This is a genomic window from Winogradskyella luteola, from assembly GCF_019203985.1.
Taxonomy (GTDB): Bacteria; Bacteroidota; Bacteroidia; order Flavobacteriales; family Flavobacteriaceae; genus Winogradskyella; species Winogradskyella luteola.
Genome location: NZ_JAGSPD010000005.1, coordinates 57,672 through 115,342 on the forward strand (window position 1 = coordinate 57,672; position 57,671 = coordinate 115,342).

Annotated in this window: 57 protein-coding genes and 1 tRNA gene (1 of these 58 only partly in view); 17 read left to right on the plus strand and 41 right to left on the minus strand. The window is 34.9% G+C overall.

Features of this window, described 5'->3' with window-relative positions; genetic code table 11:
* From KCG49_RS07400 to KCG49_RS07460, 13 genes are all read right to left on the minus strand, one after another.
* Nucleotides 1-902, minus strand: partial view of a 2-hydroxyacid dehydrogenase gene (locus KCG49_RS07400; protein WP_218545555.1) — the 5' portion only. 76 nt of this gene lie to the left of the window's left edge; 902 of the gene's 978 nt are visible here — the first part of the coding sequence; the start codon lies at nucleotides 900-902; the stop codon falls past the left edge of the window.
* A 110-nt stretch (nucleotides 903-1,012) separates the two neighbouring features.
* The gene (locus KCG49_RS07405) at nucleotides 1,013-1,378 is read right to left on the minus strand and encodes a cupin domain-containing protein (protein WP_218545556.1); all 366 of its coding nucleotides are present in this window, start codon (nucleotides 1,376-1,378) and stop codon (nucleotides 1,013-1,015) included.
* Nucleotides 1,379-1,404: 26 nt separating this feature from the next.
* Nucleotides 1,405-2,778, minus strand: a complete 1,374-nt coding sequence (gene mgtE / locus KCG49_RS07410) for a magnesium transporter (RefSeq protein WP_218545557.1) — start codon at nucleotides 2,776-2,778, stop codon at nucleotides 1,405-1,407.
* Between the two features lie 72 nt (nucleotides 2,779-2,850).
* Nucleotides 2,851-3,639, minus strand: a complete 789-nt coding sequence (gene rsmA, locus KCG49_RS07415) for a 16S rRNA (adenine(1518)-N(6)/adenine(1519)-N(6))-dimethyltransferase RsmA (RefSeq protein WP_218545558.1) — start codon at nucleotides 3,637-3,639, stop codon at nucleotides 2,851-2,853.
* Between the two features lie 54 nt (nucleotides 3,640-3,693).
* A complete protein-coding gene (locus KCG49_RS07420) occupies nucleotides 3,694-4,014 on the minus strand; it encodes a DUF4286 family protein (protein WP_218545559.1) in 321 nt (106 codons plus the stop codon).
* 162 nt (nucleotides 4,015-4,176) lie between these two features.
* Entirely contained in the window at nucleotides 4,177-4,575 is a 399-nt protein-coding gene (locus KCG49_RS07425; protein WP_218545560.1) for a hypothetical protein, read from the minus strand.
* A gap of 32 nt (nucleotides 4,576-4,607) precedes the next feature.
* Entirely contained in the window at nucleotides 4,608-6,392 is a 1,785-nt protein-coding gene (locus tag KCG49_RS07430; protein ID WP_218545561.1) for a tetratricopeptide repeat protein, read from the minus strand.
* Nucleotides 6,393-6,787: 395 nt separating this feature from the next.
* Nucleotides 6,788-8,059, minus strand: coding sequence for a serine--tRNA ligase (gene serS, locus KCG49_RS07435; protein WP_218545562.1), 1,272 nt, complete (start codon nucleotides 8,057-8,059; stop codon nucleotides 6,788-6,790).
* Nucleotides 8,060-8,166: 107 nt separating this feature from the next.
* Nucleotides 8,167-9,510 carry an HTTM domain-containing protein gene (locus KCG49_RS07440; protein WP_218545563.1) on the minus strand — a complete coding sequence of 448 codons (1,344 nt, stop codon included), beginning with the start codon at nucleotides 9,508-9,510 and terminating at the stop codon, nucleotides 8,167-8,169.
* Nucleotides 9,507-10,406, minus strand: a complete 900-nt coding sequence (locus tag KCG49_RS07445; RefSeq protein WP_369680352.1) for a bifunctional riboflavin kinase/FAD synthetase — start codon at nucleotides 10,404-10,406, stop codon at nucleotides 9,507-9,509. The genes KCG49_RS07440 and KCG49_RS07445 overlap by 4 nt, the downstream gene beginning before the upstream one ends.
* Before the next feature lie 63 nt (nucleotides 10,407-10,469).
* Complete coding sequence (gene pth, locus KCG49_RS07450) at nucleotides 10,470-11,102, minus strand: aminoacyl-tRNA hydrolase (protein ID WP_218545564.1); 633 nt, start codon at nucleotides 11,100-11,102, stop codon at nucleotides 10,470-10,472.
* 95 nt (nucleotides 11,103-11,197) lie between these two features.
* Nucleotides 11,198-11,271 (minus strand) — tRNA-Ala (locus tag KCG49_RS07455).
* A gap of 74 nt (nucleotides 11,272-11,345) precedes the next feature.
* Nucleotides 11,346-12,143: a universal stress protein gene (locus KCG49_RS07460; protein WP_218545565.1), complete on the minus strand. Its 798-nt coding sequence runs from the start codon at nucleotides 12,141-12,143 to the stop codon at nucleotides 11,346-11,348.
* 114 nt (nucleotides 12,144-12,257) lie between these two features.
* Between KCG49_RS07460 and KCG49_RS07465 the strand changes: the two genes are divergently transcribed.
* From KCG49_RS07465 to KCG49_RS07485, 5 genes are all read left to right on the plus strand, one after another.
* Nucleotides 12,258-12,758, plus strand: coding sequence for a GNAT family N-acetyltransferase (locus KCG49_RS07465; RefSeq protein ID WP_218545566.1), 501 nt, complete (start codon nucleotides 12,258-12,260; stop codon nucleotides 12,756-12,758).
* Nucleotides 12,755-14,089 (plus strand): MATE family efflux transporter, encoded by a 1,335-nt coding sequence (locus KCG49_RS07470; protein ID WP_218545801.1) that lies wholly within the window; start codon nucleotides 12,755-12,757, stop codon nucleotides 14,087-14,089. The genes KCG49_RS07465 and KCG49_RS07470 overlap by 4 nt, the downstream gene beginning before the upstream one ends.
* A 44-nt stretch (nucleotides 14,090-14,133) precedes the next feature.
* Nucleotides 14,134-14,310 carry a hypothetical protein gene (locus KCG49_RS07475; protein ID WP_218545567.1) on the plus strand — a complete coding sequence of 59 codons (177 nt, stop codon included), beginning with the start codon at nucleotides 14,134-14,136 and terminating at the stop codon, nucleotides 14,308-14,310.
* A 99-nt stretch (nucleotides 14,311-14,409) separates the two neighbouring features.
* A complete protein-coding gene (locus KCG49_RS07480) occupies nucleotides 14,410-14,862 on the plus strand; it encodes a 6-pyruvoyl trahydropterin synthase family protein (protein ID WP_218545568.1) in 453 nt (150 codons plus the stop codon).
* 10 nt (nucleotides 14,863-14,872) lie between these two features.
* Nucleotides 14,873-15,649: a UDP-2,3-diacylglucosamine diphosphatase gene (locus tag KCG49_RS07485; protein ID WP_218545803.1), complete on the plus strand. Its 777-nt coding sequence runs from the start codon at nucleotides 14,873-14,875 to the stop codon at nucleotides 15,647-15,649.
* On the opposite strand, the gene KCG49_RS07490 is transcribed toward KCG49_RS07485, so the two are convergent.
* The 4 genes from KCG49_RS07490 to KCG49_RS07505 form a co-directional block, all read right to left on the minus strand.
* Nucleotides 15,646-16,920 carry an MFS transporter gene (locus KCG49_RS07490; protein ID WP_218545569.1) on the minus strand — a complete coding sequence of 425 codons (1,275 nt, stop codon included), beginning with the start codon at nucleotides 16,918-16,920 and terminating at the stop codon, nucleotides 15,646-15,648. The genes KCG49_RS07485 and KCG49_RS07490 overlap by 4 nt on opposite strands.
* 72 nt (nucleotides 16,921-16,992) lie before the next feature.
* On the minus strand, nucleotides 16,993-18,093 hold the full coding sequence (locus tag KCG49_RS07495) for an OmpA family protein (protein ID WP_218545570.1): 1,101 nt from the start codon (nucleotides 18,091-18,093) through the stop codon (nucleotides 16,993-16,995).
* A 27-nt stretch (nucleotides 18,094-18,120) separates the two neighbouring features.
* Entirely contained in the window at nucleotides 18,121-19,812 is a 1,692-nt protein-coding gene (gene recJ / locus KCG49_RS07500; protein ID WP_218545571.1) for a single-stranded-DNA-specific exonuclease RecJ, read from the minus strand.
* 6 nt (nucleotides 19,813-19,818) lie between these two features.
* Entirely contained in the window at nucleotides 19,819-20,256 is a 438-nt protein-coding gene (locus KCG49_RS07505) for an OsmC family protein (protein WP_218545572.1), read from the minus strand.
* Nucleotides 20,257-20,397: 141 nt separating this feature from the next.
* Between KCG49_RS07505 and KCG49_RS07510 the strand changes: the two genes are divergently transcribed.
* Nucleotides 20,398-21,000: a carboxymuconolactone decarboxylase family protein gene (locus tag KCG49_RS07510; protein ID WP_218545573.1), complete on the plus strand. Its 603-nt coding sequence runs from the start codon at nucleotides 20,398-20,400 to the stop codon at nucleotides 20,998-21,000.
* Nucleotides 20,960-21,802 (plus strand): toxin-antitoxin system YwqK family antitoxin, encoded by an 843-nt coding sequence (locus KCG49_RS07515; RefSeq protein WP_218545574.1) that lies wholly within the window; start codon nucleotides 20,960-20,962, stop codon nucleotides 21,800-21,802. The genes KCG49_RS07510 and KCG49_RS07515 overlap by 41 nt, the downstream gene beginning before the upstream one ends.
* Here the strand turns inward: KCG49_RS07515 and KCG49_RS07520 are convergent.
* Genes KCG49_RS07520 through KCG49_RS07535 form a run of 4 tightly spaced genes read right to left on the minus strand, consistent with a single transcriptional unit; the run spans nucleotide 21,799 to nucleotide 24,199 of the window.
* Complete coding sequence (locus KCG49_RS07520) at nucleotides 21,799-22,371, minus strand: uracil-DNA glycosylase family protein (RefSeq protein WP_218545575.1); 573 nt, start codon at nucleotides 22,369-22,371, stop codon at nucleotides 21,799-21,801. The two genes, KCG49_RS07515 and KCG49_RS07520, sit on opposite strands and share 4 nt — an antisense overlap.
* A gap of 49 nt (nucleotides 22,372-22,420) precedes the next feature.
* A complete protein-coding gene (rsmI, locus tag KCG49_RS07525; protein ID WP_218545576.1) occupies nucleotides 22,421-23,092 on the minus strand; it encodes a 16S rRNA (cytidine(1402)-2'-O)-methyltransferase in 672 nt (223 codons plus the stop codon).
* Nucleotides 23,092-23,448: a DoxX family protein gene (locus KCG49_RS07530; protein ID WP_218545577.1), complete on the minus strand. Its 357-nt coding sequence runs from the start codon at nucleotides 23,446-23,448 to the stop codon at nucleotides 23,092-23,094. Before KCG49_RS07530 ends, rsmI begins: the two co-directional genes overlap by 1 nt.
* 4 nt (nucleotides 23,449-23,452) lie before the next feature.
* Nucleotides 23,453-24,199: a DUF8457 domain-containing protein gene (locus KCG49_RS07535; protein ID WP_218545578.1), complete on the minus strand. Its 747-nt coding sequence runs from the start codon at nucleotides 24,197-24,199 to the stop codon at nucleotides 23,453-23,455.
* Between the two features lie 209 nt (nucleotides 24,200-24,408).
* Here KCG49_RS07535 and KCG49_RS07540 point away from each other — a divergent pair, with 209 nt between their 5' ends.
* The 9 genes from KCG49_RS07540 to KCG49_RS07580 all read left to right on the plus strand — a co-directional run bounded on the left by KCG49_RS07540 (nucleotide 24,409) and on the right by KCG49_RS07580 (nucleotide 37,853).
* Entirely contained in the window at nucleotides 24,409-25,056 is a 648-nt protein-coding gene (locus tag KCG49_RS07540; protein WP_218545579.1) for a thymidine kinase, read from the plus strand.
* Entirely contained in the window at nucleotides 25,049-26,161 is a 1,113-nt protein-coding gene (gene alr / locus KCG49_RS07545) for an alanine racemase (RefSeq protein WP_218545580.1), read from the plus strand. Before KCG49_RS07540 ends, alr begins: the two co-directional genes overlap by 8 nt.
* Before the next feature lie 68 nt (nucleotides 26,162-26,229).
* Nucleotides 26,230-26,631 carry a large conductance mechanosensitive channel protein MscL gene (mscL, locus tag KCG49_RS07550; protein WP_218545581.1) on the plus strand — a complete coding sequence of 134 codons (402 nt, stop codon included), beginning with the start codon at nucleotides 26,230-26,232 and terminating at the stop codon, nucleotides 26,629-26,631.
* A 191-nt stretch (nucleotides 26,632-26,822) separates the two neighbouring features.
* Nucleotides 26,823-27,812, plus strand: coding sequence for an aspartate-semialdehyde dehydrogenase (locus KCG49_RS07555; protein ID WP_218545582.1), 990 nt, complete (start codon nucleotides 26,823-26,825; stop codon nucleotides 27,810-27,812).
* A gap of 188 nt (nucleotides 27,813-28,000) precedes the next feature.
* Nucleotides 28,001-30,166 (plus strand): prolyl oligopeptidase family serine peptidase, encoded by a 2,166-nt coding sequence (locus tag KCG49_RS07560; protein ID WP_218545583.1) that lies wholly within the window; start codon nucleotides 28,001-28,003, stop codon nucleotides 30,164-30,166.
* Nucleotides 30,167-30,195: 29 nt separating this feature from the next.
* Nucleotides 30,196-32,265: an HAD family hydrolase gene (locus tag KCG49_RS07565; protein WP_218545584.1), complete on the plus strand. Its 2,070-nt coding sequence runs from the start codon at nucleotides 30,196-30,198 to the stop codon at nucleotides 32,263-32,265.
* Nucleotides 32,266-32,380: 115 nt separating this feature from the next.
* Nucleotides 32,381-33,748 (plus strand): Ig-like domain-containing protein, encoded by a 1,368-nt coding sequence (locus KCG49_RS07570; RefSeq protein ID WP_256259913.1) that lies wholly within the window; start codon nucleotides 32,381-32,383, stop codon nucleotides 33,746-33,748.
* A 13-nt stretch (nucleotides 33,749-33,761) separates the two neighbouring features.
* A complete protein-coding gene (locus KCG49_RS07575) occupies nucleotides 33,762-36,863 on the plus strand; it encodes an FG-GAP-like repeat-containing protein (protein WP_218545585.1) in 3,102 nt (1,033 codons plus the stop codon).
* Nucleotides 36,864-36,941: 78 nt separating this feature from the next.
* Nucleotides 36,942-37,853, plus strand: coding sequence for an ABC transporter ATP-binding protein (locus tag KCG49_RS07580; RefSeq protein ID WP_218545586.1), 912 nt, complete (start codon nucleotides 36,942-36,944; stop codon nucleotides 37,851-37,853).
* Here KCG49_RS07580 and KCG49_RS07585 read toward each other — a convergent pair whose 3' ends face one another.
* From KCG49_RS07585 to pdxA, 19 genes are all read right to left on the minus strand, one after another.
* Nucleotides 37,854-40,106 (minus strand): efflux RND transporter permease subunit, encoded by a 2,253-nt coding sequence (locus KCG49_RS07585; RefSeq protein WP_218545587.1) that lies wholly within the window; start codon nucleotides 40,104-40,106, stop codon nucleotides 37,854-37,856.
* Nucleotides 40,107-40,124: 18 nt separating this feature from the next.
* Nucleotides 40,125-40,691: a 4'-phosphopantetheinyl transferase superfamily protein gene (locus KCG49_RS07590; RefSeq protein ID WP_218545588.1), complete on the minus strand. Its 567-nt coding sequence runs from the start codon at nucleotides 40,689-40,691 to the stop codon at nucleotides 40,125-40,127.
* Entirely contained in the window at nucleotides 40,691-40,942 is a 252-nt protein-coding gene (locus KCG49_RS07595) for an acyl carrier protein (RefSeq protein ID WP_218545589.1), read from the minus strand. Before KCG49_RS07595 ends, KCG49_RS07590 begins: the two co-directional genes overlap by 1 nt.
* 181 nt (nucleotides 40,943-41,123) lie before the next feature.
* Nucleotides 41,124-42,398 carry a beta-ketoacyl-[acyl-carrier-protein] synthase family protein gene (locus tag KCG49_RS07600; RefSeq protein WP_218545590.1) on the minus strand — a complete coding sequence of 425 codons (1,275 nt, stop codon included), beginning with the start codon at nucleotides 42,396-42,398 and terminating at the stop codon, nucleotides 41,124-41,126.
* A gap of 157 nt (nucleotides 42,399-42,555) precedes the next feature.
* On the minus strand, nucleotides 42,556-42,993 hold the full coding sequence (locus KCG49_RS07605) for a 3-hydroxyacyl-ACP dehydratase FabZ family protein (RefSeq protein ID WP_218545591.1): 438 nt from the start codon (nucleotides 42,991-42,993) through the stop codon (nucleotides 42,556-42,558).
* Between the two features lie 84 nt (nucleotides 42,994-43,077).
* The gene (locus KCG49_RS07610) at nucleotides 43,078-43,872 is read right to left on the minus strand and encodes an SDR family oxidoreductase (RefSeq protein ID WP_218545592.1); all 795 of its coding nucleotides are present in this window, start codon (nucleotides 43,870-43,872) and stop codon (nucleotides 43,078-43,080) included.
* A 2-nt stretch (nucleotides 43,873-43,874) separates the two neighbouring features.
* On the minus strand, nucleotides 43,875-44,927 hold the full coding sequence (locus KCG49_RS07615) for a type III polyketide synthase (RefSeq protein WP_218545593.1): 1,053 nt from the start codon (nucleotides 44,925-44,927) through the stop codon (nucleotides 43,875-43,877).
* Nucleotides 44,928-45,018: 91 nt separating this feature from the next.
* Nucleotides 45,019-45,735: a methyltransferase domain-containing protein gene (locus tag KCG49_RS07620; protein WP_218545594.1), complete on the minus strand. Its 717-nt coding sequence runs from the start codon at nucleotides 45,733-45,735 to the stop codon at nucleotides 45,019-45,021.
* Between the two features lie 25 nt (nucleotides 45,736-45,760).
* The gene (locus tag KCG49_RS07625) at nucleotides 45,761-46,900 is read right to left on the minus strand and encodes an NAD(P)/FAD-dependent oxidoreductase (protein ID WP_218545595.1); all 1,140 of its coding nucleotides are present in this window, start codon (nucleotides 46,898-46,900) and stop codon (nucleotides 45,761-45,763) included.
* Entirely contained in the window at nucleotides 46,900-47,412 is a 513-nt protein-coding gene (locus KCG49_RS07630) for a YceI family protein (protein WP_218545596.1), read from the minus strand. Before KCG49_RS07630 ends, KCG49_RS07625 begins: the two co-directional genes overlap by 1 nt.
* A gap of 65 nt (nucleotides 47,413-47,477) precedes the next feature.
* Nucleotides 47,478-47,933 carry a GreA/GreB family elongation factor gene (locus tag KCG49_RS07635; RefSeq protein WP_218545597.1) on the minus strand — a complete coding sequence of 152 codons (456 nt, stop codon included), beginning with the start codon at nucleotides 47,931-47,933 and terminating at the stop codon, nucleotides 47,478-47,480.
* Nucleotides 47,930-49,045, minus strand: coding sequence for an NAD(P)/FAD-dependent oxidoreductase (locus KCG49_RS07640; protein WP_218545598.1), 1,116 nt, complete (start codon nucleotides 49,043-49,045; stop codon nucleotides 47,930-47,932). Before KCG49_RS07640 ends, KCG49_RS07635 begins: the two co-directional genes overlap by 4 nt.
* A 145-nt stretch (nucleotides 49,046-49,190) precedes the next feature.
* Complete coding sequence (locus tag KCG49_RS07645; protein ID WP_218545599.1) at nucleotides 49,191-51,431, minus strand: zinc-dependent metalloprotease; 2,241 nt, start codon at nucleotides 51,429-51,431, stop codon at nucleotides 49,191-49,193.
* A gap of 178 nt (nucleotides 51,432-51,609) precedes the next feature.
* A complete protein-coding gene (gene accC / locus KCG49_RS07650) occupies nucleotides 51,610-52,962 on the minus strand; it encodes an acetyl-CoA carboxylase biotin carboxylase subunit (RefSeq protein WP_218545600.1) in 1,353 nt (450 codons plus the stop codon).
* A gap of 83 nt (nucleotides 52,963-53,045) precedes the next feature.
* The gene (gene accB, locus KCG49_RS07655; RefSeq protein ID WP_218545601.1) at nucleotides 53,046-53,525 is read right to left on the minus strand and encodes an acetyl-CoA carboxylase biotin carboxyl carrier protein; all 480 of its coding nucleotides are present in this window, start codon (nucleotides 53,523-53,525) and stop codon (nucleotides 53,046-53,048) included.
* Nucleotides 53,526-53,554: 29 nt separating this feature from the next.
* Complete coding sequence (locus KCG49_RS07660; RefSeq protein WP_218545602.1) at nucleotides 53,555-54,553, minus strand: beta-ketoacyl-ACP synthase III; 999 nt, start codon at nucleotides 54,551-54,553, stop codon at nucleotides 53,555-53,557.
* A 179-nt stretch (nucleotides 54,554-54,732) separates the two neighbouring features.
* Nucleotides 54,733-54,936, minus strand: a complete 204-nt coding sequence (gene rpmF, locus KCG49_RS07665) for a 50S ribosomal protein L32 (protein WP_218545603.1) — start codon at nucleotides 54,934-54,936, stop codon at nucleotides 54,733-54,735.
* 8 nt (nucleotides 54,937-54,944) lie between these two features.
* Nucleotides 54,945-55,484, minus strand: a complete 540-nt coding sequence (locus KCG49_RS07670) for a YceD family protein (RefSeq protein ID WP_218545604.1) — start codon at nucleotides 55,482-55,484, stop codon at nucleotides 54,945-54,947.
* 79 nt (nucleotides 55,485-55,563) lie between these two features.
* On the minus strand, nucleotides 55,564-56,604 hold the full coding sequence (pdxA, locus tag KCG49_RS07675) for a 4-hydroxythreonine-4-phosphate dehydrogenase PdxA (RefSeq protein ID WP_218545605.1): 1,041 nt from the start codon (nucleotides 56,602-56,604) through the stop codon (nucleotides 55,564-55,566).
* 98 nt (nucleotides 56,605-56,702) lie between these two features.
* Between pdxA and KCG49_RS07680 the strand changes: the two genes are divergently transcribed.
* The gene (locus KCG49_RS07680) at nucleotides 56,703-57,293 is read left to right on the plus strand and encodes a riboflavin synthase (RefSeq protein ID WP_218545606.1); all 591 of its coding nucleotides are present in this window, start codon (nucleotides 56,703-56,705) and stop codon (nucleotides 57,291-57,293) included.
* On the opposite strand, the gene KCG49_RS07685 is transcribed toward KCG49_RS07680, so the two are convergent.
* The gene (locus tag KCG49_RS07685; protein WP_218545607.1) at nucleotides 57,290-57,490 is read right to left on the minus strand and encodes a hypothetical protein; all 201 of its coding nucleotides are present in this window, start codon (nucleotides 57,488-57,490) and stop codon (nucleotides 57,290-57,292) included. The genes KCG49_RS07680 and KCG49_RS07685 overlap by 4 nt on opposite strands.
* Between the last annotated feature and the right edge of the window lie 181 nt (nucleotides 57,491-57,671).

Sequence of the window (57,671 nt, forward strand, 5' to 3'; positions counted from 1 at the left end):
ACGTGTGGCGTTAGAAGTACATTGTCAGCATTTATTAAGTATTGTAATGCCTCAGGCAAGTTACTCTTTTTACCTTTTCGCATCCATTGAAATTTAGGCTTATCTATTTTAAATACATCTTCAAAGGATGTTTTTTCATATTCTAAAACATCTAAACCAGCACCTAAAATTTTTCCAGAATCTAATGCACTAACCAGATCTTCTGTCACTACACTTTTACCGCGGGCTGTGTTTATCAACCAAAATGATTTTTTAAAATTATTGATGAATTCATTATTCACCATACCCAAGGTTAAAGGGGTTTGAGGTGTGTGTAAACTTAATACATCTGCTTGTTCTTGAAGCGCTTCTAACGAGACTTGCTTACAATTTTCATCCCCAACATTAGCTTTTATATCATAGCAAAGGACTTCTACATCAAAACCTTTTAATTTTTTGGCAAAGGCTTTTCCCATATTGCCATAACCAATGAGTCCAACAATTTTTCCATCGAGCTCTAAACCACGATTGGCCTTGCGCAACCATTTGCCTTGTCTTACTTCTTTGTCTGCTTTGTTGAGTTTGTTAAATAACGATAGTAACATTCCCAATGTATGTTCGCCTACAGCATTTCGGTTGCCCTCTGGTGCAGCGATGAGATGAATACCTTTCTGCTCGGCATATTCGCAATCTATATTTTCTAAACCAGCACCAACGCGACCTATAAATTTTAGGTTTTTTGCAGCGTCCAAAAATTGTTTGTCTATTGAGAATCTACTACGAATAATGATGCCATCATAATCTGATATTTTGGCTTCAAGCTCAGCTTTTGAAGAAATATAGTCTTCATGATTGGTGAAGCCTAAATCATTGAGTTGATTAATTAGTAGTTGATGATTGCTGTCTAAATGAAGTATTTTCATAAGCCCATCTTAATCTTCCCAGAGAGAAGAAATTATTATGTGGTATAAATTTATTGTTTTGCTCCATTTTCCCCTTCTGGGGGAATTTCCACAGGACAAAAGGACTTTTTTTATATCCAAGGATATTCAGTTTGTGTCATTTCATCTTTCACTCTACCCGTATGGGCTGTATTCAATTTCTCAAAGAGTAAAAGATGTACCTCTTCACCATCTTTGGTTGATGGGTTGTGCTCTACTCCTTTTGGAACCACAATTAGTTCGCCTTCTTTTACGACTTCTGTTCTGTCTCTAAATTGCATATAAAGTGTACCTTTAATGACCTGAAACAATTCGTCCTCGTCATCATGGCTATGCCAAACAAACTCACCTTTTATTTTGGCAAGTATCACTTGCATATCATCTACCGTTGCGATACGATGCGGATGCCATTGCTTTGAAAACAAAGCATGTTTGTCTTTAATACTTATTGGTTTCATGTAATAAAGTTACAAAAGGATTTGTATTAAATTCCTAGAATCAGTTTGGCAATCAATAAATATATAACAATGCCAAAAATATCATTGCTTGTGGTAATAAATGGTCCTGTAGCAATGGCCGGGTCAATGCCTCTTTTTTCTAAAAACAATGGCACAAAAGTTCCTATGAGTCCTGCGACGATAATTACTGCGATTAATGATACAGAGATTGCCAATGCTAAATCGAATTTTTGAGTCCAAGCCCAAACAAATAAAAAGAGAAATAAGGATAAAATCACCCCGTTTAGAGCTGCTAGTAGCATCTCTTTTATCAGGCGCTTGTTAACACTGCCCTTTACATCATCATTGGCTAAACCTTGAACAATAATTGCACTAGATTGCACACCAACATTACCTGCCATAGCCGCAATTAATGGTGTGAATAAAAACAAAATCAATGCCTGCTCAGGAAGATAATCTTCAAAATAAAACATAATAATAAAAGCTCCTACACCTCCAACCAAACCTAAAAACAACCACGGTAATCGTGCTCTGGTCAATTCAATGATACTATCATCGGCTTCTACATCTTGTGTAATACCTGCTGCTAATTGGTAATCCTTATCGGCTTCTTCCTTAAGGACATCAACAATATCATCAATGGTAATTCTTCCTAGTAACGTATGCGTATCGTCGACTACAGGAATGGCTTCCAAATCGTATTTTGCCATCACTTTGGCAACGTCTTCATCATCGTCATTTACGTGAACATAATCCACGTTATCTTTAGCTATTTCTGCAATTTTCTGATCACTTTTAGCAACAATCAAGTCCTTTAGCGACAAACGCCCAATTAGTTTTTCTTGTTTATCAACGACATAAATAGAATGCACACGTGTTACTTCTTTGGCTTGCCCTCTAATTCTGCGTAAACAACCTGCAACGGTCCATGTCTCATAAACTTTAACCAGTTCTTTTGCCATGAGACTACCGGCAGTGTTGTCATCGTAAGTAAGTAGCTCCTGAATTTCTGCTTTATGCTCTTCATCTTCAATTTGCGATATAACTGCTTCTTGGCGTTCCTGAGGAAGTTCTGCAATAATATCTGCGGCATCATCGGTATCTAACTCTTCAATCTCTTCTGCAATTTCCTTAACCGATAAATTTTGAAGTACTTTTTCACGGTTATCCTCATCGAGCTCTATGAGAATATCCGATGTGGTATCTGAGTCTAAAAGCTTAATTACATAAACGGCGTCATCTAAATCTAATTCATCCAGAATTTCGGCAATATCTGCGTAGTGAAACTCATTAAGAAGATTTTTGAGTTCCTTATCACTTTGCTCTTCGACAAGGAATTCTACCTTTTCGATAAGTTCATCTGTGAGCTGAAATTGTATGTTATCTTGAAGTTCTTCCACAGTAATCGCCTTATGTTTTCCGATATAATTTCAAAATAAATGTTTTTGAAATAACTCGATATGACAATATGTTCAGTTTTTGTCTTTTTCTATCAACGACGTCAGCTCAATAAACTGCAAAACGCTTAATTGCTCTGGTCGCTGCCCAAAGATAGTATTTGCTTTTAAATTATCGGAAAGATTAAAGGTTTTTAAACTGTTACGTAATGTTTTTCTACGTTGCTGAAACCCTGTTTTAACCACTTTGAAAAATAATTTTTCGTCGCACGGCAAGGTATAGTTCTCTTTTCTCTTAAGCAATAATACGCCAGAGTCTACTTTTGGTGGTGGATTAAAAACCGAAGGCGGCACCGTAAATAGATACTTAGCATCATAAAATGCTTGGGTCAGTACAGAAAGAATACCATAAACCTTAGAGCCTTCTTTAGAACAAATGCGTAAGGCGACTTCTTTTTGAAACATCCCAGAAAACTCAGGTATTTGGTGACGCATTTCTAAAGTTTTAAATACAATTTGGGAAGATATATTATAAGGAAAGTTACCTATTATGGCAAAAGGCTGATCTTTAAAAATTTGGGTTAAATCGTATTTTAAAAAGTCCTTTTCGTAAATTCTAGGAGCTAGGTTAAGGTAATTGTTTTTTAGATAATCTACAGACTCCGTATCAATTTCTATGACATGAGTTGTAATATCCTTTTCTAGTAAATACTTGGTCAATACTCCCATGCCTGGGCCAATCTCTAAAACATCTTTGTAACCATTGAGGGACAAAGTGTCTGCTATTTTTTGAGCAATCGTTTCGTCTCTAAGGAAATGTTGTCCTAGATGTTTTTTTGCTTTAACTTGGTTTTGGTTTGCCACTAATGGAAGTATTAATTTAATTGAGATGCTTCGCTTATGCTCTGAATGACAAACTTAGCTGAAATTTACCGAATACTCGTCGATAACTTCTAACTCAGTTCTAAAAGCAAGTGATTTGTCGGCAAAGCGTTGCAAACCATCTTGTCTTAAACGCTCTGCATCTTCTGCATAATAGGCATTTAAAGCTTCTCTAGAATGTGCTCTGTACTGAATAGAATAAGTATCTGTTTCTTCATCGTCTACCAAAACTTTGGTGAGTTTGGCTTCTTTAAATTTACCCGTAGCCAATACTTGCGGTATGTGCTCTTTTATCCAGTTTAGCCATTCTGTGTTTATGGTTTTATCGACGTTTACTGTGACGTTATATATAATCATTTTTTAGGGATTAGGAATGAGGTGTTAGTAGTTGGTTGCAAAAGTATTAAATAGGATTAAGTCAGTAATTAAAAAAGCCCTGATATAAACTATTGGTCTAAGATTTCTTACATAAATGTTTTTAAGGTTAACTTATTTTTTATGAGTAAGCTTAATTACAACTTATTCAACATTATTATTCGCTTTTTTAAAACTGATTATAGGGAAATTTTTATCCTTCAGCTTCAAATCTGCTCTTATTGATTTTATCAATTCTGTCAAATAGAAGTTATGGGCTTCTAGAGATTTTCCAACACCATTATCTTCATAGTCAAGCATCTTTTTAATCACATTTTCACTTGCTATTAAAAACATTTTATCTCTAGCTAGTACAAATCGAGTTAAAGATTCTTCATTATCATTTGCTGTATGATTGTGCAACGATTCTACAAAAGAGGTATAATGTTCTTCTTTAAGTTTTCTTATTTGAAGAATTAAGCTATTCTTATTAGCTAATAGCGCACCAATGGCAGATACTGTTATCGCTGTTATCGCTCCTAAGATTGAGATTAATAACTCCATGGAAATTTAAATTAGTTTTCAGTTTGTTAACACTAATTAATACTATCACCTCTAAGCATCCTAAACTTCTTTCGAGCTTCAATGAAGTATATGCTATCTTCAAAATCGAAAATGATTTTTTCGTAAAGCTGTTTGGCTTCTTCTGGTTTTGCCAAATGTGTATTGTAAAGTTCGGCTAAATAATAATGTGCGTCATCAGCTAAAATATCTTCGCGATAGTCTGTAATTATTTGCAAATAATTAGCTACGGCCTTATCGTATTGTTTTTTCTTTTCGAAAAGTTTTGCTTGCTGAAATAAGGTTTGGTCGATAATACTTTCTCCTTTGTGTTCTTCCAATATTCTATCTAAAAGGGCAATTGCACCGTCGGTTTTGTTCTGAAATGCAAACAAATCTGCTTTTGCATAATGTTTTAATGCCGTTTGAAGGCTGTCTTCATATTTATTATCAGAAATTAGAAGTTTTAAATCCAAGGCGTCATTGGCAATGAGTTGAGATGTCGAGGACTTTAAAATTTTGAGTTGGGATTCTGCCCAATCAAAATCACCTTTGTAGTAGCTCGTTTTTGCGACTTTAAATCGTGCTTCTTGTGAAATGGTACTATTCTTTAAACTCATTTGAATTTGCGAATAGAAAATTAAAGCTTCATTAAAACGTTCTTGCAAGACTAAAATGTCTGCCAATAACAACTTGACTTTAGCCTCTTGAAATTCGGAAATATTCAATTTCATGCTTTTTCTTAAGAAAGCCGTCGCACTTTCGGTATCTTTTTTATGAAACGCTAAAAACTCTCCATAAGCTAATTGCAGCGGTAATGTTAATTCAGACTTTCCGAATTCGTCAAACAGGGCATTATAGCTTTCATCGATACGCTTCAGTTCTTTTTCGGATGCATTTTGGGTATCAATTTCTAAAATGTATTGGTGGGCCGTTAATGCTGTACTGGCATCTTGTGTTGTCTCTAAAATATAATTGAAAATATCTTTGGAGGTATCATCATCATTGTCTTCTAGGGCTGTAACTGCCAACTCTATGATTCGGTCTAAACTTTCAGGATTGCGTTTGTAAAGTGCTTTTTCTTGTATAAATGATTTGTTATAAGCTTTCTCCTGTACATATAGCCAGCTCAATAATTCGTACCAATACGGACTTGGCTCTTGCTGAATTCTCTTAAGAAGCAATCGTCTTAAATAGGTGTTGCTTTCATTGGATTTGTTTTCGGATATGAAATCACTAACCGCACGTTTTATATTATTAAGGTAATTTGGTCTATAGGCTATGTAATCCATATAGTTTTCGAACATTTTTTCAATGTTTCCTTGATCTCCGTAAATGCGTGCCAATTGTATGCTGTAATTTTTATCTGGTGTTAATAGTTTTCCTTTATCGTATACACTAATAGCTTGTTCCAACAGGGAATGATCTTCAAATTTTTTAGCAATACTATAGATGTAATTGGGGTTTTCGTCAACATGAGCTATAGCTTCTTCATACAATATATTTGCTCTGTCCAGACTATCTTTGAGCTGAAAGTTGTAGCCTAGCTCTACCAATAGTGTTGGGTTTCGTCGTTTCGCTAAGCGTTGTGCCAATATATTTTCTGCTTCATCAAACTGTTCTAATTGTTGATGCGTATCAACCAATTTGTAGATGTATTTGTAACTGTATGGCTTTTCTTTATTAAGATTCTCGTATATAACAAGTGCTTTTTTAAAGTCGCCTTTTTTGTAATAACTATCGGCAAGCACCTCACTATTTTGGGCTAAACTAAAGTATAGACCAAGTACTATTAATAGGATTGAAAAAATCTTTTTCATAAGACAGGTAAAGTGTAAATATAACAAATGAGGCCGCTAGATATTGTAAATGTTTTTATAAAAAAATGCCCAAACTGTACGTTTGGGCATTTTGACCAGCAAAATAAATGTGCTATTAACCATTATTCGTTATAAAATATGATTCAATTACTTTGTCGTGGTTGTTTTACTATTTGACTATTTCTAATTATAGTTAAAACAAAACTTTACTTACCATAACAACTAATGCAATGAGTAATACAATGCGTTTTAGATTTTTCATAATTAGGTTAGTTCTTAGATTGGGACTACTAACATGATGAAAATAATTAAAAAAAGCGAAGAAATACGCGGAAAATCGATTAAAAACGTATTTTTTTAACAATTAAATCAAAATTCCTAAAAAACAAAGGACATTAAGAAATCATATCAAACCCAGTATAAGGTACTAAAACTTCTGGTATTTTAATGCCGTTTTCGGTTTGGTAATTTTCTAAAATCCCCGCTAAAACTCTTGGTAGTGCCAATGAGCTTCCGTTAAGCGTATGGCAAAGTTCGTTTTTACCGTCACTGTTTTTAAAACGCAATTTTAGTCTATTGGCTTGAAAGGTTTCAAAATTTGACACCGAAGAAATCTCTAGCCAACGGTCTTGTGCTGTAGAGAATACTTCAAAATCGTAAGTTAATGCAGATGTAAAACCTAAATCGCCTCCACATAACTTTAATATTCTATAAGGTAATTTTAACTCCTTTAAAATACTTTTCACGTGTTCAACCATTCCGTTCAAGGCATCATAAGATTTATCTGGATGTTCAACTCTAAGAATTTCAACCTTATCGAATTGGTGTAAACGATTTAAGCCTCTAACGTGAGCACCCCAATTACCAGCCTCACGCCTAAAACATGGTGTATAACCTGTAAGACCTATTGGTAGGTCACTTTCATTTAAAAGGGTGTTTCTAAAAATATTGGTTGCAGGAACTTCTGCCGTAGGAATCAAATACAAATTATCCTCAGTTACGTGGTACATTTGCCCTTCTTTATCTGGCAATTGCCCTGTTCCATAACCAGAAGCTTCATTAACCAAATGTGGAACTTGAACTTCAGTATAACCTGCAGTTGTATTTTTATCTAAAAAATAAGAAATTAGAGCACGCTGCAATCTAGCTCCTTTTCCTTTATAAACAGGGAAACCAGCACCTGTGATTTTATTTCCTAATTCAAAATCTACAATATCATATTTTTTAATGAGATCCCAATGTGGTGTGGCTCCTTTGTGCAAAGTTGGTATATCACCTTCTCTGTAAATTTCTTCATTATCTTCATCAGTATTACCTGAAGGTACAATCTCATTAGGTACATTAGGAATTTTATACAATAACTCTTTTAGAGCATCTGCTTTATCATTGAGCTCTTGTTCTAACGCCTTAGTTGTTTCCTTTAGTTGTGTTGTTTTTTCTTTTAAAAGATTCGCTTTTTGAGCTTCGCCAGATTTAAATAAGTTCCCTATCTCTTTGGACAAACCGTTAGACTCGGCTTTTGTACTATCTAATTTAGTTTGAAGCGCTCTTCGCTCTTCGTCTAGCACAATAGCATTATTAATCATCTCAGTGGCATCAATGTTTCGCTTCGCTAAGCGTGCAATAACATCTTCCTTATTTTCTCTAATAAAAGCAACTTGTAACATATCTAAATTTTTGAGTTTACGCCTTAAGCGTAGAAAAATCAAGCCACAAAAGTAACGAACTCATTTAAACTTTTACTATTTGCTAAAAATTTATTTATAAGTTATGATTAGCGAAAATTTTTGGAATTATTCTCCTTGCCATCTCTATCTGAGGGCAATATCCAATCGTGATGTTTGAAGTGCTGCCACTCTTCATTGGCCAAGTCAACTTTTGGGTCTATCAATTGCTTTGAACGTTTACCGTTAACACTTACATAAGCCGTAACAAATACTTTAACGGATTTTCCTTTTTTAGCAAAATCTTGTTTTAGATATTGTGAAAATTGCCAAATTACATCGGGCTTTGTGCTTGCTCCACGTTTTTGTTTTTTGGTAAGGTAATCCCCAAGTTTAATTGGTATTTGTTGATTTGTTGCCTCGTCTATAACACGATAGCTTACTGTTCCTCTTTTGGCACGTAGCATCATTCGCCAAGATAACCTATGGCCTTCTTCCGTCCATAGCACATTATCCTCAAAAAAATGATGCCTGAGAGGAAGTGCAATATGAATCAAAAAGTAAATTGAAAACAGACCGACTAAAAGTTTATTGTATTTAGGTACGGCAACTTCCGCTGAATTATAAAATTCCTTTTTCTTTAAAAATAGATTTCTAATCATTTTAGGTTCAAAAAAGAATAGACTGAACGCTAGGGACAGATACGGGAAAATTCCGATTTGAAATACAATGGAGTTGAACAAATGAAAAAATATAGAGGCAAAAAAAGCATACTTCCGTGTCGGTTTAAAAAGTAATAATGGGATAATAAGTCCATCGAACAAAATACCTCCGTAAGCTATAAAATAGTGTGCAGCCTTTTGTTGTAAAAAATCCCCAATTATTGGGTAACTGGCTTTATTTTTCATTAAAATTTCCACAACAGATGTATCTAACCAGTCTGGATATAGTTTGGCGATTGAAGCATAAGTGTAAAGTATAAACAACTGAATAACAAAAATCCATTTACACCAACTTGGCATGGAAATACGTTTTAATGAAGGGTTAAGTTTTACATCTAAAGACGCATATCTATGGGCCGGTAAAAACACCATTAAATAACTTAAGATAAAGAGTAAATAATAATGGTTGTTATAGGACGACTTTTGCATTAAGTATGTGGCTGTCCACATGGTTGCGAACATAAACATGCTAAAGCGGTACTTGTAACCCACCATTATAAACAACCCAAAAGTTCCCATTACTGCATAATAAGCATACATCCAATTACCCGGTAAGGGTTGCAACCACTCAAAACCAATAAATGAGAATGTAAATTCTGGTTCAATTAAAGTGCGCCGTATCCAACCCGTTAATATGGCGCCAAAAGATTCTAGAGCACACAGTAGCCCAAAAATGATTCTAAAAACAATGAGTCCTGAGTTGTCTATATGTTTAAATAAAAATCTATTCATTTTAAATTATTCATATAATCTAGAGCATTGGTCCTATCGTTTTGAAGTTGTGTTTTTAAAGCTTCAAGATTTTTGAATTTTTGCTCATGTCGCAAACGTTTTAAAAATTCAATTTTTAATTCTGAGCTATAGATATCTTCATTAAAATTAATGAAATGCACTTCAATAGATTTTGTTTTTCCATTTACTGTTGGATTGGTGCCAATATTCATCATTCCGTAAATGACTTCTTCCTTAAATCTTGATTTTACAATATATACTCCATCTTCAGGAATTAATTTATAAGATTCCTTAATGTAGATATTGGCGGTTGGAAAATCTAGAGTTCTTCCCAATCCTTTGCCTTTAATCACTTTGCCAGTAATAAAATAGTTATAGCCTAAAAATGAATTAGCCAAAGCTACTTTTCCCTCATTGAGTGCATTTCTTATTTTAGTAGAACTTACCGTAACATTTTCTATGTCTTGTGCCGAGATTTCTTCAACTGTGAAATCGTATTCTTTTGCGAATTTTTTTAAGTCGGTAATATTTGCCGTTCTGTTTTTTCCAAAATGATGATCATATCCTATTACAATTTGTTTGGTATTAATTTCATTGACCAGTATGGTTTTTACATAATCTTCTGCTGAAAGATTTGAAAATTTCTTTGTAAATTCCTTAACGATGATAGTCTCTATACCAATGGACTTAAGTAATGCAACTCGTTCTTCAATGGTGTTTAGCAATTTAATGGAATCGTCTTTTTGAAGCACCATCCGTGGATGAGGAAATAATGTTAAAACTGTAGGTGCGTAACCCTGTTTTTCTGCAAGTCGTACAACGTGATTCAGTATTTTTTGATGCCCAACATGCACACCATCAAAAGTACCAATAGTTGTTGTTTTTGGGGATTTCACAGTTAGTTTTAATATTTATTCAAATTTATAGGTTTAATAAATAGGTTACCAGTTATCACCTTATTATTTTCCATTAAATTGATTCATCGTATTATTTACACCTGCAAGAGCAAAGGACTTTATGAGTTCTACAGAAACGTTTAAACGTTCATCTAATTTAGAATTTTCATCATCATTCCATTCGCCTAGAACATAATCTACCTGTCTTCCTTTACTAAAGCTATCACTAATACCAAATCTAAAACGGTTGTATTTTGTAGTTTGAAGTTTATCTTGGATATCTTTTAGCCCATTATGCCCACCATCACTGCCTTTTGTTTTTAAACGTAATGTGCCAAAAGGCAAATTAAGATCATCTGTTACAACCAAGAGGTTTTCTAAAGGAACTTTTTCCTTTTCTAGCCAATACTTTACAGCTTTGCCGCTAAGATTCATAAAGGTATTGGGCTTCATAAGTACAAGTGTACGCCCTTTTATCTTTAACGACACAACATCACCAAGTTTTAAGGTTTCGAAAGAAATGGCTTCTTTATTGGCTAAATAATCTAAAATTTTAAAGCCAATGTTATGTCTGGTATTGGCATATTTCTCTCCGATATTACCTAAGCCGACAATTAAGAATTTTTTCATATTATCTTCTTCGTTTTGATCAGTCTTATTGCCAAAACCTAGCCATTTTTTTAATAGTCTACACATCCCTTTGTGCATTTAAAACAAAAAGCGTAGACCAATACGATTTACACTTTTGTTAAGAAAAGTTATGAGCCAAAACTCTAGCTTTTCTACAGTTGTGGAGCATATCGGAGTCGAACCGATGACCTCTACGCTGCCAGCGTAGCGCTCTAGCCAGCTGAGCTAATGCCCCAAATTATTTTTTCTCCATCTCCTACCAGCTGCGGATTTAAGCTGTCTTTTATTGATCTTCATTCCCCAAAAAAATTATTTCAACCCACTCAAAACCAAAACAGGGATTTTAGAACTATGAAAATCTTGCTTTAAAATTACATCATCTTCCCAAAGTTTTGAGAAAAAACCACGTTTACGTCTTACCACACATAATAAATCTGGGTTGTGATTTCTATAATGCTCCAATACAGCCTGAAACGTCGTTGGTCTTTCTGCCATTGTTGTATTGGTAATCATATTCTTTAATTCATCATTGAGTATAAAATCGTCTTCGTTGTGATGAGCCGTTTTTACCAAAAGGATATTAACTACAGCTTTAAATTGATTTTTAATTGCATGCAAAGGTTTTAAAACACCCTCTTTCTTAATTATGGCTGACTTAACTGCTATCAATATTTTAACTATCGGTTTGTAAACGTACCCTTCTGGAACAATTAATGCTGGTATTTGAGTACGCTTTACAATTTTGCCCGAGGTTTTTCCTAAATACACCTCTTCCTTTATAGAGTTGGTCCGTGGCTCTAAAATAATTAAATCAACATTTAGATTCTCGCAAACCTTTTCAATCGTATCAATCAATTTTCCTTTAAACGTTTTAGTAATAACCTCAACACCTTTTGTATCTATAGATTCTACATGAGATTCTAAAAATGTTTTGGATTCACGCTGAATAATATGATCTACCTTAATCATGGTTCCTGCTTTGGTGTAAACATTATATATTTGAACCACATATAATTTAGCACCAAATGCTTTAGCAAAATCAACCGCATATTGCAGGTGTGATTTTGCATTTTTTGAAGACCCAACAGGAACTAATATCGTTTTCATTTTCAGAATTTTGTAACATTTGTCGTCAATGTCAATTATTATTTTAACTAGCAAAAAACATTAACTGCCAAACGCCCATTATGGACTGATTTGTTGCAAAAATAATCATAATAAATGATTCGTAAAGGTAATTTAGAAGATATAGATGCCATAATGCACCTAACTAAAGCCTGTGCCAAGGTTATGATTGCCAATGGCATTTACCAATGGAATGAGCATTACCCCAATAAATCGGCTTTTAGAAATGATGTTAAACGAGAAGAACTCTACATATTGGAAATTAATAATGCCATAAAAGGCACCATTGTTATTTCTACGTTTATGGACAAAGAATATATTCCTATAAAGTGGCTAACAAAAAATGAAAACAACATTTATATACATCGCTTGGCAATTCATCCCGAATTACAAGGAAAAGGCTATGCACAACAGCTTATGGACTTTGCAAAACGATATGCTATAGATAACAACTATAGTTCTATTCGATTAGATACCTTTTCGCAGAACAAAAGAAACCAAAAGTTTTACGAACTTCGCGGCTATAAACGATTAGGCGATATTTTCTTTCCTAAGCAAAGTGAATATCCTTTTCATTGTTACGAATTGGTCCTTTGAGTACGTCAATTACATTAAAACAAATCAACAAACTTGCCATACCAGCTTTAATTTCTGGTGTATCTGAGCCTATTCTATCGTTAACTGATGCCGCTATTATAGGTAATATGGATTATAATGCCACAGAATCTCTAGCTGCCGTTGGTATTGTTACCACATTTTTATCGATGCTCATTTGGGTTTTAGGGCAAACACGAAGTGCCATTTCGTCTATCGTATCGCAATATTTGGGTGCGGATAAATTGAGTGAGGTGAAGAATCTTCCTGCCCAAGCCATGTTTCTCATTACATCCTTAAGTGTATTAATAATTTTGGTCACCTATCCTTTTGCTGCTCAAATTTTCAAGCTTTATAACGCATCGGATTTAATTTTGAATTATAGTGTAGATTATTACCAAATTCGTGTTTTCGGATTCCCTTTTACCTTATTTACCATTGCTGTATTTGGCACATTTAGAGGACTTCAAAATACGTATTACCCTATGTTAATTGCTATAACAGGTGCAATTGCTAATATTATTCTCGATGTGGTTTTAGTTTACGGAATAGAAGACATAATTCCTGCAATGCATATAAAGGGTGCGGCATATGCCAGTGTATTGGCTCAAATTATTATGGCCTTACTTTCAGCGTATTACATTCTTAAAAAAACAGATATTCCTTTATTGGTTAGATTTCCTTTTAATTCAGAAATTACGCGTTTTGCATTGATGATTCTCAATCTGTTTATAAGAACCATTGCGTTAAATGTGGCTTTGTATTTTGGTACGAGCTATGCCACTAAATACGGAACAACATATATTGCAGCCTATACTATTGCAATTAATCTTTGGTTTTTAGGTGCTTTTTTAATTGATGGCTATGCGAGTGCTGGTAATATTCTATCAGGAAAGTTATTTGGTGCAAAAGATTATAAAACGCTCTTTGGTTTAAGTAGTAAACTTATTAAGTACGGTATTGTTGTAGGTCTCGTCATTGGCATTATTGGTGCATTGTTCTACTATCCTATCGGAAGCATTTTTACAGATGACCAAGCTGTTTTAGATGAGTTTTACAATGTGTTTTGGATTATATTGGCCATGCAACCTTTATGTGCTTTAGCTTTCATTTTTGATGGTGTTTTTAAAGGCTTGGGTAAAATGCAATACCTTAGAAATGTACTCTTGTTTTCAACACTTCTGGTTTTTATTCCAGTTATCTTTTGGGCAGATGAACTTGGTTACAAACTATACGGAATTTTCATTGCTTTTACCTTGTGGATTATAGCCCGAGGACTACCACTGATCATAAAATTTAGAAAAACATTTAAACCGCTAGTGCAAAACACTTAAATTTGAGCTATAAATCAATTGAATTATACCACAAACTTCTATCAATGAATTTACTTATTGCAATATTACAGGAAGTCGATATTGACGAAAAGCTAAAAGAAGCACCGGACAGCAGTTATGGTATTGGTGTTTTTATTGGCACTTTACTCCCTTTTATTGTTTTAGTTGCCATAGCTTATACGATTTATAGATATAATAAAAACAGAATAAAAGACGAATAGAATGGACATTCTTAATTTTTTAGGTGGAAACGGCTTATTCTTAATTTTAGGAATAGTGCTTATTGTGGTCTATTTTTATAATCGAAATAAAAGACGCTAATGAGCAATATTCGTATTACAAAACAATTTTCTTTTGAAACGGGCCATGCGCTTTATGGCTATGATGGTAAGTGCAAAAATGTACATGGTCATAGTTACCGCCTAGATGTTACCGTAATTGGGGTTCCGATTTCAGATAACACTAATGTAAAATTCGGAATGGTCATCGATTTTGGCGATCTTAAGAAAATAGTAAAAGAAGAGATTGTTAATGTGTTTGACCATGCGACTGTTTTTAACAAAAACACACCTCATGTCGAACTCGCTAAAGAGCTTCAGAACAGAGGTCATAATGTGCTTTTAGTAGATTACCAACCTACAAGTGAAATGATGGTTATTGACTTTGCCGAAAAGATAAAACAACGCTTACCGGGCAATATTAAACTTCATGCTTTAAAACTTCAAGAAACAGCAACCAGCTTTGCAGAGTGGTACGCTTCTGATAATGAATAATAGTCATCACATAGAAATTCCTAAAGGGAAAAAAATCTATTTTGCATCCGACAATCATTTAGGCGCACCAAACATAGAGGCTTCTCGTCCCAGAGAAAAGAAATTCGTGGCTTGGCTAGATGAAGTTAAGCATGATGCTGCTGCTATTTTTCTACTCGGGGATTTATTCGATTTTTGGTTTGAATATAAAACTGTCGTTCCAAAAGGTTTTACAAGAACTCTTGGTAAGCTTGCTGAAATAGCAGATTCTGGTATTCCAATTCACTATTTTGTAGGCAATCACGATTTATGGATGAATGGTTATTTTGAAGAAGAATTAGGGATTCCTGTATACCATAAACCTCAAGAATTTACGTTTAGTTTTGGGGCTTCAACTATGCTCAGCCATCATACTTTTTTTATTGGGCATGGTGATGGTTTAGGTCCTGGGGACAAAGGTTACAAACGTATGAAACGAGTACTTACAAGTCCTTTCTTTAAATGGTTATTTAAATGGGGCCATCCTGATATTGGTATGCGGATTGCTCAATATTTTTCTGTAAAAAATAAATTGATTTCTGGTGATGACGATGCTAAATTTTTAGGGGAAGACAATGAATGGTTGGCTGTTTATAGCAAACGTAAACTTGAAGAAAAGCATTGCGATTTCTTTGTGTTTGGCCACAGGCATTTGCCTTTAGAGATTCAGTTGAATGAAACATCAAAATACATCAATCTAGGAGATTGGATTCAGTACTTTACATATGGTGTTTTTGATGGTGAGAACTTTAAGCTTAAAGAATATTAGGTTTTTACATCATCGTAACTGTCCTCAACATCTTGCTGCAAGTCAAGTTCTCGCAAGGACTTGTTCCGCATACTAATTATAGCAACAATGATAAGTGTTACTGTACCTCCCATAACTACAGCTAAAGGCGCACCAAAAATCCGTGCTGCTATACCACTTTCTACAGCGCCGAGCTCATTAGATGAGCCTACAAACATAGAGTTTACCGCACCAACGCGACCACGCATTTCGTCTGGTGTCTTTAGTTGAAGTATGGTTTGTCGGACGACCATGGATATACCATCGAACACACCAGAAAAAAACAAGGCTAAAACACTAAGCCACATTAATTTTGAAGCCCCAAAAACAATCATAAAAACCCCAAAACCAAAAACTGAAACCAATAGTTTTTTACCAGTGTTTTTAGTAATTGGGATATAAGTTGTCGCCAACATAGCAATAATACTACCAGAGGATAAAGCTGCATTTAATATCCCAAAACCTTTTGGACCTGCATCCAAAATATCTTTTGCAAAAACTGCAAAGATAGCTACTGCCCCACCAAACAAAACGGCAATCATATCTAAAGTCAGTGCTCCCAAAATTATTTTATCGTTAAAGACAAATCGTATTCCCGATTTTAGACTCTCTTTAACCGACACATTCGTTGCGGTATTTAAGATTGGCTTTTTATCAATCTGAAACACAAGAACCAAAGCCACCATTACCAATATAAAAATAATACCGAGTGTTGAATGCACCCCTATCCACGCAATTAAAAACCCACCACACAATGCACCAAAAACGCTTGCTCCTTTCCATGTACTACTACTCCAAGTCGCTGCATTAGGATACACCTTTTTAGGCACCAAAAGTGCTATGAGAGAGAATATTGTTGGGCCGAAAAATGCTCTTAAAACACCCCCAAAAAATACCAATGCGTAAATACCAAATAAAATTGATGAGGTTTCCCAATGCGTTTCAATATATGCCGAAGTTAACCAAAACAACCCGAAACTTATTAATGAAAACAAAGCAATACAAAGCCTAAATAAGTTTCGTTTTTCTTTTTTATCAACGATATGCCCTGCAAATGGTGCTAAGAAAAATGCTGGTAAAAATTCGCATAAACCAATTGCTGCTAAGCTCAATTCGTCATTGGTTATGGAATATACCTGCCATTCTATAACCACAAATTGCATAGACCAAGCTAAAACCAATGCAAAACGTAATACTAAAAAGATATTGAACTCTTTAAATCTTAAGGCTTGGTATGGGTCGGTTTTTGACAAATTATTTGATTGGGAGATCTAATGGGTTTATTAGTGATTTTGTACAAATGTAAAATAAGCTAAGGTCTTATTTTAGTTTTCGATCAGTTTAAACTCGACACGCCTGTTTAATTGCCTCCCACCTTTTGTGTCGTTGCTTGAAACAGGGTTGGAACTTCCAAATCCAAAAGATTTAATTCTCGTTAGGTTTAAACCATGCGAAATTAAGTAATCTGCAACTGCTTTGGCACGCTGTTCTGATAATTCTTTGTTTCGCTTATCCAATCCCTTGTTATCAGTGTGTCCATATATTTCTATATTTAAATCTGGGTGTTCTTTTAAATATTGCTGTAAATCATTCAACTCATCAAGTGAAACCTCTAATAATTCAGCCTTATCAAAATCGAATAACACGTTGTTGAAGGTGTGGGTTTTATTTACTCTAATTTCTGGTTTTACATCTTGTTTTTCTGACTCAACTACATCAATCTCATTTTCTTGTTCAATAGGCTCAATTGATACATCGTCTATATAATAATATGAAAACACATCTGGCTTTAAAGGAATTACTTTGCTTTTTTCTGTTGATGCGTTTGAATCAAAATTTCCAATTGAGAAAAAGCGTTCATATCCTTCAGCAGTATATTTAAAAGATATTTTTACCCATTCACTACTGTTGAGTAAAAACTCTTTTTTTATAATAGGATGGTATTTCACATTAGACATACGACTAGAAAATGCTTTAGCATCTATATAAGCTTTACTTTTAAAAACGTTGAATTTCTCTCCCGTAGCCATAAACCCGAGCTCCCTTAATGCATATTTTGAGCTATCAGCTAAACTTACATAAAATGTTACTCTATACTTTTTCCCTCTAACGAGCACATTTTTTAGCTTACCTTGAATATATTCTCTGTAGTTCTTTTTATAAAATACATGGATTCCTGCATACCCATTACCTGTCCTAGCTTTTTGAAACCCAATAAAATTTTTGAATCCCATTTTTTCGCTACAAGAATTGAAATAATCAGTAGTACCGTTATTTGGAATACTCCAATGCTTCACATTTTTATGAAAGAAACTAATATCTCTTGGACAATCATAAAATTCCTCAAAACTTGGATTAATCACTTGGTTTTGCGCAAATACTATTTCATATAAAAAGAGGACTATTATAAAGATTAGCTGTTTCATGTTTTATCGGCGATACCTTTATAAATTTTATTCTTTAATATCCTTAATCTTCAACTGTAAACTCACATTACCATTCCAATGGTTTTCATCAATAGAATATACAATACTAAATGGTCTTCGGTTTTTAATAATATCGATTTTATCCCCCAAACCAAAGCCAATACATACCAAATTATCTGCAAAAGATTGTGTCGCAGTAAATCGTATATGTTTATCGTCTTCGCCTACACATTTTCCCCAACCTGTATCCTTTACGTTTTGTGTCATAAAGGTTGGTGACATGTTACCTGGTCCAAATGGTGCAAATTGTTGAATAATTCGAAACAATTTAGAATCTACTTGGTTTAAACCAATCTCTAAATCAACTTTTAATTCTGGTGTTAATAACTTAGGATCAATTTTTTCCTTGACGACTGATTCAAACTTAGCTTTAAATGCGTTATAATTTTCGGGCAATAGAGTTAATCCTGCAGCGTACTTATGCCCTCCAAATTGCTCAATATGCTCTGAGCAAGCCTCAAGCGCATCATACACATCAAATCCTTTTACGGAACGTGCTGAAGCCGCTAATTTATCTCCACTTTTAGTGAATACTAAAGTTGGCCTGTAATAGGTCTCCGTTAAACGAGAAGCAACAATACCAATTACACCCTTATGCCAATTTTCATTATAAACCACAGTCGTAAAATGGTCTTGCTCATTGTATTCTTCAATTTTAATTAAAGCTTCTTCAGTAATTCGTTTATCTGTTTCGCGACGGTCTGTATTAAACTGATCAATGTCTACAGCATACTCAGCAGCCAAATTAAAATCGGTCTCTGTTAAAAGGGTTACCGCATGATTTCCATGTTTCATACGACCAGCTGCATTAATACGAGGGGCGACGACAAAAACAACATCAGTAATGGTCAATTCTTCTTTTTTTACCTCAGCAATTATAGCTTTCATTCCTGGTCTAGGATTGGTATTAATCACTTGTAAACCAAAATATGCCAATGCTCTATTCTCGCCTGTAATTGGTACGATGTCTGCTCCTATTGCTGTAGCTACTAAATCGAGATATTCTGTCAAATCTTCAACGGTTTGACCTTGGTTGGATGCTAATGCCGTAATGAGTTTAAACCCAACTCCACAACCACAAAGTTCTTTAAAGGGATACTCACAATCGTATCGTTTTGGATCTAAAACTGCTACTGCATCCGGCAAATGTTTTCCCGGTCTGTGATGATCGCAAATAATAAAATCGATTCCTTTTTCTTTTGCATAACTTATCTTGTCAATGGCTTTTATTCCACAATCCAAAGCAATAATTAATGAAAAATCATTATCGTGAGCAAAATCAATACCTTTATATGAAATGCCGTAGCCTTCATCATACCGATCTGGAATATACGTTGCTACAGAATCTATTCTCGTTTTTAAGTATGAAGACATTAAAGCTACAGAAGTCGTACCATCGACATCATAGTCTCCATAGACCAAAATATTTTCGCCATCTGCAATAGCTTTTTCAATTCTTGAAACTGCCAAATCCATATCCTTCATTAAGAAAGGATTGTGTAAATCTTCAAAGCTTGGTCTAAAAAATGTTTTTGCCGCTTCATAAGTGTCAATACCACGTTGTAATAACAATGTAGCAACTATATCATCAACTTGAAGTGCTTTTTTTAAAGTGTCTATTTTTGAAGCCTCTGGTTTTGGCTTTAGATTCCAACGCATATAAAATTAAATATTACGTTTTGTGCCTATATGATAAACTATATTCGTTTCAATTTTAGCAAAGCGTCTAAACATCTCCATAACGCCACAATATTTTTCTACTGATAAATCTACGGCACGTTCACATTTATTTTTATTCAGATCTGAACCATAAAAATGGTAATCCACTACAACCGAATGGTAATATCGTGGATGTTCGTCTGTGAGTTCACCCAAAACTTCAATCTTAAAATCGTCAATTTCCTCTTTCATTTTATCTAAAGTAGAAATGACATCTAGCGCTGTACAACCCGCTAAAGAAGATAACATCATCGCCTTAGGTGACAAGCCATAACGCTCTTCTTGTCCTTCAATATCAGTGTCCATTATTACAGATTTACCGCTGGGGTTATCAGATTCAAAGGTTAATCCACCTTGCCAATGTGTTACAATTTTATCAGCCATATTCAAAATATCTAAATTACAAATGCCTAAAGTTAACAAGTTATAATGGTTTAAAAAGATTAAAGTGCGCTAAAGTTTAGTTTGCAACGCAAGTGTACTTTAAGTACTTTTAGACACTTCAAACCTTAAGTAAACAAAACTATGGCATTAGTAACTCCATTGTCTCCGGACCACGATCTAGAAACCAGAGAATTAGCTGAATTTTTTAACGAAACTCTTGGGTTTTGCCCAAATTCTGTTTTAACCATGCAGCGCAGACCAGCTATAAGTAAAGCTTTCATCAACTTGAACAAAGCTGTCATGGCTAATGAGGGTCGAGTTACCTCAGCACTTAAGCGTATGATTGCTTGGGTAAGCAGTAACTCAACAGGTTGTCGTTATTGCCAAGCGCATGCCATTAGGGCAGCGGAACGCTATGGCGCAGAACAAGAACAATTAGATAATATTTGGGAATATAGAACACACCCTGCATTTTCTGAAGCTGAGCGTGCTGCTTTAGATTTTAGCTTGGCCGCTTCATTAGTGCCAAATGCTGTAAATGCAGATATTAAAAAACGCCTATATGAGTATTGGGATGAAGGTGAAATTGTTGAAATGCTTGGTGTCATTTCCTTGTTTGGTTATCTTAACCGTTGGAACGATTCTATGGGCACTGATATTGAAGACGGTGCTGTTGAAAGTGGCGACCTATACCTAGGTAAACATGGTTGGGAGAGCGGTAAACATGATGGAAGTGAATACTAAACGCCAATTTAACATAAAACTACTATGGTGCAGTGCTTTACTTATTGTGTTTAGTTTATACTGTAGCTGTAATTTTTCAAAAGACAATACAAAAGATGATTCATTTATCTTCATTGGACGAAATGCCTACACAACCAACAGTTACGATGGCATGGAATATTATCGCCTCAATGAAACCAAAGAATTTATGGACGGTTATTACGTTGTTGGCAATGAAGTTTCCAAATGGGAAGAGTTTGAAGTAAAAAAAGGGCTTCTTAATGGGGATTATATTGTTTTTCATCCCAATGGTGAAATATTTTCAAAAACCCAATACAGAAACGGTAAACGTAATGGTGTAGAGTTAAATTATTCAACGGTTGGTGTTCTTATCAAAAAAAGCACTTATAAAAATGACATATTGGTTGGGTCTCAATATGGCTATTTCGATAATGGAAAAATACTGTCTGAATCTAAATATGATGAGGAAGGTAAACGTCTCGAAACTTTAAATTATAATTTACTTGGACATATTATTTCGCAAAGTTTTATTAAAGACGGAAGAACCATTACTCAAAGAATTACTGGTGGTAAAGTTTTTTCAGAACATGTAAAATCTAATTACGACGCTTACGAAACTTTTAAGTTTTTCAATGAAGATGGTAGTACAAAGTTATACCTAAGACAACTCGAACAAAATGATACTATGTATATTCTTGAACTCAATGATGAAGGGGAAGAAATAAAGCGAGTTGACTTAAAAACTAACCCACAAGAAGCCATGAAATATTTTAATCTTTTTCAAGAAAATTTAAACCCTTAACTCAAAATGATATTGACCGTATTTTGTAGTTTAGGCACCACCAATTCCTCAAACCAAGGATTTTTAGCACGCCAAAATCGGTTGGTTGGTGATGGATGTGGTATTGGAAAGTATTTTGGCAAATAACTTTTGTATTCACCAACAGTTTCAGTCAATGTTCTTTTGGCTTTATCTTTTAAATAATACTTCTGAGCATAAGCACCAATCAAAATAATCAATTCTACATTGGGCATTTGTTCTAATAATGCATCGTGCCATTGCGGTGCGCATTCTGGCCGCGGAGGTAAATCTCCTGTTTTTCCTTTTCCTGGATAACAAAAACCCATAGGCATAATGGCAAAATTCTCAGTATCATAAAATTGTTCATCAGTAACCCCTAACCATTGTCTTAATTTTTTTCCGCTTTGATCATCCCAAGGAATTCCAGATTCATGAACTTTGGTTCCTGGTGCTTGTCCTATAACCACAATCTTAGAATTGATATGAGCCGTTGCCACTGGTCTTGGCCCTAATGGCAAATGTACTTTGCAGATAGTACATTGAGATATGTTGTGTAGTAATTGTTTCATTAAACTTAAGTATGAGATTTTGAAACAAGTTCAGAATGACAAAGCGGTTCTACTTTTTCCCAGCAACCACAATTACAATCTCACCTTTTGGAGGTTTGTTGGTATAATGTTCCAAAACGTCTTTAGCATTTCCACGAATAGTTTCTTCATAGAGTTTGGTTAATTCCCTCGAAATTGAAACCAATCTGTCTTCACCAAAATAGTCACAGAAATGTCCTAAAGTTTTTACCAACTTGTGTGGACTTTCATAAAAAATCATAGTTCTGGTTTCTTCAGCCAGTAGTAAAAGTCGTGTTTGGCGGCCTTTCTTTACTGGTAAAAACCCTTCAAAAACAAATTTATCATTGGGTAAACCACTATTGACCAAAGCAGGCACAAATGCTGTTGCGCCCGGCAAACATTCTACCTCGATATGGTTTTCAACACAAGCCCTAACCAATAAAAACCCAGGGTCTGAAATCGCTGGTGTGCCAGCATCGCTAATGACAGCAATGGTTATCCCCGACTTTAGTTTTCCTATCAAACTATCAACCGTTTTATGCTCATTGTGCATATGATGGCTTTGCATAGGTGTTATTATCTCAAAATGATTTAAGAGCTTTCCTGAAGTTCTAGTGTCTTCTGCTAAAATTAAATCAACGTCTTTTAAAACCTCAACAGCTCTAAAGGTGATATCCTTTAAATTTCCGATAGGTGTTGGTACCAAATATAGTCTACTCATTAATCTCTTAAATATTTACCCAAAAAATAAGACGGAAAAATAGCTATAAGCCCATAAAAGGAAAAGCCCATTATACCGTGGCCTGCATAATGATGTGCTGCCGTTGCCAAAACCAAATTAAAGAAAAACCCGGCATAGGTCCATTCTGTTAACCATTTGCTTGGTCGCCAAAGTACTATCGCTACACCGATTATTTTTAAAACCGCTAATGGAATTACTATATAGGTTGGGTAATTAAAACTTTCGAAAAAGCCTTTTATAATCTCAGTTTTTGTAAAGTACATAAAAGCCGAATACAGAAAAATTCCGCATAAAATACCAGTACTTGTCCAATACAAAACGTGTTTGGTTCGCATTGGTTTAGTTGAATTTGCCTTCTACGATTTCAATAAAGCGTTCTTCGTATTCTTCTTTGCCTTCCCAGTTACTATAATCGGGTTTTACCATTTCAGTAATCAGTTTTTGGGCTTCAGAAAAAGAATTGGTCGTATTTATTTGAGAAACAACACGCTCGTAATCTTCATTCTTACCTTCAAACAAATGTTTTATAAAAGCTAATTTATCATTTAAGCCGATTTGAAGCGTCTTACCCTTGAGCTTATCATTCAAAGATTTTTTGCCCTGTTCAACTTCACGTTTTTTAGCATCTTCAATAGGTTCAAACTCTGGTATATCGGCAAAATCCGAAGTAATGGTTTCAAACTCTATGGTTTTTGGTGTTTCATTTGCAACCGCTTCTTCTACCATAACATCAACCTGTTGTGTCTCCTCTGGCATTTGTGCCACCATATCTTTAATCTTCTCCATAACAGGTTCCATAATACCATCGTCTTCAACCTCATCTAAGTTTACATAGGTTTTATTGTCTACTTCAATATTATCGCTGATCTTATTATTAAAGGCCGTGTCTAGCATGTCAAAAAAGGATGAGTCGTTACCGATGGTTGGCATATCGTCTTCAAAATTTTCTTTTGCAAACTTTAAAACCGTCAACTTTTCGTAAAGCTTTGCGACTTCTTCGTGCATTCTATCCACATCTTCCTTACCTTTTAGTTTTAGAATCCTATGCGCTATGCTAACTAATTCTGATTCTAATTTCTTTCTCATCTATTCTAAATTTTTTAGTTTTTAAAATGAAGAAACTAAAAATTTCCTCACATTCAGTAATTCACACAAAAAGCTCTATCATTCATATTACAATTCAATGATAAAATTTCTTTATGCTCATTTCATGAATTTTACTTTTTATTTTTAATAAATTTGCGTGACCTTTATACAAACGAAAAAAGGCAGCTATTTAGTGCTAAAATTACGAAATGTTTCTCGAAAATACGGTAAATCATAAAGAACAATTTGGATGGATTGAGGTGATTTGTGGATCTATGTTCTCTGGTAAAACTGAGGAACTGATTCGCAGATTAAAGCGAGCCAAATTTGCAAGACAGAAAGTGGAAATCTTTAAACCCACTGTTGATGTACGTTATGATGATGAAATGGTAGTCTCCCATGACGATAATGAAATCCGTTCTACTCCCGTTCCTGCCGCTGCAAACATACCTATTTTAGCAGATGGTTGTGATGTAGTTGGTATTGACGAGGCCCAATTTTTTGATGATGAGATTGTACGTGTCTGTAACGACCTCGCCAATAAAGGTATTCGTGTTATCGTTGCTGGTTTAGATATGGACTTTAAAGGAAATCCGTTTGGGCCAATGCCTTACCTTATGGCCACTGCTGAATACGTTACAAAAGTACATGCTATTTGTACAAAAACAGGAAACTTGGCGCAATACAGTTACCGAAAAGCAAAAAGTGACGATTTAGTTTTATTGGGTGAAGTTGACGAATACGAACCTTTAAGTAGAGCCGCATATTACAAAAGTATGTTACGCGACAAGGTAAGACAGATGAAGGTAAAAGATGCTGAAGAAATCCAAACTAAAGAAAAAAAGCCTGATGCCTAAAGCTAAAGAAACCGTTCTGGAAATTGATTTAGGTGCACTTACCCATAACTTCAATTATTTAAAATCTAAGCTACGACCACAGACCAGGTTTTTAGCTGTGGTAAAGGCCTTTGCTTATGGCAGTGATTCTGTAGAAATTGCAAAACACCTTCAAAAACTTAATGTCGACTATTTTGCTGTAGCTTATACCAAAGAAGGTGTTGCCTTGCGTGATGCCGGAATTACAACTCCTATTTTGGTGTTGCATCCACAACCCACAAATTTTAAACTCATTATTGAAAGATGTCTAGAGCCAAGCATTTATAATGCTAAGGTTTTAAATGAATTTATAAAAGTTGCTGAACAAGAAAAACAATCGAATTATCCGGTACATATAAAATTCAACACTGGATTAAACCGTTTGGGTTTTTGGGGAAATGATGTAGATTATGTAGTGTCGAAACTAAAACACACAACATCTATTACGGTTAAGTCCTTATTCTCACATTTAGCAGCAAGTGAAGATGCAAATGAGATTGATTTTACGCAACGTCAAATTGAGAACTTTAAAGGTATAGCAAAAGCATTTAAAACTAAAATAGATTATCAACCTTGGTTACATATTTGTAATACTTCTGGTGTTCTAAATTATCCTGATGCACATTTTGATATGGTTCGCTGTGGCATTGGTCTTTATGGTTTTGGTAATTCTGAAAAAGAAGATAAAAACCTAAAACCTATTGCAAATCTAAAATCTGTCATTTCTCAAATACACAAGATTGAAAAGGATGAAACTGTTGGCTATAACAGAGCTTATAAAGCTAAAGGTTTTGAAAAAACTGCAACGATCCCTATCGGTCATGCCGATGGAATTACCAGAATTTATGGTAACGGTAGAGGATATGTAATCATCAACGGTAAAAAAGCGCCAATAGTAGGCAATGTATGTATGGATATGATAATGGTAAACATTACAGACATAGATTGTAAAGAAGGAGATGAAGTTATAATTTTCGATACAGACCACAAGGCATCTCATTTTGCCCAATATGCCAACACAATTTCATACGAAATATTAACCGCTGTTTCACAGCGTGTTAAGCGTTTGTTTATTAATTCAATCTAGTTATTATATTTTCTACATTTGAGTTTTTTAGGTATTTTAGTGCCTTCATAACTAAACTCTAACTAATTATGCTAAAAGAATTTAAAGAATTTGCAATGAAAGGCAATCTTGTCGACATTGCTGTAGGTTTTGTAATGGGTGCTGCTTTTAAAGAGGTGGTAACAGCATTTACAGGTGGAATTGTTTCTCCAATAATTGGATTAATTTTTGATTCGGACTTTAAAGCATTAAAGTATAAACTAAAGGATGGCAAACTAAACGATGCTGGTGAAATGGTAGGAGAAGTCTATTTAGAATACGGTACATTTTTAACTAATGTTATTGACTTTATCATTGTTGCATTCGTTATGTTCCTGGTAGTTAAGGCTGTAAATAAAATGAACAAAAAAGAAGAGCCTGCACCAGAAGAACCAGCAGGACCATCTGAGGTAGAACTACTGCAAGAAATTAGAGATGCTCTAAAAAAATAAAACGATTTAGCGTCACCGCTACATTATATATAGTTAATCAAACCCAGATGTAAAATCTGGGTTTTTCTTTTTGTTAGAACAAAAAAGTTAAATAATTAACATTTTGTTTTTTGTTGTTAAATGCCCTAATTTTATTTAAAAGAAAATGCCGTTTTTGTTTAATTTTGCCGATAACAATTAAAAACTAAAAAATGAAAATAGCAGTTGTAGGGGCGACAGGTTTGGTTGGTAACATAATGCTCAAAGTTTTAGAAGAGCGTGATTTCCCAATTGACGAGTTGATATTAACAGCTTCAGAACGTTCGGTTGGTAAAAAAATCAGTTTTAAAGGGAAGGATATTGAAGTTGTTAGCATTACCACTGCAATTGAAAAACGTCCAGACATCGCTTTATTTTCAGCTGGAGGAAGTACCTCTTTAGAATGGGCGCCAAAATTTGCTGAAGTAGGCACTACAGTCATTGATAATTCTTCCGCTTGGAGAATGGATTTGTCTAAAAAATTAGTGGTTCCAGAAATCAACGCTAACCAATTATCCAAGGACGATAAAATTATTGCCAATCCCAACTGCTCAACCATACAAATGGTAATGGCCTTGGCCCCGCTACATAAAAAATACAAGATAAATCGTGTTGTGGTATCAACATACCAATCTGTTTCAGGTACAGGAGTAAAAGCTGTAGAGCAATTAGAAAACGAAATAGCAGGCAAAAAAGGAGACATGGCTTACCACTATCCTATCCATAAAAATGCTATTCCCCATTGCGATGTATTTGAAGAAAACGGTTACACAAAAGAAGAAATGAAATTGGTACGGGAAACCCAAAAAATTCTTGATGACAGAACCATTGCCGTTACTGCAACAGCCGTAAGAATTCCTACTGCTGGTGGACATAGTGAAGCCGTAAATGTTGAGTTTGAAAATGATTTTGATCTTACTGAAGTAAGACAATTACTAAATGAAACCGATGGTGTTACGGTTCAAGATAACTTGGATGTCAACATTTATCCAATGCCTATGTACGCCAACGGTAAGGATGATGTTTTTGTGGGCAGAATACGCCGAGATGGCTCGCAACCTAATACATTAAATCTCTGGATTGTAAGTGATAATCTCAGAAAAGGTGCTGCAACCAACACGGTTCAGATTGCTGAGTATTTAGTTGAAAATAATTTGGTTTAAAAAGCTCATTATATTTCCCAATAGCGGTAATTTTTTGTATTTCAACTAATTAATTAATTTTTTAGTTGCGTTTGTTTATATATTGCCGTCCCTATTTGCTATAAGTTTTAAGAAATTTTTGATTTAAATCGTGCGGTTAAATACTTATCTTTGGATTTAATCCTATTTTATTTCAAAAATAACCAATTATGAAAAAATTACTTCTATTTACTATTCTGCTGAGTATTTTTGTTTGTTTAAAATTAAACGCTCAACAATTGATTCAACCAAAACTACAATACCCGGAAACAAAAAAGATAGATCATGTTGACAACTATTTTGATGAAGACGTGCCTGACCCATACCGTTGGCTAGAGGATGACAGAAGTGCTGAAACTGAAGCTTGGGTAAAGGCTCAAAACGAAGTTACTTTCGGTTATCTCGATAATATTCCTTACCGCGAAGAATTAAAAGAACGTCTTACCAAACTTTGGAATTACGAAAAAATCGGATCGCCTTTTAAAGAAGGAGATTACACCTACTTCTATAAAAATGACGGATTGCAAAACCAATATGTCATATACAGGTACAAAACTGGTGCAGACCCAAAAACGGCTGAAGTTTTTCTAGATCCTAATACATTTAAGGAAGATGGCACTATTTCATTAGGAGGTATAAGTTTTTCTAAGAATGGTAAAACACTAGCATACGCAATTTCTGAAGGTGGAAGTGATTGGAGGAAGATTTTAGTTATGAATGCCGAAACCAAGGAAATCGTTGAGGATACTTTAGTAGATATTAAGTTTAGCGGAATGTCTTGGTATAAAAACGAAGGATTCTACTATTCAAGCTATGACAAACCAAAAGGAAGTGAACTATCTGCAAAAACAGATCAGCATAAGGTCTACTATCATAAATTAGGGACTAAGCAATCTGAAGATGAATTGATTTACGGAGGAATCCCAGAAGAAAAACACCGTTATATTTATGGAGGAGTAACGGAAGATGATCGCTATTTAATCATTACTCCGAGAGTATCAACGTCTGGAAATAAATTATACATCAAGGATTTGACAGTGCCAAACGCTCCGTTAATGGAAATTTTGGGGCATACGGATTCCGACTCAAATATTATTGAAAATGTAGGGTCTAAACTTTATATAATGACCAATTTAGATGCACCAAACCGAAGAGTTGTAACGGTAGACGCATCTAACCCAGCACCAGAAAACTGGAAAGATTTTATTCCTGAAACTGAAAACGTTCTCAGTCCATCGACTGGTGGTGGTTATTTCTTTGCCAATTATATGGTAGATGCGGTTTCTAAAGTGTTACAATACGATTATGATGGTAAATTGGTAAGAGAAGTAAAATTACCAGGCGTTGGTAGTGCTGGTGGTTTTGGTTCTAAAAAGGAAGAAAAAGAACTCTACTATTCGTTTACAAATTATGTTACACCAGGAAGTATTTATAGGTACGATATTGAAAATGGTACGTCAGAATTATATCGTAAGCCTAGTATAGATTTTAATCCAGAAGATTACGAAAGCAAACAAGTATTCTACAAATCTAAAGATGGTACTGAAGTGCCAATGATTATAACACATAAAAAAGGCCTTGAGCTTAATGGAAAAAACCCGACAATTCTTTATGGTTATGGAGGTTTCAATATTCCTTTAACCCCAAGTTTTAGTATTCCAAATGCGGTTTGGATGGAGCAAGGTGGTGTTTATGCTGTGGCAAATCTGCGTGGAGGTGGGGAATATGGTAAGTCTTGGCACAATGCAGGTACAAAAATGCAAAAACAAAATGTATTTGATGATTTTATTGCTGCTGGCGAATTTTTAATCGATAATAAATATACCTCATCAGATTATTTAGCAATTAGAGGTGGCTCTAATGGTGGTCTGCTTGTTGGTGCTACAATGACGCAACGTCCAGACTTAATAAAAGTAGCATTGCCAGCAGTTGGCGTTTTAGATATGTTACGCTACCATACCTTTACCGCTGGCGCAGGCTGGGCGTACGATTATGGTACAGCGGAAGACAGCAAAGAAATGTTTGAATATTTAAAAGGCTACTCACCTGTGCATAATGTGAAAGAAGGGGTTGAGTACCCTGCAACAATGGTAACAACTGGAGACCATGATGATAGAGTGGTCCCAGCTCATAGTTTTAAATTTGCCGCAGAATTACAAAGCAAACAAGCAGGCAATAGCCCTGTTGTAATTAGAATAGAAACAGATGCTGGTCATGGTGCAGGAACTCCTGTAAGTAAAACCATTGAGCAATATGCCGATATATATGGATTTACATTATATAATATGGGCTTTGATGTATTGCCAAGTAAAACCAAAGAGAAAGTTAAAGGGTAATCATTTTAGCTATTAACCAAATCATTTTTTTGTCACTTAACCAACTCCATAAACAGCTTAAAGAAAAGAATATAAAGTTTCTTTTCACGGATTATTACGATACAATAGTTCATAGGCATGTACATCCTAATTATGTCCAAAGAATTTGGGCTAAACTTATGATACAGGAATTGGGATTCGAGACATCAATTGATAACTTATATTTCATAAGGCAAGAATCATCAAAATATCTTGTTGAGCAATTGGAAAAAGAGGATTTTGAAATCCCTTATACCACATTACAACACGACATTTGTAAACGTCTCATCAATGCGGATATTATTTCTATTGAAGAAAAAGACAGCTTTTTAAATCTGTTTGAAGAAGCTGATGTTAGGGCTGAAGCCAGTGTACAATACCTAAACCAAGATGTTATTGACACCATAAAATACTTTAAGTCTAATGGTGGTAAGGTATATTTGGTTTCAGATTTTTACGGTTCCAAAACACTTTTCGAAAAACTATTGAAGCATCATGGCATTATAGATTTATTTGAAGATATTTATAGTTCTGCAGCCTTAGAAAAAAGCAAGCATACGGGAGACATTTACGAATCCGTTCTAAAAGAATTAGCCATAAACCCACATGAGGTGATGATGATTGGAGATAATCATAGAAGTGATTATCTCAACGCCACAAAAAGTGGCCTCAATGCTTTTCAGCTTCCCCATAAAAAGTATCTCAAAAAAAACAAGCGCAATAATTTTGGGAATGATAAAAAGAAGCTAAAGCAGGTTATTAACGATGTTTACAAAACGTGCCAAAAGCGTTCATCTATTCCTTATACGGAATACATCATTTTTTACCATACGTTTATTGAGCGTTTGTATAATACAGCTAAACAAAAAAACATAAAAGACTTGTTTTTTTTAGCACGAGAAGGACAATACCTTAAAAAGGTATTCGATTCTTACCAAGAATATACTATAATTGACGAAACTAGAAAGATAAAGACACATTACTTAAAAATGTCGAGACATGCTGCGCTTCAGATGTCACTTAAGGATATTGAGGTTGAGCCATTTACATTTCTTCAACTTAAGTACAGTAATATCTCTGCCGATGAATTTTTAATAGCTGTTAATTGTCCTGATGAACTGAGGCAGCAAATTATTTCGCAACTAAATGTAGACGGTAAATCTATCGTTGAAGGTTTTTTTAAGTCTTCGATTTTTGAAAACATAAAAAAGAATAAAAACTTTCTCGATTATTATAACGCACATAGAGAAGCTAGCCATAATGCATTTAAAGCTTATGTAAATTCGTTTGATGCACAAATAGAAGAGAATGGAATCACTGTTGTAGATATTGGTTGGGGTGGCACGATGCAAGAAGCTATTTTTGAGTTTTTTGACCAAAAAATCCCAGTAACTGGTTACTATTTAGGTCTTGGTAATATTTATAATATTAAACCACAAACCAAGCGCTATGGTTTAATCTCATCTTTAATGCCATACCTCGATTATTATGATTACATCTTAATGGCCAACCAACAGCTATATGAACAGTTCTCTGGTGCAAATCACGGTAGTGCCGTGGATTATAGTATAGAGGTTAAAGATTACACTATAGAGTATCATAAGCCCGAAGAAAAATGGTTGTACGACAATCATATAAAAAGACACCAGGAAGAAATGTTTAATTTACATAAATTACTTCTAAAGCGTTTAGAACCGATATGCTTCTCGGAAGAGATGATGCAAAACACTATTTCTAAAATAGCGCTTAAAGTTGGTCTATTTCAGAGTACAAAAAAACTAAAGTTCATAGATACATTGAGCAGCGGATTTTATCAAAATGTTGGGCACAACAAAGTTGGTATATCTTATGAACCCCCGAAAATCAAAAGTCCTATAAAAAGTATGGTTCGGTTCTTAATAACACCAGAAAAATACTTTAGATATTTGGTGAAGTTAAAACCCGTTTTGTACAAAAAAAATAAAGTTGTGGCTTTTTTCATACCAATGTATTTTATTTATCTCTATTTTGGTTTTAATAAGTACCTTAGATTTAAGATTTTACACCGTATATTTCTACTCAAGTACAATGCGTTCAAATAAATTTTTTATCGGTTTTTTTTGATTTTTGCCGATTTAATTAAAAAACATTAGATTTACTTTCATTATTCAATCTAGGTAGGGTTTTCTACTCTTTAATTGTCTTATAAATAGTTGTATGAGAAAAAAATACGCTATACCCTTTTTTTTATGTTCAATTTTGCTGCAATTTTCTTGTGGCACTGATGATGCTACAACACCATTAACTATAGAAACTACAGCAGATTCTGTTGTTCTGACTCAAAATACTGAGATAGAAATTTTTATCTTTCAGAATGATGAATATATACCAAGTTCTGGCCAACTTACATTAAATAATCCCACAAAAGGGGTTGTTTCAATTAACGATTCCAATAACACTCCTAACAATCCAAGTGATGATACGGTTATCTATACCGTCAATCCTAACATAATCGGAGAAGATGCATTTCAGTATACTATATGTGATAATTCCGGTAATTGTAAAACAGAAAATGTATTGGTTACAATTACATCTTCGTCTGTAGTAAACTTAAACTTAGAGAGCGTTCCCTACCAAAATTTATCTGCGTATAATTTCTTTGAGGGAGATCTTAAGGATTTAAGCCCAAATTTTGGTGTATTGCCTTATTCGTTAAACTCTACATTGTTTACGGATTACGCCGAGAAGAAACGTTTTGTTTGGATGCCAAACAATACCAAAGCAACCTACATCAGTGATGATGTACCTTTAGAATTTCCTGTAGGAACCGTATTAATTAAGAATTTTTATTACGACAATGTGCTTCCGGATAATGAAACTAAAATTTTGGAAACACGCTTAATGATTAGAAAGAGTGAAGACTGGATTTTTGCCAATTACGTGTGGAACACAGAGCAAACAGAGGCAAGCTTGGATATGGACGGAAGTTTTGTAGATCTTCAATGGCAAAATGGCGGTAGCACTGGCTCTGTGCAATATAGAATTCCTGCTGGTCCAGAATGCCATACCTGTCATAAAATAATGGAGATTCCTGAACCTATAGGTCCAAAACCAAGAAATTTAAATCGAGAATATGATTATGATGACGGAGTAGCAAATCAATTGGATAAAATGATAAGTCAAGGGTATTTAGAAAATTCTCTTCCTTCATCAGTTTCTCGTATACCAGACTATAATAATACGTCCGAACCCTTAGACCTAAGAGTAAGGGCTTATTTAGATATAAACTGCGCACACTGTCATTCGGAAGAAACACATTGTGCCTATCGTCCATTACGATTAAGCTATAACGATACTCAAGACTTCAGCAATATCGGTGTTTGTGTACCACCAGATACTGATTTAGGTGAAGGTCTAGGAAATATTGTCCAACCCGGTGATGCCCCTAATTCGGTCTTACATTTTAGACTCAGTTCTGTAGAGCCATCGTATAGGATGCCACTTTTAGGGAGAACTTTAAAGCATGAAAGAGGAGTGGAGCTTATCGAACAATGGATAGATCAATTATCAACTGAATGTGAATAATAAATATACCACCATGAAAAAAATTACACCTTTAATTCTGCTTTTAATGTGCTGCTTCTATAGCCATGCACAAACTACTGTTGATTGTACAGCTGGTGCAGTAAATACAACTTATTGTTATGTTGATAACGACACAACAAGTTTTTCATTTGAAAGTTCTGATGGATCTATCCTTAATCTTGTATTTAATTCTGGACAGGTGGAGAACACTTATGATGAACTCATTATTTTAGATTCTGATGGTTCTGAGCTATATAATGGATACGGTAATGCTGGTGATTTAACAGGTTTAAGTTTTCAATCTTCTGGAGATTCTATCACGGTTGCTATCAATTCAGACTTTACTGTCAATTGTTCTGATGACGCCTATATTCCTTGGGATTTTGATGTTGTATGCAGTACCTGTGCTAACGCTACGGTAAGCTATACGGTAATGGATGATTGCGACAATAGTGGTGGGTTTCTTATAGATGTAAACGTAAGCGACTTAGGATCAGCTACTTCTTTAACACTTTCAGACGATCAATTTAGTGCTAATCAAAACTTAAATGCGGCAGGTAATGTTCAGTTCGGACCATATGCTAATGGTACAAATGTTATTATTAATGTACAAAATGATCAAGATATTAATTGCAGTTTAAATAGTCCTTCTTTATCTCAAAATAATTGTCCTCAACCTTCACCAAATGGCATTACATGTGCTTCGGGATCTTCTACATACATTTTTACAGAAAATTTTAATACTGTGGGCGGTTGGACAGGTGATTTAAATAATGGAAATGGATCTTGGGAAATCCCTAATGGTTCTACATCCCCAGGAACAGGGCCTAACGGTGCTTTCAACGGCTCTGAATATATGAATTATGAAGCTTCTGGAAATACTACAGCAACAGCCTCTGCTGTAAGTCCTGCTATTGATTTAACTGAAGCTACTGATGGTGCCGAACTATCTTTCTACATGCATGCATATGGTGAAGATATGGGAACTTTAAATGTACGTGTAGGAAACTCTGCTAGTGGACCGTTCACTACACTCTATACATTTTCAGGGGAATATCAAACTGCTGCTTCAGAAGCTTGGATTCCAATAGGTATCAATTTAGATGCTTATTTGGGTCAGGTTATATATATTGAATTCAATCATACGGGCACAGGCACGGGCTATAGCGGAGATATGTCCATTGATTACCTTCGTATTGAAACTTGTGGGTCTTTTTGCGTTGCTCCTACAGATATAACAACAACAGCAATTACATCTAGTTCGGCAGGTATTTCATGGGTAGCTAGTAGCGGTGAAAACTCCTGGGAGTATGTTGTACAAGTTTCAGGTGGTGCCCCTCCGACAGGTTCTGGTACCTCAACCTCTTCCCCATCTGTTAATGTTAATGCATTAGACCCTGTTACGACGTATGATATTTATGTCAGGGCTAATTGTGGTGTTGATGGGTTTAGTTCTTGGAGTTCTTCTAGTTTTGCCACAGGTGAGGATCTTTCTAGTTTTCCTGTTACATTTACTGCAAACCCTATACCAACGACAGAGTCTTTCGATATAGCTTTAGTGGATTTAAATGGTGACTTCTTAGATGATGTAGTATCTGTTGGCAGCGAAAATATTAATGTACACTATCAAACTTCGGGAGGTTTTACAGCTACTAATATTGCAACCACACCTGCTGATAATTCACCCAATTGGAGTTTAGCTGTTGGAGATTTTGATAAAAACGGATTCAATGACTTATTATACGGTGGTGGATCTGGTGTTACGTTTATGCAAGCTAATGCTACGGGTACAGCATATACAGAGGTTTCTTATCCAGATTTTGTATTCTCTCAGCGTTCAAACTTTGTAGATATTAATAACGATGGTGAACTCGATGCTTTTGTTTGCCATGATATAGATCCTAACGTAGTTTTTATTAATGATGGTAGTGGTAATTTAACCTTTTACCAAGGAGAAAATCCTGGTGTTTTAGACAATGGTTTAGGACTCACACCTGGTGGTGGTAATTATGGTACGGTCTGGATAGATTTTGATAACGATAGAGACATGGATATGTTTATCGCTAAGTGTCGTGGAGGCTCAACAACGATAAGTACAAATGAGTTATGGAGAAATGATGGCAATGGTGTTTTTGTTAATGTTGCAGATAGTAACGGGTGGTACAACACTAATTACCCTGGCAAAGGTCACGACAACTCATCTAACCTTGGAGATAATGTACAAACATGGTCTTCTGCTTGGGCAGATTTTGATAACGACGGAGATATGGATGGTTACATAGGTGCTAGCAATACAACTAATGGCGATTCTAAATTAATGCGAAATAATGGAGATGGTACATTTACGGACGTTACTACCGGCTCAGGTGTCCTTTTCGCAAATTTAGGTATAGAAAATGCCCCAGCGGATTTTGATAATGACGGCAATGTCGATATTTTATCCAACGGAGACATCTTATTTGGAAACGGAGATCTTACGTTTACCAACTACTCAACCAACATGCCGCAGAGTGGCGCTATTGGAGATGCAAATAACGACGGGTTTTTAGACGTATTTAGAGGTGGGCAAATCTATTTTAACAACACTAACTCTAATAATTGGGTAAAACTCAACACTGTTGGCACCGTGAGTAATATTAATGGGATAGGTGCGCGTGTTGAGTTGGTAACGGCTTCAGGAACACAGATACGAGATGTAAGAAGTGGTGAGGGATTTGAGTTTATGAGTAGTTTAAATACACATTTTGGACTTGGGACAGAAACCACCATAACAAGTATTACAATTTATTGGCCTTCTGGAATTATTGACCAGATACCAAATCCAGATATTAATACGACTCACAATATTATTGAAGGTTCTACATTAACAGTTGAAGACCAAACATTAGCGGATATGGTGATTTATCCTAATCCGGCTAAAGATATATTGACTATTGAAACTGCCGCAAATATCACTGATAAAATTGCAACGGTTTTTGATATTAACGGTAGAAAAGTACTCAACCAAAAATTAACCTCAAATACTTTAAAAGTTTCGAGTTTACAAAGCGGAATTTATTTCTTAAGAGTAGAATCCAATGGAAAAAGTATGAAACGAAAGTTTATTAAACAATAAATTTATTATTGTTTATATAGAAACCGCTTGATCTCTCTAGCGGTTTTTTTATGGTATTTTTGTGTTGAAAATTTAACTATGCTCCACTTAAAACAAGTCTCTTTTGGGTATTCTAAAGTAAAGGTTCTAGACTCCGTTAACTTTAAGGTTAATATTGGTGAGAATCTTTCAATTATTGGAGAAAGCGGTTCTGGAAAAAGTACTTTATTAAAACTTATTTATGGTGAATATGATTTAGAAGAAGGGGAGGTTTTTTGGAAAGACACTCAAATTCTTGGTCCAAAATACAATTTGGTCGTTGGTTATGATTTTATGAAATATGTAACTCAAGAATTTGATTTAATGCCTTTTACCACAGTTGAGGAAAACATTGGCAAATTCCTATCGCGTTTTTATCTCAAAAAGCGTAAAGAACGTATTGATGAATTGGTAAAAGTCGTAGAACTCGAAGCTTATGCCAAAACCAAAGTTAAAAATCTAAGCGGAGGACAAAAACAACGTGTTGCATTAGCGAGAGCTTTAGCCAAGCAACCCGAAATTTTGTTATTGGATGAACCTTTTAGTCATATCGATAATTTTAAAAAACAATCACTTCGTAGAAGTATCTTTAAATATCTCAAAAAACATAATATTACATGTATAGTGGCAACTCACGATAAAAACGATGTCCTGGGCTTTGCAGATGAAATGTTAGTACTGCACGATAAAAAAATAATTGCTAAAGATTCGCCTCAAAACTTATACAAGAATCCCAAGTTACCATTAATTGCTTCATTTTTTGGTGAATTTAATAGTATTGATAATTCAATTTATTATGCCTGTCAAATGAAAATTGTTGAACACTCAGAATTTAAAGCGATTGTAAAACAGTCCTATTTTAATGGGAATTCTTGGTTAATCGAAGCTGAATACAATTCAGAATCTATTTTTATTGAACATCATAAAGCCTTAAGCAATGGCTTAAGTATTGACTTTGAAATAATTGAATAGTTATTTGTCGAAACGTTTCAAAAGAGCAGGCAAATAAAAGATATCGGTAATTAAGGCAATAGCAACCGTTACTGCACATAATAATCCGAAATCCCTAACAGAAGGAGTTGCGCTAGAGGCAATAATTAAAAATCCACCAACCAAAGCGATTGTCGTAGAAAACAAAGCACTACCAGTATATCGCATCGCATTATTCATACGCTCTTTCGGTGAACCAGTAATATACTTACTTCGTCTATATTTATGTACTAAGTGAATGGTGTCATCCATCGCAATACCTAGCATAATCGGTGTAATCATAGCCGTAGTTACATCTAGAGGAATATTTAATAGACTCATAAAAATAGCCAAAATGGCTAGTGGTAATATATTTGGAATCAGAACTAAAACTGTTGTTTTTAAGTTTTTTATAAAAATCCAAAGGCATAAAAATGCAACAAAAAATGCCGCAAAAAAGGATTTAAATTGCGTTTCTAAAATGAAATTGTTCAACTGGGAAAATACAACAGCAAACCCATTAATCTTTAGCTCATAATCCTCTGTGTCAAACGTAGTTTCAAAAGCTTCCTTTATTTCATCAAGAACCTGCTCTAGCTCAGAGGTTCGCATTTCCATAAGGGTTAATGTAAATCCTGCAGTAGATAAATCTTCAGAAAATAATTTAAAAAAACTGTTTTCACTGGCATCAACAACCTCTAATGTATTTTTGAGTTTGGTTTCTGATACATTAGATTGAAACAAAACTGGTGTTCGCTTTTCCAAAAAGGATTTAATAGTAACAACAGAAACTGGATTTGAAATCAACGGATTACTTTCTAGCTTATTCTGAAATATCTCAAGTTTTCTAATTGCATCTTTACTCAAAATTACATCACCATCTTTTGTAGCTACATTTAGTTGTAATCGGTTGCTGCCTCCCAATTCTACCTCAACAGCTCTTAAATCTTGCTTAGCCTTACCTTCTGCCAATAAATCACGAGAATTTGTATCTATCTTCACTTGAAATACTGAATAAATTCCAAATAAAAGCACAGCTGTAAACGACACGATAAGCGTGTTTCTATATTGGGTTGTAAATCTGTTTAACCATTCAATAAAATGAGATTGTGAATAGGTTTTAAGCCTTAAGATTGGTTTAGCGTTTTCAAAATTCAAGCTCATAAAACTAAACCCAATAACAGTAATAACGTAAACTAAAATAAAGCTCAGCACTAGACCAATACAAGTAAAAACACCCATGTTCTTAAACGCTGGCAAAGGCGATAGATACAGAGCAAAGTAACCTACGAATGTAGTTAATGTGGTATAGAAGCATGGTGTTAGACTTTTTCTAATAGCAATAGCAAGTAAATCTACCTTTGAGATGGATGTGTTGGCGAGTCCTTCCTTATGATAAATATTAATCACATGTACCGCATCACTGACGCTATAAACCATTAAAATAGTTGGTATAAGCATAGAAATCATGTTCAGGGCAAATCCCAGTGAAGTAATTAATCCAAACAATAAACTTACAGGAATTGCGACTGAGAGCAGTGCAATAAGTAGATAGCGTTTACTAGGTAGCAAGAAAAGTAGTAGTACTGTAATCACCAATACCGTAAGAATACCAAAAGTTAGACTTTCTTTGTAAATCCCTTTGCTGTAGGCTTCGTTTAATACAGGTGGGCCAGTGAGGTAATAATTTGAATAGGTCTTATCAATTATGGTTTTAATATCAGTCGCAATATCTTGCCGTTGTTCCTCAATGGTCGGCGTAGGGTTCATTTGGATATAAAAAAACTGATTTTTATAATCCTCGGTAACCAATTGTGATGTAATGTTAGATAGCTTAGAAAATAAACTCTTTAAACCTTTTTCACTACGCTTTGGATTGTAGAGATCATCAAACTTTATGGTATTATTTACATAAATAGGGTATTTGGCTTTTGCTAGACTAAACGTTGTTTTTACATAAGATAATGCTTCAATAGATTGGTGTAATTGCTTTAATCTGTTTATTTCTGTCTCACCAATAGCATTTTCAACAGGAAGCATGGCGATAAAAATCTCGTCTGATCCAAAGTTTTTCTGAAAATCGATATACGCTTTATAGCTTGGATCGTCTTCTAAAAACCAAATACCAAGCGAATTATCTACACTTAATTTATTTAGTGTTTGATAACCCGAAAATCCCATAGCAATTATTAAAACAGTAATGATTGCTATTCTGAATTTGATGATCGTTGCTATAATGGTTTTAAGCTTATCCATTGAAATTAAATATCCTTTTTACACCCCTAATGCAAAAGCACCATAATTACCATGATGTGTAAGGCTAACATTTATAATTTTATTATTATAACTCACCGATGGTGTGCCTAATTTAGATACTCTGAATATCAAAGCTGTCTTCGGTATTTTCAGAGTCTCCGAAAGCGCATTCATCAACATCCTTTTTAACATCACACTTTGCATTTTCTGATTTTTATCTTCAAACTTCAAAACTTCTGAGGTTAGATTGTTTTGAATACATCTTGCTTCAGATAATACATAGTCTGACGTTATTTTTGTTTCAACATAACATCGAAAGGTTTGAAACTTTACGATTCCAGAATTTTTTTCAATACGGCATTCAAACTTCTTAGGATTGTAAAACCGATCGGGATTTTGCTGTATAAATAGTTTATAGGCGGCTTCTTTCATACTCCATAATCGCCAAACTGTTGTAAAGGGATTGTTAGAATTTTCGATGTAGGTTTGTTCTATATCCGTGAAAAGCTTATCTAAAAATCGTGGGCGTTGCCAACTTGAAGCATTTTGTGCTTCCTTAAGATCAACAATGTCATTGCCAACCATTAATTATTAAGTTTTGAAGTCACAATGTTCATGGCAGATTTTACATCAAGCATTTGCTCCATATCTTCATTTTCTAAGCGAATATCAAATTCGTCCTCAATATCCAATATAATATCCACAAGATTAGCTGAGTTTATTTTTAGATCCTTAACAAAATCTGTGTCTTCCGATAAATTTTTGAAAGCTTCCTCATCTTGAATATAAGGTGCAACAATGGCTTTTAATTTGGCAATTAATGCTTCGTTGTTCATAGCGAAATTTTGAAATGTAAAGTTACGCTATAAATCGCTTAAATAAAATAAAGGTTAGACGTCAGTTCTTGTGATTTTTAATTTGAAGAATTGAAAATAGTATCGAGAACATACCGAAATAAAACATCTCGATACATTTTTCTTCATTCTTCAGAGAAAACACTCGATGTGACGGTAAAAACTAATCTTTAAACTTACTAAAAACCACACAAGCATTAACATCTCCAAATCCAAAACTAGCTTTAGCGATAATATTGAAGTCTAAGTCTAGTTTTTGTATTGGAATTTTTTCTGAAGCGATCAAAGTTTTTATTTCAGAGTGTAAGTCTTCACAATTTATATTGGGTGCAACAAATTGTGCGTTGAGTTGAATGATACTAGCCACGCACTCAATAGCACCCGCTGCTGCTAAGCAATGCCCTACTAAGGATTTTGTAGAATTTATAAACGGGAAATCGTTGTGTTTTCTTCCAAAAGCCTTTGTCCAATTTTCAATTTCCAGAGCATCTTTTGTGGTCGCCGTAAGATGGCCATTAATGACATCGATTTCGTTTGAATTTATTTCCGAATTTTTTATAGCATTCTTAATACATCGTTGCACCGCCTCTGGATTTGGTGCGGTTAATGTGCCACCTTGGCGTTGTCCACCAGAATTAACTTCACCTCCTAAAACCTCAGCATAAATGGTTGCCCCACGCTCTAATGCATTTTCTAAAGATTCTAAAACCAAAGCTCCTGCACCACTACCGGGAACAAATCCTGATGCTGATGCACTCATTGGTCGTGATCCTTTTTCTGGATTTTCATTGTGTTTATAGGTCATAACACGCATGGCATCAAATCCTCCCCAAACATATGGGCCGTGATCACTACAACTGCCCACTAACATGCGTTTGGCTTTTCCACTTTTAATTCGGTCGTATCCCATTAAAACACCCTCAGTACCTGTTGTACAAGCCGATGAATTTGTGGTTACTTGATTGCCCAAACCGAGCATACCACTCAAATAAGCACTCACACCACTTGCCATGGTTTGTAAAACTACCGTACTGCCTAAACGCTTTACCTTACCATCGTCGAGTTTATAGATAGCCTCTCTGAATTTTTCAACACCAGATGTTCCTGTTCCGAAAATAAGTCCCGTATCATAATCTAAATCACTTTCTGGATTCACATCAAAACCAGCGTCTTTCCAAGCGTCAACGCCTGCAATACAGCCGTATAAAATCCCAGAGCTATTAAACCCTCGCAATTGTAAATCAGTAAAATAGTTTGATTTTAATTCATGGGGGATATTTGGAACACCGCCTATTTGACAAGAAAAATTAAGGTCTTTTAATTCTTGGTGGAATGTGATTCCAGATGTTCCTTTTTTCAGTGCTTCTGTGAATTGAGAAATACCTACACCATTTGGTGCAACAACTCCCATTCCTGTTATAACGACTCTGCTTTTCATAATATTTTCTACGAAAGTGGAAATCTTATTGTTTTTAGTTTAATCCGCTTATACAATACTTCGACACTTCGATTGCGCTCAGTACAGGCAAGCTCAGCATGACAACTAGAACTTTTATTGGCTTTAAAACTAAATTACAAAATCTAATCATGTCTATTTACACTTTCAGCATTCCAGAAATTACACCTCTTGCCACCAATTCTTGTTCTTCGTTGAGCATTTTTACTTTACATTTCAATTTATTAAAACGAAACATTTCCTTTTCTGAAATTACCGTGACTCTCTCTTTAGGTAAAACCGGTAAATAAAAATCCATTTGATGAGACGTCAACGCAATTTGTGGATTTACGTTTTCATTAAGCTCATTGCTTAACAAATAAATACCCAAACAAACCAAGCCAATTTGTGCCATACATTCTGTAAGAATAACACCTGGCGTTATTGGGTTGCTTTTAAAGTGCCCCTTGTAGAAAGTTTCATCTTCTTTGAAGGTGTAACGTCCTATTACGCCATTTTCTGAAATAGATTCGATCTCATCCACAAATAGAAATGGATTTTGATACGGTAAAAGATTTATGATTTCTTCTTTTTTCATTTTATTTCCCGTTAAATCGAGAATCTAATTTTAATTATAGTATTATTAGACCTTTCAGGTTTTAAAAACCTGAAAGGTCTTCATTTAACTTAAATGTTCTCCTCCATCTACGGGAATAATTGCTCCTGTAATCCAAGAGGCTTCATATTTACTTAATAAATACACCACATTCGCCACATCTTCTGGTGTAGTTAAGCGTTTATTAGGATTTCGGTTTAATGTATATTCAATAATCTTGTCACTTCCGGGAATCATTCTCAATGAAGCTGTGTCCGTTACTCCCGCTTGTATACAGTTCGCCTTAATGCCGTATGGTGCAAACTCCAAAGCAATATTTCTAGTAATAGCCTCTAAGGTTACTTTAGCTGCCGAAACAGCTGCATAATTTTGCCAAGCCTTTGAGTTACCTTCACTTGTAAAACTTACAATTCGTGCATCTTCAGAAAACAGTTTAGCTTCAAATATAGCTTTGGCCCAATCATATAAACTAATTCCCATAGCCTGTATCGTGAGCGTAAAATCATCGTGTTTAAGTTCAGGATTTCTGTCTGAAACCATAGGTTTTAGATTGCCTTTAGCAACACTGTGTACCACTATTTTTATTCTTCCAGAGTTAACCAGAACCGTTTTTAATGCTTCAATAATTTCTGCTCGTTTTTCAGCTTTAAACGCATCGGTATTAAAGGATTGAAACTGAACTCCTTCTTTTTTAATTTTTTCAAATTCTTTTTTAATAATCTCTTCCTTTATTCGCGGACTACGATAAACAATACAAATATTCATACCATGGTTGGCTAACTTTTTTGCTGTTGCCAAACCCAAACCACTACTTCCTCCAAGTATTAAAGCCCAATAATTTTTATCTTTAAACTCTTTCATGTTCACCATTCTAATAAAATTCGTTGTGCCGAAAAACCTGGCCCAAAACTTAGCATAATTCCCTTATCCCCTTTAGGTAAGTTTTTATCCATAAACCGTTCTAAAACATAAAGTACCGTAGCACTACTCATGTTTCCGTAGAGCCTTAAAACCTCTTTTGTATCATCTATATTCTTACCTAAATTACCGAATAAATCTTCAACCGTTTGAACAATTTTCTTGCCTCCGGGATGAAATACCAAATGATCAATATCTTCAATTGTTAAACCATTCTTTTCTAAAAACGGATGGATAATATTCGGAAAGTGATCTGCTATGGTCTGTGGCACCGACTGATCCAATACCATTTGCAAACCCGTATTTTTTAATTTAAATCCCATCATGTGTTCTGCATCATAAAAATGATACATAGCTTCGTCTTTAATTTCTGGACCAACTTCATCTTCGTGTGACGATAGAATAACGCTGGCACAACCATCTCCAAAAATAGCTGTACTTACAATATTTACCATCGAATAATCATCGATTTGAAATGTTGCTGTTGGCGATTCTACAGCAATGACAACTGCACGTTTATTAGGGTTGGCCTTCAAAAAATTCTTAGCATATAATATTCCCGAAACACCTGCTGCGCATCCCATTTCTGTAATAGGTAAACGCACAATATCCTGTTTTAACTTTAGGCGATTTATAAGGTAAGCATCTAAAGATGGAATCATTATACCTGTGCAACTTACTGTAATAATATAATCTAAATCTGTTGGCTCTAAATTGGCTTTACCTAAAGCTTTAAGCAAACTTTTCTCAGCCAGTTTAATGGATTCCCGAATGTAAATATCATTTTTTTCTTCAAAAGACGTTTTTAAAAACACCTCTTCTGCATCCATTATAGAGTAGCGTTTATCTACAGCTGCATTTTCGAATATCTTAAGGACTTTTCGTTTAAAGCGTTCTTCTTGGCCTTCGAGCCATAGTTCTACATAGGGCAGAATAGCTTTGGTTTCTCTGGTATATTTTGGAAGTTGCTTAGCAACTGATGTTATTTTTACTGCCATATTAATTTCCTGTGAAAACAGGAATCTGTTTTTTATTAATCGTTATTTCAGAAACACCCCTAAAATCCCCTCAATGGAGCAATTATGAGTATTAAGTTTTATTAAAAATTAGCCATTGGTAACGGAACGCCCATTTCCAATGAATTTGCGATTTAAGGTTTAACTGTTTTGAAATGTTCTCTAATTCCTTACGCTTAAATGCTCTTAAGATAGAAGTCAATCCATCTTGTACTATCATATGGTTTGAAATAACCAAGCCTAATAATTTAAATAAGCCATAGGCCATTTTATGACGATGCAAATCATTCACAACAATCCCAACCTTAACTTTTGAAATTATCTTTTTTAAAAGCATATGGATTTCATCTTTATTAAAATGGTGCAAAAACAAAGTTGATAATACAATATCATAATCTAAATTTTCGAAATCCTTAGAGAAAATATCTAGATTTTTAAATGACAACTCATCATAATCTTTAGACAATTCAACCGCATAATCAATAGCATCTTGATTGGCATCTATACCTATGAGATTGAACAAATAATTGTGTTTTCTGCCATAATCTGCTATCTGCCTCAATATATCTCCATGACCACAACCTAAGTCGATAATTGTATAGGTTTTACCCAAAGGTTGGTTTTTAAGTAGTTGTTTTAGACCATCTAATGTCACATAATTTCCACCTAGCCATTTGTTGATTTTGCCCAGCTTATCTAAAGTATCACGAAGCAATTCGCCCTTCATGGAAAAATCGTCCATAAGTTCTGTTTCGTTACTTCTATGTGTTGTGTCTATAAAAAAGCTCATTTTGTGTTATAGACCTTGACAGATGTCAGGCCTTGTTTTTAGTAACCATTGTTTTTCCATGCGTCATTTTTATAATCAACGGCACCAAAAAAGGCAACCATGTTAAAACTACGAGCAATTTTGGTGCTAGCCAATCTTGTCGGAATAAATAAGCAATGGTGTGACCAACTTTTAGACGCATGCTAAATGTTTTTTTCCACTTTTTAGAGTATAATTTTTCCAGTTCTTTTCTCGTAGAAATTTTTCCTTGAAGATAATCAATAATAAGGTCTGATGCTAATTGTGCACTTCGTATAGCCATACCCATGCCATTTCCACAAAGCGGATGAATCATCCCGGCTGAGTCACCACACATTATCATATGGTTCTCTATTGGGTTCTTGGTTTCAAACGAAATCTGACTTATGGTTAATGGCTTTTCAAATTCTAGATTAGACTTTTGAAATATCTCCTTTAAATCTAAATTTTTAAAGATGACTTCCTCTTGAAAAGTATCAATATCCTTATAGGTTTTAAATGCTTCGTAGTTGGTAATATAACACAGATTTATATGTCCATTCTCTACTTTGGATACACCACAGTAACCTCCTTTAAAGTTGTGAAGCGCAACCTTATCTTCAGGAAAATTCCCAGATACATGAATTTTTACGCCTAAGTATGGCGACCTTTTGGTAATAAATGATCTCTGAAACTTAATGTCTAAATTTGATCGTTTTCCAAAAGCACCAATTGCAATTTTTGAAATATAGTTTTTCTTTGATTTGGTCTGAATTTTAAATTGATTCCCCTGAAATACTATATCAACTACTTTGTCTTGAATAACTTCAGCTCCTTCTTTTAATGCCAACTGGTAGAGTTGAAAGTCCATTTCGTATCGGCTCATACCGAATCCGCCTAATGGTAATTTGGCTTTAATCTTCTTGTTGTTATGTGTCGTTAATTCAAATTTTGAAATGGTTGTTGCTCCAAATTCCAAAGGGTTAAAACCCAAAAAATTTAAATAAGATAGTATCTCGTTTGAGACATATTCGCCACAGACCTTGTGCCTGGGATAACTATTTTTTTCAATAAGTAAGACTTCAATATTATATTTTGACAAGTGGATAGCATTTGTCAGTCCTGCTAAGCCTCCGCCAATTATTATAACATCAAAGTGTTGTTTCATTACAGTTCTTTATAATGGGTAACATTGATTTTCACCGTTTTACTCATTACAAAACTACCGCCTCCAACATCAAAATCTCTACGGTTAATTTCAAAATACGAGGTGATTTTATAAGTTTCGTTAACTTTTTGAACTGAAAGTGGAATGGTTATCTGTTTGGTTTTTCCTTTGATAGTAAGATTAGCTGTAACCTCGTAATTGTCATTTTTTAGTGCTTTTATTTCTGTGCTTTTTAAAGTGATTTTGGGATATTTTTCTACATAAAAATAGTCTTCTTCCAAAAGGTGTTCATCTCTGCTATCGATTCCTGTTTCTATTGAAGATACAACGATAGCACTTGAAATATTATTCAGCTTACCTTCCATATCAAAATCAGCCGATATCGTTAATTCATTAAAATGGCCATCTACATTAATCCCTAGATTTTTAATGGTAAAGTCTATGCTAGAATCCTGAGCATAAAAATTTCCAAGACACAATATGTATATAGAGAGAATTAGAAGTCGTTGCATTATATAAAAATTACTCTGTTAAGTTACTGCACAACCAAAACACTTTAAAACGATTTAACGTTTTTCTATAAAACCTTTAAAATTCTAATATCTTGTTGCCTAAATTGAAAACTATCTCCTTCGCTTTTAGACATTAACAGCTTGCCTATAGGAGTTGCTGGTGAGACCGCAAAGAAGTGTTGCTCATCTATGATAATTTCTCCTGCACTTACGCCTATAAAATAGTTAGATTGTGTCGTGTAAACTACAGCTCCCAGAGCTATAGTGCTTTGCGCAATCTCAGGTTTTATTCTATTTAATAATTGATATTGTTTTTGGATTTCTGCGAGTTGCTGGCCAGCTTTTTCCCGTTCTAATTGTAGCATCGCTCTTCCTGTTTCGTGTTTATCACCAGCACTACTTTTGGTTTCAGATTGCAAGCTTTGCTCTATATCTGTAATACTATTTTTAACCGTTAATAAACGATTATCGATAAACATTTTACAGTTGTGATATAATTCTTGTTTTAATACTGTTTTCATTCTAGCAAATCTGCCAATTCCTTACCGACCAAACTACCAATGGCAACTCCCATTCCACCTAAACGCACACCACAATATACGTTTTCGCTAAGCTGTTTTACTATTGGTTTTTTTTGCTGACCCACACCCATTATGCCAGACCAACGCTGGTCAATTTCAAATTCTGTCTTTGGTAAAATCGTTGTTTTTAAAAGGTCTTCTAGTTTATCTTGAATGATCTTAGTCTGTCCAAACTCAGAAGTTTCCTCAGTTTTAAAGTCCAATTGTCGTCCTCCACCTAATAGAATACGGTTATCAATATTTCTAAAATAATAATATCCTTTATCTAAATGAAAAGTGCCTTCAATATGTAGATTTTTGATTGGTTTAGTAATTAAGACTTGGGCTCTAGCAGGTTTTACTGGCTCTTCAATAAGGTTTGAAGCAAATCCGTTTGTGGCAATTAAGAGTTTTGAAGTGGAAAATTCAAATTGGTCGGTTTCAATTTTTATTGAATCTCTATTGTCAGAAAACCCTTTAACAGTACAGTTGTTAAGTATTTTTACGCCTGCTTTCTGAACCTTTTGTAGCAACGTCATCATCATTTTTCCCGTATCAATCTGGCCTTCAAACTGATTAAAACTTACTTTAGTTTTAATGGTTTCAAACTTAAACCTGTTCTCTTCGAAGGAAAATACGTTGGCATTAAATATTGAATAAAGCAATTTATTAATACGTTCTTGATGACTCAAACAAGTGTTGTAAAGTTCATTATCGGACTTTAAGAATAGCTCATAACCACCTAGGGCTTGGTAAGCTATATCTTTATCCCCTAAGGTTTCCCTGAGTAATCTTAGACCTTTAATTCGCTTCTTAATAAGCTCTATGGTTTCGCCTTCGGAATGGTGTTTAAGATCTTCTATAATTTCGCTGAGGCTTCCAAAGCAGGCAAAGCCAGCATTTTTAGTACTTGCGCCTTGAGGTAGTATTCCTTTTTCAAGAATCAGGATCTTGGATTTTGGAAATCGCTCTTTTAACTGTAATGCGCAATTAAGACCTACTATTCCACTTCCTACTACTGTGAAGTCAATGTTAGATAACCAGGTTTTTATTTCCCAATATGATAATTTCATATAATAAAAAGGAATGGTCTAAGAAATATAGTTCTTTCTTTAGCTTCAACACTTTGATTTTACAACGTGTGAATTGCTCAGTCCTAAAGCTCAATGATACATTAACTTGCGTTTCAGACAATCTCCTTAAAAGGATGAATTTAATTTAGTCTACTATAATTTTCTTGGTCACTTTTTGTGAACCATCAAAAACGTTTAATAAGTATACACCCGACTGCGCATTACTAAGTGTTACAACCTCATCAAACCTACTTACCGTCGCAAACGCCTTAGTATAAATTATTCTCCCTCTAATATCGTAAACCTGAATCCTGATACTTTCACCAGATCTAGGATTGAAACCAATATTGAAACTTCCTTTGTTAGGGTTAGGATATATACTAAGGTTATCTATATCATATTCTTCAACCGATAAAGCGTCTGTGATTGCAAAAGTATCGGACACAGCATAGAATATATTATCTGCAGCCTCCACAAGAATTATAGCATTACTTGTATTGGCTATATTCGGAACTGTTATAGTGGCCGTTCCTGTATTTGGAACTCCTGATGCCAATGTTGTAAAAGTCAGGCCACCGTTTGTAGTAAATAAAATATTAACCGTTTGGCAATTTATAGGACTGGAATCCGTCTGACCAACAGCCCATGACACTTGCTGACTGGAGTTGGCTGGCCAAGATATCGGCGTGTTTACAGTGAAAGGAGTTGAAAAAGTTTGAACGTTCACTACCATATCATCCGACCCAGTTGCTGCACCTCCAACTTCGTTATCTCTCACCGTAAGAGAAAAGTTCATTGTTCTACCAACAGAAGGAATCACTTCCCAAGTTGTTGCCAATGAGCCAGATAAGACTGTACCTAAAGGTGGCATGTAACGGTCAGGTGATATTGACGGGTCTAGAGACCTAAACAAAGGGCCGTTATTATTTGTGGATTGTGGCGGCATCGTAGCAGGTGTAGTGTCTGTTTGCTCCCAACAATACGTTAATCCAGATGCTGTGTCTGCATCTGTAGCTGATCCTCTTAATACAAATGCAGTTGATACTGGAATAGTATAGTTGGCGCCAGCATTTGCAACAGGTGCTACATTATTAGTAGGACTACCTACAAAACAGACACTACTATTTCCTGAAGAAATATTTGCCCACATTTCTCTAATACTCTCTCCATGAAAATAGTCATCACTATTGTTTTGCACATTTGGATTGCAAATGCCTGCATAGCCCATAATTGTTGAAGCACTTCCTGGTTCTACAGATACACCTGAGCGTTGGCAATTGTTATTTTGAGTATGATTACCTCCATATTGGTGACCCATTTCGTGAGCTACATAATCGATATCGAAGGTGTCCCCCACTGGTGAGAACTGACCTGTAACACCTCTTGCTTTTGAGCCAGGAACACATGGCGAATTCAATGATGCTATTCCACCACCACCAGTACTAAAAACATGGCCGATATCATAATTCTCTGAACCAATATATACTGGGTCGCCTAAGCCATTAACAGCATCAAGAGTATCTTGATTCTGCCCAAGCATTGCAATACCACTGCCGTTGGTGTAAGGATCACTATTTACATCTGGTCCAAGAAAAATTACATTTTGATTATTGGCAACAATTACCATAGTTAATCCCAGATCTCTTTCAAAAACGCCATTTACTCTGTTCATAGTCGTATTCATTGCCGCTAATACACTTCCTACTGTTCCACCATGGAATTGGGCATATTCTACGGTACATGCCAAAGCTAAACGATATGTTCTTAGTACGCCGTCATTAGCATTTCTCTGAGCTGTGTATTCTTCGTCTGTAAGGTCGTAGCTAGATGGTTGATATTCTGTTTCACAAATAAATTCTTGTCTTGGCCCGTCTTCATTTGAATTTATAAATGAAATATATGTTTTTAGATCTGCAGTGTATGGTTCTATGAATACAGTTTTACCATCTGAGAGTACCATACCGCTAAATCCTTTTTGTGGAGATATGCTAAATCTAATTATTGCTGTAGGGTTGTCAATACCCTTGCCCACAAATGATCTTATTTCTGGAAACTGTTCTTGAAGCTCAGGCTCCATCAAAGAGGCTTCTTGTACTAAATAGGATTCTGGTTTCCCCAATTGATTAGGGAATTGTAACACTACACCTTGATGCTTACCAGATAAATGGCGTTGGGGAACATTTGCCAATTGCTGGTTCAGTTGATTGACATCGATGTTTATAAATGTAGAATATTTTGGGGTCTTTTTATAAAACGTTATGTTGTCTTTCTTTAAATCATCGGCGTTAGCGATTGACCAAGTTCTGTTTTTTACTTGTGCATTAAGTGAAAAGAAAAAAACTGTTAGTAATAAACTAAAAAATAGCTTAGGGCGATGGTTTTTCATAGTGTTATATTTTTAGTTGACTCTCAAAGGTAGCGTTATCTTAAGACTTTACAAAAATGACAGAGTTTTAGGGCTGATACAAATAATAAATTTAGTCGTAGTAAATTTCACTTCATTTCAAAAAAAAAGAGAAAAACAAAATTTAAATACCAAAAGAGCGGCTTATGGGCCGCTCTTTCTAATTATCTGTTTCTTCTTTTATCTTAAAATCTTCCATGAATTTAGTAGTATAGTTGCCTGCTAAATAATCTGGATGCTCCATCAATTGCCTATGAAATGGAATTGTCGTTTTTATGCCCTCTATAACAAATTCATCTAAAGCACGTTTCATCTTGTTGATTGCTTCTTCCCTAGTTTGGGCAGTAGTAATCAGTTTTGCAATCATAGAATCATAATTTGGCGGAATGCTATAGCCAGCATAAACATGAGTATCTAAACGCACACCATGTCCACCCGGAGCATGAAGCGTAGTGATTTTCCCAGGTGAAGGTCTAAAATCATTGAAAGGATCTTCAGCATTAATTCTACACTCTATGGAATGTAGATTAGGCGTATAATTTTTACCTGAAATTGGCACACCTGCAGCAACCAATATCTGTTCTCTAATAAGATCAAAATCAATAACCTGTTCTGTTATGGGATGCTCCACTTGTATACGCGTATTCATCTCCATAAAGTAGAAGTTTCTGTGTTTATCTACCAGAAACTCAACAGTTCCGGCTCCTTCATATTTAATATATTCAGCTGCTTTAACTGCTGCCTTGCCCATTTTAGTCCTCAACCTACTTGTCATAAATGGTGATGGCACTTCTTCCGTTAATTTCTGATGACGACGTTGTACGGAGCAATCCCTCTCTGATAGATGACATGCCTTACCACGAGAATCACCAACAACTTGAATTTCGATATGCCTCGGTTCTTCAATTAGCTTTTCCATGTACATATCGTCATTACCAAAAGCCGCTTTAGATTCTTGCCTTGCGGAATCCCAAGCGTCTTTTAAATCTTCGGGTTTCCAAACGGCACGCATACCTTTTCCACCTCCACCAGCAGTAGCTTTAAGCATTACAGGGTAACCTGTTTCTTTGGCAATTTTTTTACAGTCTTCAAAATCTGCTATGATACCCTCACTCCCAGGAACACACGGTACGCCAGCTGCTTTCATCGTTGCTTTTGCTGTGGCTTTATCACCCATTTTTGCAATCATTTCTTCAGATGCACCAATGAACTTTATACCATGCTCTTCACAGATTTTAGAGAACTTTGCATTTTCAGACAAAAATCCATAACCTGGATGTATCCCATCAGCGTTGGTAATTTCTGCTGCTGCAATTATATTTGATATTTTCAAATACGATTCGCTACTCGGAGCTGGACCAATACAAACCGCTTCGTCTGCAAACTTTACGTGTAAACTATCTGCATCCGCAGTAGAATATACAGCAACGGTCTTGATGCCCATTTCTTTACAGGTTCTTATAACACGTAGTGCTATCTCACCTCTATTGGCAATTAGTATTTTTTTAAACATAACTTTTCTTTTAAAAATTCAACTTCCAAGCACCAAATTCCAATAATTGGGTTTTGGGATTTGTAGATTGGAATTTTCAATTGTTATGATGGATCAACCAAAAATAAAGGTTGGTCAAATTCAACTGGAGAGGAGTCATCTACTAAAACTTTTACGATTTTTCCTGAAACCTCAGATTCGATCTCGTTGAATAATTTCATTGCTTCGATAACGCAAAGTACATCTCCTTCTTTTATATCTGTGCCAACCTCAACAAAAACAGGTTTGTCTGGTGATGGTTTACGATAAAATGTTCCTATAATTGGTGATTTTATAGTGACATATTTTGAATCGTCATTTGCTGGTACAGGAGCCTGTTCAGCAGGTGCCGCTGGTGCCGCTGGCGCTGGTGCTTGTTGTTGCACTACAGGTGCAGCATGCATTGGTACTTGCTGCACAATGGTTGTGTCGTTATCAGAACCCGTTCTAATTGTAATTTTAACATCATCCATTTCTAACTTAACTTCGCTTGCGCCAGACTTGGCAACAAACTTTATTAAGTTCTGAATTTCTTTTAAATCCATAGTATTTAGATATTTTTGTTAGTTAGTTTTTAATTTGGGTTATACGCCCATTTAAAATAAATTGAGCCCCAGGTAAATCCACCACCAAAGGCGGCAAATATAATATTATCTCCTTTTTTAAGTTGAGATTCGTAATCGTTTAACAATAATGGTAAGGTTGCAGAAGTGGTGTTGCCATATTTCTGAATATTCATCATCACCTTTTCTTCTTCTAAGTTAATTCTGTTAGCTGTAGCATCAATAATTCGTTTATTGGCTTGATGTGCCGCTAGCCAAGATACATCATTATTGGTTAAGTTATTTCGTTTTAAAATACGCTCTGCAACATCTGCCATATTAAAAACCGCATTTTTAAAAACTGTTTTTCCATCTTGAAAAACATAATGCTTCCCTTCCTTAAAAGTATTTTCATTTATTGGATAAGATGATCCGCCGTATGGAGCTTGCAAAAATTCTCGCCCAGCACCATTACTTCTCAACAATTCATCTTGTAGCCCTAAGCCTTCTTCATTTGGTTCAAATAGAACAGCTCCTGCTCCATCCCCAAAAATGATACAGGTAGCTCTATCCTTATAATCAATAAACGATGAGTTTTTATCTGCTCCTATTAAAAGTACTTTTTTGTAACGCCCAGATTCAATATAAGCTGCTGCTGTTGACATACCAAAAAGAAAACTTGAACATGCTGCCTCTAAGTCATAAGAGAATGCATTAACCGCTCCTATCTGAGTTGCTGTGTAGGCAGAAGTTGAAGCAGCTTTCATATCTGGTGTTGCAGTGGATACTATAACTAAATCTATTTCTTTGGGATCTAATCCTGTTTTTTGAATTAAATCTTCTGCAGCTTTTATGGCCAAAAATGAAGTGCCTTTTCCTTCTTCTTTAAGAATCCTGCGTTCTTTAATTCCAGTACGCGTAGTTATCCACTCGTCATTGGTATCTACCATGGTCTCAAGGATTTTGTTTGAAAGTACAAAATCTGGGAGATAACCTCCTACAGCTGTTATTGCCGCTGTGATTTTACTCATTATTAGCTTTTATATTAAATTAAAAGTATTGAAAAATGACAAAAATTAAGCGTTTTTAATCAATTTTCGGCAGTTTTTGGCAAATAATAATGCAAATTAAGCAGTTTTTGCCTTATTGAGAAAATAATAACAAAAAAAACGCTCACAAGTGAGCGTTTTATTATATGCGTGCATAATACCTATGCTAAATTTTCTTCTTCAGTAGAGTTGTCGATTAAAACTTGACCTCTGTAATACAATTTACCTTCGTGCCAGTGTGCTCTATGGTATAAGTGTGGCTCACCAGTAGTTGGGCAAGTTGCTATTTGAGGTACAGAAGCCTTATAATGTGTTCTTCTTTTATCTCTTCTTGTTTTTGATATTTTACGTTTTGGATGTGCCATTTTAAATGTTATTTATCCGTTAATAGTTTTTTTAAATTATTCCAACGAGGATCAATATCCTCTGATGATTTTGTTTTTTTGTCCTCATTTGGACTTAGTTCTTCCAATTTTGAAAGTATATCTGATTGCAACGTTCCGTCTTCAATACCTGGGTGCACACGTTTTACGGGCACTGCCAATACAATAAGCTCATAAATATACTGGGCTACATTAATTTCGTATTCGCCATGCGGTATAATCAATATGTCTTCATTATCATCATTATACTCTGAACCAAATTTAACGACCAACTTAAATTCGTCTTCAATTTGTTGGTTATAAGGCTCATTGGTAAGGTCGCAATTTACATTTACATAACCTGATGCTGAGAAATATAATTCTAATAATGTCGCTTTCTTAATGAGTTTTAAATTGATTTTTACATCAGCTTTATTAAACTCTTCATATTCAAAAGTATTAAAGAACGTATTGTTTATATCAAATTCAAAATTGTGTCCTCCTTCTTTTAATCCAACAAAAGGGATTGTAAATTCTTTTAATGCCTTCATTACCACACTCATTTTGAGCCTGCAAATATATAAATTTTTAGTTATTTAACGCTTAGATATTAACAAAATTTGTTGATATCTACCTTGACGCTTTTTTTAGAGGGTTTTTGCTATAATGGTTAAAGTCCAATCGCTTCCTGTAAATCTTAATTGCTGTGTATATGGCTTGCTTAAAAGAACTTTCGTCTGCTTGCCCTTTTCCTGCAATTTCGTATGCCGTACCATGGTCTGGTGACGTCCTCACCTTATCTAAGCCAGCCGTATAATTTACACCTTGCCCAAATGCTATGGTCTTAAAAGGTATTAAGCCTTGATCGTGGTATGACGCAATAATCGCATCAAACTTTGTATATGTGTTGGAGCCAAAAAAACTATCCGCAGAATATGGGCCATAAACTAAATGTCCTTCGGATTTTATTTTTTCTAACGTTGGTTTTAAAACCTTATCGTCCTCGTTACCTATGACGCCATTATCACCAGCATGAGGATTTATCGCTAAAACAGCAATTTTTGGTTTACTTATCCCGAAGTCTTGCTTTAAGGAGGTAATTACTGTGGTTGTTTTTTCCCTTATCAGTTCTTCAGTAATATGATTTGCTGCATCTTTTAATGGTACGTGATCCGTTAACAAACCTACACGAAGGTTTTCGGATACCATAAACATTAAACTCTTTCCATTAAGTATTTTAGCTAAATAATCCGTATGGCCAGGGAATTTAAACTTATCTGATTGAATATTGTGCTTATTTATTGGAGCAGTAACCAAAACATCTATTTTTCCATCTTTTAGTGCCTTGGTAGCAGCTTCGAGAGATTTAATTGCGTATTCCCCAATTTTTGGGTCTTCCTTGCCAAACTCAATTTTAACAGGTTCTCTCCAAACATTGACTACATTTACTTTTCCATGAGCCAATTTATCTGGTGTATCAATGTTAAAAAAATTAATCTTACTCTTAAAATGATTTTTGAAAAACTGCATGGTTTTACCCGAAGCAAAAATAACAGGTGTGTTTAAGTCCAATACCCTTGGGTCTTCATAAGTTTTGATTATAATTTCTGGTCCAATACCATTAAGGTCGCCAACAGAAATACCAACAACAACTTTTTCTTCCTTCTTCATAATAAGTGATTATCCTATTTTTTTATTAAAATTGATAATTGAGTTAAGTTGTGTGCTTAACTTTGCAAATGCAAATTTAACCAAATAAAGCAGATATAATGTTTACAGGTATCATTGAAGATTTAGGAACTATAGAAAAGCTTGAAAAAGATGGAGGAAACCTTCATATTACAGTTAAGAATTCTATTGCTTCAGAATTAAAGGTTGATCAGAGTGTGGCACATAACGGAGTATGTTTAACTGTTGTAAAAACTAATGGAAATATTTATACAGTTACAGCCATACAGGAAACATTAGATAAAACCAATATGGGTTTACTTTCTACAGGTGATCTTGTAAACATTGAACGTGCTATGAAACTGGGTGATCGCTTAGATGGCCATATCGTACAAGGGCACGTGGATCAAACTGCAGAATGTATTTCTATTGCCGAAGATGATGGTAGTTGGTTATTTACTTTTGAGTATGATAAGCATCTCAACAACATTACCATAGAAAAAGGATCTATCACAGTAAATGGTGTTAGCTTAACGGTTATAAATTCAAAATTAAATCAATTTTCTGTAGCCATAATTCCATTTACTTACGAGCATACCACATTTAAAGCTTTAACTTTGGGAGATAAAGTCAACCTAGAATTTGATGTCATTGGGAAATATGTGAAACGCTTAAATGATTTGCGACACTAAGCATTTTTTCTCGAAAACTTATAAGCCTTATAGATTCCAAGACTCAAGGCCAAAAAGAACAGCAGTATTATCCCATTATCAATAGGAAGCCCTGGTGGTGGTGGTGGCATTGGTGGAGGAGGAGTGCTTCCTTGGGCCATGGAGATTAAGCCTAAGAAAAAAAATATGGTTGAGGCAAATATTTTTATATGCTTCATATTATCAATTAAGGGTGTGTAAAAGTAAAAAAAAAACTCAGCTAGCAAAATAGATGTAATTAAAAAAAATCCTTGAACGGTAAATATTATCGACGAAATGTATAAAACTAGGGAAGAAAATCACATTTCCTACAAAATATAACACAAATATAATATTAATAGTTATTTATAACGCTTAATT

Bases quoted from the DNA above. Each gene is read 5' to 3' on its own strand.
- KCG49_RS07405 (WP_218545556.1), bottom strand. From the start codon at position 1,378: ATGAAACCAATAAGTATTAAAGACAAACATGCTTTGTTTTCAAAGCAA.
- KCG49_RS07420 (WP_218545559.1), bottom strand. From the start codon at position 4,014: ATGATTATATATAACGTCACAGTAAACGTCGATAAAACCATAAACACA.
- KCG49_RS07425 (WP_218545560.1), bottom strand. From the start codon at position 4,575: ATGGAGTTATTAATCTCAATCTTAGGAGCGATAACAGCGATAACAGTA.
- KCG49_RS07430 (WP_218545561.1), bottom strand. From the start codon at position 6,392: ATGAAAAAGATTTTTTCAATCCTATTAATAGTACTTGGTCTATACTTT.
- serS (WP_218545562.1), bottom strand. From the start codon at position 8,059: ATGTTACAAGTTGCTTTTATTAGAGAAAATAAGGAAGATGTTATTGCA.
- KCG49_RS07440 (WP_218545563.1), bottom strand. From the start codon at position 9,510: ATGAATAGATTTTTATTTAAACATATAGACAACTCAGGACTCATTGTT.
- pth (WP_218545564.1), bottom strand. From the start codon at position 11,102: ATGTGTAGACTATTAAAAAAATGGCTAGGTTTTGGCAATAAGACTGAT.
- KCG49_RS07460 (WP_218545565.1), bottom strand. From the start codon at position 12,143: ATGAAAACGATATTAGTTCCTGTTGGGTCTTCAAAAAATGCAAAATCA.
- KCG49_RS07465 (WP_218545566.1), top strand. From the start codon at position 12,258: ATGATTCGTAAAGGTAATTTAGAAGATATAGATGCCATAATGCACCTA.
- KCG49_RS07475 (WP_218545567.1), top strand. From the start codon at position 14,134: ATGAATTTACTTATTGCAATATTACAGGAAGTCGATATTGACGAAAAG.
- KCG49_RS07480 (WP_218545568.1), top strand. From the start codon at position 14,410: ATGAGCAATATTCGTATTACAAAACAATTTTCTTTTGAAACGGGCCAT.
- KCG49_RS07495 (WP_218545570.1), bottom strand. From the start codon at position 18,093: ATGAAACAGCTAATCTTTATAATAGTCCTCTTTTTATATGAAATAGTA.
- recJ (WP_218545571.1), bottom strand. From the start codon at position 19,812: ATGCGTTGGAATCTAAAGCCAAAACCAGAGGCTTCAAAAATAGACACT.
- KCG49_RS07505 (WP_218545572.1), bottom strand. From the start codon at position 20,256: ATGGCTGATAAAATTGTAACACATTGGCAAGGTGGATTAACCTTTGAA.
- KCG49_RS07510 (WP_218545573.1), top strand. From the start codon at position 20,398: ATGGCATTAGTAACTCCATTGTCTCCGGACCACGATCTAGAAACCAGA.
- KCG49_RS07515 (WP_218545574.1), top strand. From the start codon at position 20,960: ATGGTTGGGAGAGCGGTAAACATGATGGAAGTGAATACTAAACGCCAA.
- KCG49_RS07520 (WP_218545575.1), bottom strand. From the start codon at position 22,371: ATGAAACAATTACTACACAACATATCTCAATGTACTATCTGCAAAGTA.
- rsmI (WP_218545576.1), bottom strand. From the start codon at position 23,092: ATGAGTAGACTATATTTGGTACCAACACCTATCGGAAATTTAAAGGAT.
- KCG49_RS07530 (WP_218545577.1), bottom strand. From the start codon at position 23,448: ATGCGAACCAAACACGTTTTGTATTGGACAAGTACTGGTATTTTATGC.
- KCG49_RS07535 (WP_218545578.1), bottom strand. From the start codon at position 24,199: ATGAGAAAGAAATTAGAATCAGAATTAGTTAGCATAGCGCATAGGATT.
- KCG49_RS07540 (WP_218545579.1), top strand. From the start codon at position 24,409: ATGTTTCTCGAAAATACGGTAAATCATAAAGAACAATTTGGATGGATT.
- alr (WP_218545580.1), top strand. From the start codon at position 25,049: ATGCCTAAAGCTAAAGAAACCGTTCTGGAAATTGATTTAGGTGCACTT.
- mscL (WP_218545581.1), top strand. From the start codon at position 26,230: ATGCTAAAAGAATTTAAAGAATTTGCAATGAAAGGCAATCTTGTCGAC.
- KCG49_RS07555 (WP_218545582.1), top strand. From the start codon at position 26,823: ATGAAAATAGCAGTTGTAGGGGCGACAGGTTTGGTTGGTAACATAATG.
- KCG49_RS07560 (WP_218545583.1), top strand. From the start codon at position 28,001: ATGAAAAAATTACTTCTATTTACTATTCTGCTGAGTATTTTTGTTTGT.
- KCG49_RS07570 (WP_256259913.1), top strand. From the start codon at position 32,381: ATGAGAAAAAAATACGCTATACCCTTTTTTTTATGTTCAATTTTGCTG.
- KCG49_RS07575 (WP_218545585.1), top strand. From the start codon at position 33,762: ATGAAAAAAATTACACCTTTAATTCTGCTTTTAATGTGCTGCTTCTAT.
- KCG49_RS07580 (WP_218545586.1), top strand. From the start codon at position 36,942: ATGCTCCACTTAAAACAAGTCTCTTTTGGGTATTCTAAAGTAAAGGTT.
- KCG49_RS07585 (WP_218545587.1), bottom strand. From the start codon at position 40,106: ATGGATAAGCTTAAAACCATTATAGCAACGATCATCAAATTCAGAATA.
- KCG49_RS07590 (WP_218545588.1), bottom strand. From the start codon at position 40,691: ATGGTTGGCAATGACATTGTTGATCTTAAGGAAGCACAAAATGCTTCA.
- KCG49_RS07595 (WP_218545589.1), bottom strand. From the start codon at position 40,942: ATGAACAACGAAGCATTAATTGCCAAATTAAAAGCCATTGTTGCACCT.
- KCG49_RS07600 (WP_218545590.1), bottom strand. From the start codon at position 42,398: ATGAAAAGCAGAGTCGTTATAACAGGAATGGGAGTTGTTGCACCAAAT.
- KCG49_RS07605 (WP_218545591.1), bottom strand. From the start codon at position 42,993: ATGAAAAAAGAAGAAATCATAAATCTTTTACCGTATCAAAATCCATTT.
- KCG49_RS07610 (WP_218545592.1), bottom strand. From the start codon at position 43,872: ATGAAAGAGTTTAAAGATAAAAATTATTGGGCTTTAATACTTGGAGGA.
- KCG49_RS07615 (WP_218545593.1), bottom strand. From the start codon at position 44,927: ATGGCAGTAAAAATAACATCAGTTGCTAAGCAACTTCCAAAATATACC.
- KCG49_RS07620 (WP_218545594.1), bottom strand. From the start codon at position 45,735: ATGAGCTTTTTTATAGACACAACACATAGAAGTAACGAAACAGAACTT.
- KCG49_RS07625 (WP_218545595.1), bottom strand. From the start codon at position 46,900: ATGAAACAACACTTTGATGTTATAATAATTGGCGGAGGCTTAGCAGGA.
- KCG49_RS07630 (WP_218545596.1), bottom strand. From the start codon at position 47,412: ATGCAACGACTTCTAATTCTCTCTATATACATATTGTGTCTTGGAAAT.
- KCG49_RS07635 (WP_218545597.1), bottom strand. From the start codon at position 47,933: ATGAAAACAGTATTAAAACAAGAATTATATCACAACTGTAAAATGTTT.
- KCG49_RS07640 (WP_218545598.1), bottom strand. From the start codon at position 49,045: ATGAAATTATCATATTGGGAAATAAAAACCTGGTTATCTAACATTGAC.
- KCG49_RS07645 (WP_218545599.1), bottom strand. From the start codon at position 51,431: ATGAAAAACCATCGCCCTAAGCTATTTTTTAGTTTATTACTAACAGTT.
- accC (WP_218545600.1), bottom strand. From the start codon at position 52,962: ATGTTTAAAAAAATACTAATTGCCAATAGAGGTGAGATAGCACTACGT.
- accB (WP_218545601.1), bottom strand. From the start codon at position 53,525: ATGGATTTAAAAGAAATTCAGAACTTAATAAAGTTTGTTGCCAAGTCT.
- KCG49_RS07660 (WP_218545602.1), bottom strand. From the start codon at position 54,553: ATGAGTAAAATCACAGCGGCAATAACAGCTGTAGGAGGTTATCTCCCA.
- rpmF (WP_218545603.1), bottom strand. From the start codon at position 54,936: ATGGCACATCCAAAACGTAAAATATCAAAAACAAGAAGAGATAAAAGA.
- KCG49_RS07670 (WP_218545604.1), bottom strand. From the start codon at position 55,484: ATGAAGGCATTAAAAGAATTTACAATCCCTTTTGTTGGATTAAAAGAA.
- pdxA (WP_218545605.1), bottom strand. From the start codon at position 56,604: ATGAAGAAGGAAGAAAAAGTTGTTGTTGGTATTTCTGTTGGCGACCTT.
- KCG49_RS07680 (WP_218545606.1), top strand. From the start codon at position 56,703: ATGTTTACAGGTATCATTGAAGATTTAGGAACTATAGAAAAGCTTGAA.
- KCG49_RS07685 (WP_218545607.1), bottom strand. From the start codon at position 57,490: ATGAAGCATATAAAAATATTTGCCTCAACCATATTTTTTTTCTTAGGC.